The organism is Prauserella sediminis, from assembly GCF_014195435.1.
GTDB lineage: Bacteria > Actinomycetota > Actinomycetes > Mycobacteriales > Pseudonocardiaceae > Prauserella > Prauserella salsuginis.
The window spans coordinates 1-57028 of sequence record NZ_JACIBS010000008.1 but is presented as its reverse complement, the minus strand read 5'-3'; the positions used below and the strand labels follow the sequence as shown (position 1 = coordinate 57028).

The following is a 57028-nucleotide window of genomic DNA, read 5'->3' as shown; positions in this document are numbered from 1 at the left end:
TGGCCGCGGAGGCCATCCGGCTCGCCCGCCAGCTCGCGTCGCTGACCGGCGATCCCGAGGTGGCGGGCCTGCTGGCGCTCATGCTGCTGCACCATGCGCGCCGCGGCGCCCGCACCGACGCCGACGGGCGGCTCGTGCCGCTCGCCGAGCAGGATCGCCGCCGGTGGGACACCGGGCTGATCGCGGAGGGCGTGCAGATTCTGCAGCGCGCGCTGGCGCGCGGCCGGCTCGGCGAGTACCAGGCTCAGGCGGCGATCGCGGCGCTGCACGCCGACGCCCCGGCGGCGGCGGAGACGGATTGGCCGCAGATCGTCGAGTGGTACGACGAACTGCTGCGGCTCACCGGAAGTCCCGTCGTGCAGCTGAACCGTGCGGTCGCGATCGGGGAGGCCGACGGGCCGCGTGCCGGCCTGGCGGCGCTGGGCGAGGCGGATCCGGGATTGCCCCGCTACACCGCCGCGTCGGCCTACCTGCATGAACGCGCGGGCGAACATGCCCGTGCGGCGGACCTGTACGCCGAGGCCGCCCGCCTCGCCACGAGCGTTCCCGAGCGGGACCACCTCACCCGGGAGGCTGCGCGGGTGAGGCACGGGGTGCGCCCGTGACGGCCGTCGTGAGTGTGAGGTGCTGCCCGGAGTGATGCCGGCGCCGGCCATCGGCGACCTGTTCCCGATGTGATCGGCATCCGGCGCGATCACGAGCTGTCGAGTCGTGATGATGCCACGATGACGCCGTGATGGCTCACCGCTGGTCGGTCCGTGGCCTGGTCATTCTCTTGTGTTCAGAGTTCGCCAGTAGCTTCGCGCTCACGCTCTGAGTCGCATCGTCTTGCTTTTGGCATCATTGTGATGCCATATTGGCGCCATGGAGCTCAACGTATACGTGAACAATCTCGGCCGCGAGTTCGCCGCACTCGCCGAGGCCGGTGGCGAGGACGCTCGCGCGCTGGTCGAACGGTTGGCGGGGTCGCTCGAGTCGGCGATACGGATGACGCTGCTGGACGCGTTGTCCGGGGCCGCCGACGAGATCACGCGGGACCTCGCTCCAGGTGCCGTGGAATTGCGGTTGCGCGGTCGCGATCCCGAGTTCGTCGTGACGCCGGCGGCCGGGGAGCCCGCATCCGACGCCGGCGGTACGGCGTCACAGGGTGACCGGCCGGACGCGGCGGTTCCGATCGCCGAGGACGGTCCGACCACCCGGATCAACGTTCGCCTGCCCGAACAGCTGAAGGCCGCCGTGGAAGAGGCCGCTGCCGAGGAGGGCCGGTCGGTCAATGCCTGGCTGGTGCGCGCCGCGTCGGCCGCGCTGGGGGGCGACGGCGGCCGCCCCGATTCCGGCACGTCGGGTGCGCCGTCCCGACAGCGCTTCACCGGCTGGGTGCGTTGACCGTGCGCACGCCATTCGGGCGCGCTGCGTCCATACGAGTTCGCCCGGTCTTGCCGGCCGCACGGCCGAAGACCCGGGCGCGTCAGAAAGGGTGAGCATGTTTGTCTTCGACACTCCCGGCCCCGTCTCCGTGATGCTCGAACTCGGCGTCGCTCGCGACGTCCGCATCGTTGCGAGCGACCGGGAGGACACGATCGTCGAGGCCGCCGCGAGTAATCCATCGGATGAGTCCGATGTGGATGCTGCACGGAACCTCCGCGCCGATCGTTCCGGTGATGAGGTACGGATCACCGGGCATAAGAACCGGCCGTTCGATTTCTCCCGGAGAACCCGATCGGCCGACATCACGGTCAAGCTGCCCGCCGGATCCCGTGTGCATGCCAAGGTTCAGCTGGGTAGCCTCCGCTGCGAGGGCGTACTGGGACAGCTGCAGGTCAAGACCGGGATGGGCGACATCCGGGTCGAACGCAGCGGTCCGGCGCGGCTCGAGACCGGTACGGGCCACGTCACCGTCGACGGAATCGGCGGCGACGGAGACATCCGCACCGGTTCCGGCAAGGTCAACGTCGGCAGGGTCGACGGCGGCGTGACCGTCCGAAACTCCAACGGCGACACCGAGATCGATGCGGTGGCCGGTGACGTTCGAGTACGGTCCGCCAACGGCGCCATCGTCGTGGACCAGGCTGGTGCGAACGTTGATGTGCGGACCCATCACGGCCCCATCCGGATCGGCGCGATCGCACGTGGGGTCGCGGAGTTGGGAACCTCGATGGGCGACCTCGACCTCGGCATCGCCACGGGCACGGCCGCATGGCTCGACCTGGAAACCTCGTTCGGGCAACTGCGCAATCTGCTGGACGACGTCGCGCGGCCGGAGGAGGCCGACGACACCGTGGCGGTGCGGGGCCGCACCTCTACCGGAAACGTCACCATCCACCGCGCCTGACCCGGATCCGCACCCTTTCACCGTTCGGTGATTCGCCGGTACGTCCCGTTCGATCGCGCTTCGCCGAACCCACTTGTCACCGTCACCGCTCGCCGCCGGTCATCGGCACGGTTCGCGAGTGACACCCGCCCCGGTCTTCGTCCGGGCGGTGCTGAGTTGGTTCCCCTTTTCTCATGTCGATGCCACCTGTCTGCGAAAGGATGAACATGACCACCACGCACAGCCCACCGGCGATCGCGGTGAACGGTCTCCGCCGATCGTTCGCCGACCACGTTGTCCTCGACGGTCTCGACCTGACCGTCGCACCCGGAACGGTGTTCGCACTGCTCGGTGCGAACGGTGCGGGTAAGACCACGGCCGTCCGGATTCTCACGACGCTGCTCGGCGCCGACGCAGGCAGCGTCCGGGTCGCGGGCCATGACATCGCCGCCGAGCCGGATGCCGTCCGGGCGGCCATCGGCGTGACCGGCCAGTTCTCCGCCGTGGACGGCTTGCTCACCGGCGCCGAGAACCTGCGGTTGATGGCCGACCTGCACCACCTCGGCCGTGTCACCGGGCGCGCGCGAACAGTCGAACTGCTGGACCGGTTCGAACTCACCGAGGCCGCCGACAAACCGGCCGCCACGTATTCCGGCGGCATGCGGCGAAAGCTCGACCTAGCTATGACGTTGATGGGCGAGCCACGGGTGCTCTTCCTCGACGAGCCGACCACCGGCCTCGATCCACGCAGCCGCCGCGACGTGTGGCGGATCGTCCGCGCACTGGTGGCCGACGGCGTGACCGTGTTCCTGACGACGCAGTACCTGGAAGAGGCTGATGAGCTGGCCGATCGGGTCGGCGTTCTCGACCACGGCCGTCTGGTCGCCGATGGTACGCCCGCCGAGCTGAAGCGCCGGATGCCCGGCGGACACATCCGGTTGCAACTGCGTGATGGGGACGCACTCGACGCGGCCGCACGTGTCCTGGGCCCGTCGGCCCGTGACGACGAGGCACTCACCTTGCAGGTTCCCGGCGACGGCGGCATCGGAGCGCTGAAAGATCTATTGGCTCGTCTCGATCGTCACGACATCGACGTAACGAGGCTGTCGATTCACACGCCGGACCTCGACGACGTATTCCTCGCCCTCACCGGAAATTCGGCCCAGGAGAAAGCAGGTGTGTCATGACGAGCTCGGTCATCGGACAATCCGATGTGCACTTCGGACGGTTCTATCCACTACGGGACTCGGCGACCATGTTGCGGCGGAACCTCCGGCACATGCTGCGGTATCCGTCGATGACGCTGACGCTCGTCGGCATGCCGGTCGTGTTCCTGCTGCTGTTCGTCTACGTCTTCGGTGAGGCTCTGGGGTCGGGTATCGCAGGGGCCGCCAGCGCGGGCCGCGCCGAGTACGTGGCCTATGTCGTGCCTGCGATCATCGTCATGACCGTGACGTCCACGGTGCAGGGTACCGCGATCTCGGTCGCGACCGACATGACCGAGGGCATCGTCGCGCGGTTCCGCACGATGCACATCGCCCGCGTGTCGGTGCTCACCGGGCACGTGCTGGGCAGCGTGATCCAAGCGGCTGTCGCGCTAGTGATCGTGATAGGAGTGGCGCTGCTCGTGGGCTTCCGTCCTTCGGCGGGGCCTGCGGCCTGGCTGGCCGCGGTCGGACTGCTCGTCGGTGTGACCTTCGCCCTGGTGTGGCTGGCCGTCGCCGCCGGACAGGCGTGTTCGAGTGTCGAGACAGCCAGCAACGTGCTGATGCCGCTGGTGCTGCTGCCGTTCCTCGGCAGTGGGTTCGTCCCCACGGAATCAATGCCCGCGGGGTTGCGCTGGTTCGCCGAATATCAGCCGTTCACGCCGATCATCGAGACCCTGCGTGGGCTGCTCACCGGCGGTCCGATCGGGAACCAGGCGTGGTTCGCGCTCGGCTGGTGCGTGTTGTGCGCCCTCGGTGGCTACCTGTGGTCGCGACGGCTGTTCAACCGTGAGTACGGCCGGTGACGACAGGCCACCACCCGGTGCGCATGTTCCGTGCTGTCACGCGTCTCAACTCATGGCGGGGCTCGGCCTCGTCGATGTGGCGTTGAGACTCCCGGCACGCGGGGCACCGGCCGAGCCGAGCCCGCCCACGCGCGGCGCCGCACGTCTACCGCGCGATCATGGCGTCGGCGACCTCCTCGGCGAGATCGGCGGGAAGGTCGGTCGCGGCCTGGTCGAGTACGTGCAGCCGGGCGTCGGGGATCTCACGGGCGAGTGCTTCCCCGTTGCCGACCGGGAAGAACGGGTCGCGGCGGCCGTGCACGACGAGTGTCGGCACCGCCAGCTCGGCGAGCCGCTCCCGCCAGCGCGGGGTGCAGTCCAGTGCGGCGAACACCATGCCCAGCTGGTTGGCCCCGCCGGCGGCGGGATCGGCCGACGGTGTGCGATCGAAGATGCGCGCGGCGGTGGCGCGTGCCGCGGCGGGGTCGTCGCCGAGGATCTCGGCCTTCGCGGCGGCGAACTCCACCACGGCGTCGCGATCGGACCAGTCGGGCATGGGGAGCGCGAACATGCGCTCCATGGTGTGGGTGTCGTGGTCGGGCAGGTCGGCGTCGACCGGGCCCGGCGCGACGGGCCGGGTGCCCGCGAGGGTGAGCGCCGAGAACGCGTCGGGATGGTCGAGCGCCGCGACCTGGGCGACCATGCCGCCGATGCCGATGCCTGCCAGATGCGCGGGCAGGTCGTCGAGCCCGCGCGCGAGCGCCGCCGCGTCGTTGGCCAGGTCGCGCAGCGTGTAGGCAGGCGATTCCGGGTCGACGGTCGTCGACGCGCCCGTGTCACGCAGGTCGTAGCGCACGACGTGCCGTCCCCGGCGGGCCAGCGCCTCGCACAGCGCATCCGGCCACGACAGCATCGTCGGGCCGCCCACGAGCAGCACGAGGGGCGCGGCGGCATCGCCGAAGTGCTCGAGCCCGAGCGTGATGCCGGCGGGCGTGCGGAAGGAATCAGTCATGGTCTCCATGGTCACGCAATCGGTGCGGTGTGGGTATGGGAATTCCGCCGCGTTCCCTCTCGAGTGACGCGGTGGTCCACTCTTGGCGATGTGCTCGCCGTGGGATCGACCGGTGCTGCCCCGTTCGGTACTGCTCCGTCCGGATCGACCTCGGCGATGTAGAGCTGTTCGGCGACCGGGTAGCGGTCGGCGGTGCGGGGCTTCGGCGTCGGAGCCGGCCCAATCCTGGTCGCGTTCGGTTCGTCTTCGGCCGGACAGCTCCGGGTCGACGTCCAGCCGGATCCGGGCGTCCCGGTACTCGCCTGAACTCAGGCCGGAATGCGAACACGCCGTCGACGGTGAGCACGGCGTGCGGTTCGGCGAAAGTGATCGCGGACGAGTGGTCCACCTGAGTCAACGGATCGATGCTGCAGAGTGCGCATGCGCCCGACTCCTGTGGGCCCGCCGGATCCAGCAGGAGCCTGATCACGGCGTCGTAGTCGAAGGCATTTGCGGTAGTAGCCTTCGCCGGATTCGCGATCGTGGAGATGCCGGTCGCGCCACGGCGTCTTTACCGGACCTCTCGGGCGTGCCCACGATGCCGGACGAGCCCGCTGGTTCGTACCGGGCTCGCGGGGGTCAGGCCACCGGCCGTCCGGCGCCCGCGTAGGAGTCACCCGGTTTGCGGTAGTTGTGCACCTGCACGGCCTGCCCGAAGGTCGGCGCGTCGATCATCTGCTGGTTGCCGATGTACATGCCGACGTGGTGGATCTTCGTGTTCGGGTCGCCGAAGAACACCAGATCGCCCAGTCTGGGCTCCTCGTCCGGGCCGATGATCGGCAGCGACGAGTACTGCCAGTGCGCCGTGCGTTCCAGTGACACTCCCGCCTTGCCGTACGCGGCGGTCGTCAGCCCGGAACAGTCGAATCCGGCATCGCCCTGTTCGGTGCCGTTGCCGCCCCACACGTACGGCAGGCCGATCTTCTCGATGGCGAACGTGACGGCCTGCAGGACCTTCTTGTTGGGCGGCTCGTCGGACATACCCACCGTGCCGTAGACGTTGGCCGTGGCCAGCACGCGGTGCAGGAACAGCGGTTCGTCGTGCAGCGCGGACACGCCCGCGAGCCACTGCTGGCCCTGATCGAGGTCGCGTCCGCCGTCGCACAGCGCCCGTCCCGCGGTGAGCGCCGCGTCGTCGATGTCCTGGATGTTCGGAGCGTCGCCCGATGCGGTCGCCGCCCACCGCTGCCACGCGGCGGGGGAGAGCTGCAGCGGCCCTTCGGCGCCCGCTCGCGAGATCACGTCGCCCGCGAAGTTGCGCAGCTCGATGGTGCCGATGGGGGAGGTGGGCCTGCCGTCGCGCGTGAGCTGACGGTCGCCCTCACGGCCGTGGTCGCTCGTGGTGCGCCCGATCCCGGCGAGCGTGACCCACGAGAGGTTGCATCCCGGTTGCTCCTGCTCCAAGCGAACGGTCGCCGTCGCGTAGGCGTGCATGGCACGCCGCGGGATGTCGAGCCAGCCCGCGACCTCGTCGACCCACGCCTCGAACCGGGCCCCCTGTTCCTGCGGTACGCGCTGGGCGGGGCGGGAGGTCGCATCCTCCGGTGCGGGTTCGGGCTGCGGGGTCCGCCGGGACGGAGACATCCCGCCGGACTCGGCCGGCTGCCCGCCGGCGGCGGCACCGTCGGCCGCCGCTGCCGCGGCACCGGTGTCCGCCGAGGGGTCGGGCGACAACTGGACCGCCGTGATGACACCGGCCGCCAGTACTACCGCGGTCGCGAGCGCCAGCAGCGTGGCGAAGCGACGCCGGCCGAGCGAGGCCGGCGATCCGGACGCCGGTGCCGTGGACGACGCTGTCTCGGTCTCCCCCGAAGTCATGGCTCAGAGGATACGGAGCGCCGCGGTGCGAGGCACGGTCGAGGTCAGCGCAATCCGTCGAGCAGCAGTGCGCGAAGTGCGTCCAGATCGGTGTCCACCGCGACGTCGACGTCCGACGCCGCGTCGGGAGCGTCGGTGGAGGCGCGCAGCGCCGGCAGGCGGCGGTCGGCGTGCGTGGCGCCGCGGCCAGGGCCGAACGAGCACTCGACCTGCACCGGAACGCGGTCGGTCCGCAGCGTGCCCGGCCGGATCGCCTCGGCGACGGCGACCGCGTCGTGGATCACCATGCCGTCCCAGCCGAGCGCCCCGCGGTAGTGCTCGCGGTAGTCCGGGGTGAGGGCGTGCAAGGCTGCGCCGATCGGTCCGGACGAGTCCAGTTCGTCGAGCCACGCCGCGCCGACGGCACAGCGGTAGGTCAGGTCCATCGGAACGAGCACGCACGGGGCGTCATCGCCGGCCAGCACGCGCTGGGCGGCCTCGGGGTCGCTCCAAATGTTGAACTCGGCGGCGGCCGTGGTGTTGCCGTGGCCGAGAGCGCCGCCCATGATCACGATCCGCTCGATCTTGGCCGCAGCGGCCGGATGTGCGGCCAGCAGCGCGGCGATGTTGGTGAGCGGGCCGATCGGGGCGATCGTCACCGGCTCGTCGGCGGCCTCCAACAGGTCGGCCAGGAGAGTGACGGCGTCGCGCTCGTCGAGCGGCCGGGACGGCTCGGGCAGTGCCGCCGACCGGCCGGACAGTCCGTCGGCGCCGTGGACCTCACCCGCCTCCTTCCTGCGACGGTGGACCAGCGGCCGGGCAGCGCCCGCCGCGACGGGCACGTCGGCCCGCTTGCACAGCGCCAGGATGCGACGGGCGTTGATCGTCGTCGCCGACAGCGGGACGTTGCCGTGGACCGTGGTCACGCCCAACAGGTCGACCTCGCTGCTGAGGGCGGCCAGGGCGAGGGCGAACGCGTCGTCCACGCCGGGGTCGGTGTCGATGATCAGCTTCCGTGCCACGTCCACTCCTCGCCGTTCGGTTCTTCACCGCCAGGTTACGGCCGCGGGGAGTGTCGATACGGCCGTGGCGGCGGCCCGGCCGCGGAGCCGGCATGCGGTGGACCTGACGCGGCGGATGCCGCGGATGCTCGAGTCGAAGCGGGCAGGGGAACTCGAGTCGTACGCTGCGCAGCGGGTTCTGTGCCGACCGAGGTCGCACCCTCCGACTCACCGCCAGGGCGGAGGCTGTGCGGGCGGAGGCCCTGCCGGAACCGGCCGGGGCATGTCCGCCGGCCGGAGGCTCGGTACGGTCCCGGTATGAACCCCAAGGCGTTCGGTCCCCTTGCCGCCTGCCTCGGCTGTGTCGCGGCGCTGCTGGGTGGACTGGCCGCGGCACTCGACCTGCTGATGTCGGTGGAAGTCGCGATGATCGTCGGCGCTTTCGTGCTACTGGCAGGCGCGGGTGTGCTCATCGGGGCCGCGGTCGCCGCTCAGAAGAAGTCGGGATCGTAGGTTTGCCCGGCCGGGTTCCTCGCGCCCCAAGGCCTCTCGCCACCCCGCTGCGCCCACCCCGCTGCGGCCATCCCGTTGCGCCACCCCGGTAACCCGGTCAGCACGTGCCACGGACAGCGGGCGGACGAGTCCTCCGGCGTCCCGTGGCGGGACTCCGTGATGGGGGAGTGCGCGGCGTCGCTGCTCGGGCCGGAGCCGTCGTATGCCGAGCCGAGCCGGTCACGCTCCCGGCCACCTCCCGGCGGGAGACGCCGCGTGGCACAGCTACTCTCCGGGGCATGACGTCGATGTGGGGTTCGCCCGTGCTGCACCGCGTCCAGGCCTGGCGACGGGTCCGCAACGATCCCGGTCAGGCCCGGTTCCTGACGAAGGAGTCGCTGCGCTGGGTGCTGCGCAACCGTGCGTACACGCCCTGGTACCTCGTCCGGTACTGGCGACTGTTGAAGTTCCGCATCGCGAATCCCCACATCGTGCTGCGCGGCATGGTGTTCCTCGGCAAGAACGTCGAGATCCACGCGCGCCCCGGTTACGGGCGCATGGAGATCGGCAGGTGGGTGCACATCGGCGACGGCAACGCGATCCGCTGCCACGAGGGATCGCTGCGCATCGGGGACAAGACCGTATTCGGCAGACAGAACGTGCTCAACGGCTACCTGGACATCGAGATCGGCGGCTCCTCGATCATCGCCGACTGGGTGTACGTCACCGACTTCGACCACGTGACCACCGACATCAACCTGCCGATCAAGGACCAGGGCATCGTCAAGGCGCCGGTGCGGATCGGGCCCGACACCTGGATCGGCACCAAGGTGTCGGTCCTCAAAGGAACCCGCGTCGGGCGCGGCTGCGTGCTCGGTGCGCACGCCGTGGTCCGCGGCGACATCCAGGACTTCGGTATCGCCGTCGGCGCGCCCGCGCGGGTCGTGCGCGACCGCAGGGCCGACTACGAGGCCGACGCCGAGCGCCGCGAGGCGGTCAAAGACATGGCGCGCAAAGCCAACGAAGCGCTGCAGCAGACTCTCGACGAGTCCTGAGTCCGTCCTCGGGGGAGGGCACCGTCGTCCCGTCCGGTAACGGGTCGCTGTCCGCGGTGACGGTCAGTGTCCACGGTGTGGCCACCGACCGTCCTCGCTGCAGTCGGTGACACGACGCGAGATGTCCACCCGTTCGGCGGTGCGGCCCATCCGGTGTTTAGCTGTTATAACTAACTTTCGCGGTGGCGCCACCACGACATTTCTGTGCCGACCCCGCGGAGTCCTGCGGGACCCGCCGACACATGAGGAGTGCCGTGTTCAGACCGAAACGTTCGCTGGCGGCCGTCGTCGCCGGTGCCGCCGTGTTGTCGCTCGTCGCCGCCGTGCCGGCGACGGCCCAGCAGCCGGCCACGGGCGCACCCGCTGCCCAGAAGTGCAGTGACGAACCGCAGGATCTGCCCGTCCACGAGTTCACCGATCACCGGGAACTCGGCATCGAACTGCAGCGCCTCGAGCGGGTGTCCGGCGGCACGATCGACGTCGACGAGATCGGCCGGAGCAACCGCGACCGCGAGATCTGGTCGGCCCGCGCGGGACACGGCCCCAAGGCCGTCCTGCTGACCAGCGAGATCCACGGTAACGAGAAGACCGGCACCGACGCGTTGCTGCGGCTGCTCGAGTTCGTCGGGACCAGCGACAGCCCGAAGGCCGAGCGCTGGCGCGACGAGCTGACGATCGTGGCGGTCCCGAAGATGAACCCGGACGCCGCGGAACTCGACCGGCGCGGCAACGACATGACGTGGGACGAGGTCGTCCAGCGGTACCCGCAGCTCGCCGATGCCGACCCGGCGTGGAACTACTACACCGGTCAGCGCCAGGGTGACGACTACTCGCAGCGGCCCGGTTTCGACATCAACCGTGACTACAACCCCGACCTATCGTACGAGCCGAAGGCCGCGGACTTCCCCGGAACCTCCGCCGACACCGGTTGGTACCTCTCCCCGGAGACGCGCGCCGTCCGCGACGTCTACGTCGGACTGGAGGAGGAGTTCGGCACGGTCGACACGTACGTCGATCTGCACCACCAGGGCGCGTGCTACGTGATGCCGGACGACCCGGACCGGTTCGTGACGATGTCGCTGTCCGGCAAGTTCGTCGACGACCCGGCCGCCACACCGGGTTATCAGCAGTACGCCGACGAATACGACCTCGACTACGCGAAGCAGCTCAACGTCGCGGCCTACAACGCATTGCAGGCCAAGGCGAACCACAACCCGCTGTTCGGCAACATCACCCTGTACCCGCAGGACATCAACCTGCCGGGGACGGGCTTGGGATCGTTCGCCCTGAACGGCAGTGGCGCGGTCCTGTTCGAGGTACGGGGACAGACCCAGACGCTCGGCCAGAAGTACCGCGAACAGCTCGTGCGCACCGTCTACACGGGACTCGACGGAATGTTGTCGTCGCTGTCGAGCGGTCAGGTGGACAACCTGGATCCGGCCGCCTACGACGCGATCCCGCCGCGCGGTCCGAGCATCGGGGACACGGCCCGCACCGTCGCCGAGCCGTAAGCCGGTCTCCACGACGCCGAGGACGGTCCGGGAACCCGGGCCGTCCTCGGCGTCGTCCCGGCTCGGCGCCCGTGCAGGCCGCCCGTGCAGGCCGCCGGTCGGCCCGTCGCCCGGGCGATCGCGCCTGGTCGACACGTCCCGGCAGGTCCGCGGGGTCTACGCGGGCAGGCCCGTCGTCGAGGTGATGTGGTCGGGGATGCCCCCGTCGTAATCGCCGGTGCTGAGCGTCCCGGTCGGCTCGAGCAGCATCACCGCCGCACCCTCCGCCGACTCCGGGCAGTGCTCGACACCGCGTGGGACGACGAAGACGTCGTGGCGACCGAGGTGCACGACGGTCTCCGTGCCGGATTCCCGGAGGTGGATGTCGAGACTGCCATCGAGGACGACGAACAGCTCGTCGGTGTCCGGGTGGGAATGCCACACGAATGCACCCTCCAGCTTCGCCAGGCGGACGTCGTAGTCGTTGACCCGGGTGAGGATGCGGGGACTCCACGGCTCCTGGAACGACGCCAGGGCGGTGTCGATGTTCGCGGTCGCATGCGTCATATCCCGATCCTGGAGTCTTGCGCGTCTCGCCCGACAGTGCAAGGAATGACGTATGTCGCAACATTCCTCGCAGCGCCGCACCGTGGTCGCTCTGATCGACGTGGGCTCGAACCCGTTCGAGGTGGCGTGTCTGACGGAGGTCCTCGGCATCGACCGGCCAGAGATCGGCGGGCTGCTCTACGACGTGCGGCTGTGTGCGCGCGAGCCGAGGGTGACGATGCGACAGGGCTTGTTCGCCATGACCGGTGTCGCGAGCCTGTCGGCGCTGCAGCACGCGGATACGGTGATCGTCCCGAATCGGCCCGACACCGCGGCGCCGCACCACCCCGACGTGCTCCGCGCGATCGCGCGGGCGCATGACCGGGGCTCCCGCATGATCGGGATGTGCACCGGTGCGTTCACCCTCGCCGAGGCGGGCGTACTGAACGGGCGCCGCGTCACGATGCACTGGCAGTGGGCCGAGGAGTTCCGCGCCCGGTACCCACACGTGTGCGTCGACGACGCCGTCCTCTTCGTCGACGACGGCGACGTCCTCACCTCGGCGGGCAGCGCCGCCGCCCTCGACCTGGCTCTGCACGTGGTGCGCCGCGATCACGGCGCGGAGATCGGTGCGGCGGTCGCACGCCGTCTCGTGTTTCCGGGACACCGGCCCGGTGGGCAGCGGCAGTTCATCGAACGCCCCATCCCCACGGAAGCCGAAAGTCCCCTCACCGCCGCCCTGCGCTGGGCCGAACACCACGCGACCGGGCCCATCTCGGTCGCGGACATCGCCGCACGGGCGGCCATGAGCCCGGCGACCCTGCACCGGCGATTCCGTGCCGAACTCGGCTGCACTCCGATCCAATGGCTGACCACGGTCCGTGTCGAGCACGCTCGGCGGCTCCTCGAACGGACCGACCTGTCCGTCGACCAGGTCGCGGACCAGAGCGGCCTGGGCACGGCGGCCAACCTCCGCAACCGCCTCGCCGAGCACACCGGTCTCACACCGACCGCCTACCGCAGAACCTTCGCCGCGTGAACCGCATCGGCGACCGCCGCCCTGCTCGCTGTCGCGCTGCTCGCTGTCGCGTCGAGGGTCCGGCACCGGCACCGGCGCCGGGGCGGGCCGGCCGGCAGTCGCAGGGCCGCACGGTCCGGCTGCCGCCCTGCGACGGCGGGCGGTCAGTCGCCGGACAGTCAGTTCTCCGCCGTCACTCCTCGGGTTTCGGCACCGCCGGGTAGGGGACGAACGTGCTGGTGTTCTCGTCGACCGTGAGTTGCTTGCCGATGTGGGGGAACGCCCGCTGCGGGCAGGCGGGACGTTCACACACCTTGCAGCCCATGCCGATCGGCGTGGCCGCGGTGCGGTCGTCGAGGTCGAGGCCGGCCGAGTACACCAGCCGCCGGGCGTGCCGGAGTTCGCAGCCGAGGCCGACCGAGAACGTCTTGCCGGGACTCGCGTAGCCGCCCACGTTGCGCGAGATCGTGCGCGCGATCCAGAAGTAACTCTTGCCGTCCGGCAGCGTCGCCACCTGGGTGATGACCTTGCCCGGGGAGGTGAACGCCTCGTAGATGTTCCACAGCGGGCACGCGCCGCCCACCCGGGAGAAGTGGAACCCGGCCGCGGACTGCCGCTTCGACATGTTGCCGGCCCGGTCGACGCGCACGAACGAGAACGGCACGCCGCGCGCCTTCGGCCGCTGCATCGTCGACAGCCGGTGACACACCGTCTCGAACCCCACGCCGAACTCGTCGCACAGCCGCTCGATGTCGTAGCGGTACTTCTCGGCCATCGACAGGAACGGCCCGTAGGGCAGGATCAGCGCACCCGCGAAGTAGTTGGCCAGTCCCACGCGCGCCAGCGAGCGCGCGGCGGGGCCGGAGAACGCCCACGAGTCGGCCAGTTCGGTGATCAGGTCGTCGTACTCGAGCAGCGCGATCTGCGAGGCCATGCGGAACGCCCGCTGACCGATGCGCAGGCTCGGGGCAAGGCGCAGCACTTTCGCATCCGGCTCGTAGCGGTGCTGCTGACCTGCAGCCTCGTCGATGCCGTCGCCGGTGACCTGCACGCCGTAGTGGTCGGTGAGCCGGTCCAGCAGGGTCCGGTGCACCGTCTCGCCCCTGCGCAGGCCCATGTCGGCGGCCATGCGCTCGGCGCGTTCGTCGAGCTCGCCGACGTAGTTCTCCCGTTCGTAGAAGAAGTCGCGCACCTCCTCGTGGGGCAGGGGAGCGGCGGCGCTGCCGTGCTGGCCCATGCCGTTCTCGGTGACCAGCGCGGCGGTGGTCTCCACGGCGTTGCGGTAGTTGCGGTGCAGCTTGACCAGGGCGGATGCCACGTGCGGCAGGTTGGAGGCGAGCTCGTTGAGTTCGCCGGTCGTGGCCTCGATGCCGACCGCCTCGTCGAGCAGCGCCTCCTTCACGTCCGCGACCAGGCGCGCGGTGTCGGTGTTGGAGAAGAACTCGGTGTCGACGCCGAACGCCTCGGTGATCCGCAGCAGCACCGGAACGGTCAGCGGACGGGAGTTGTGCTCGATCTGGTTGAGGTAGCTGGGCGAGATGTCGAGCAGTCTGGCCATGTCCGCCTGGCTCATCGAGCGGCTTTCCCTCAGATGGCGCAGCTTGCCCCCGGCGAAAGTCTTGTCCATCGCAGCATCACGTCCCGTAGATCTTTCGTACCGAAACGGTCAAGTAACCGGTTCAGTCGCCGTCTTTTCCCGTTCGTGCGAATGCCGTGTTCGCAACCTTCGCAACATCCTACGGAAATTTTGCAGAAATTTGCAAATTGGAGATGTGGCCGAGTTTTCGCAGCGCATGTCATGGTCGATCTACACAGCGAGTCAATCGCAAAGTTCGCAAAGGTGGAGAGTTCGATGGCACAGAACCTGGAGCAGACGGCCGCGGAGCTGAAGAAGAAGTGGGACAACGACCCCCGTTGGAAGGATGTCGAGCGCGCCTACACCGCGGAGGACGTCGCCAAGCTGCGCGGCAGCGTGGTCGAGGAGAACACCCTCGCGCGCCGTGGTGCCGAGAAGCTGTGGGACCTGCTGCACACCGAGGACTACGTGCACGCCCTCGGTGCGCTGACCGGTAACCAGGCCGTCCAGCAGGTGCGTGCCGGCCTCAAGGCGATCTACCTGTCCGGTTGGCAGGTCGCGGCCGACGCCAACCTGTCCGGCCAGACCTACCCCGACCAGAGCCTGTACCCGGCCAACTCGGTCCCGGCCGTCGTGCGCCGCATCAACAACGCGCTGGGCCGCGCCGACCAGATCGCCTGGTCCGAGGGCAACACCGACATCGACTGGTACGCCCCGATCGTCGCCGACGCCGAGGCGGGCTTCGGTGGCCCGCTCAACGCGTTCGAGCTGATGAAGGGCATGATCAACGCCGGCGCCGCGGGCGTGCACTGGGAGGACCAGCTGGCCTCCGAGAAGAAGTGCGGTCACCTGGGCGGCAAGGTCCTCATCCCGACGAAGCAGCACGAGCGGACGCTGAACGCCGCCCGGCTGGCCTCCGACGTGATGGACGTTCCTTCGCTCATCATCGCCCGCACCGACGCCGAGGCCGCGACGCTGATGACCAGCGACGTCGACGAGCGCGACCAGCAGTTCCTGACCGGCGAGCGCACGTCCGAGGGTTTCTACAAGGTCCGCAACGGCATCGAGCCCTGCATCGAGCGTGCCAAGGCCTACGCGCCGTACTCCGACCTCATCTGGATGGAGACCGGCACGCCGGACCTCGAGGTGGCCCGCAAGTTCGCCGAGGCGGTCAAGGCCGAGTACCCGGACCAGATGCTCGCCTACAACTGCTCGCCGTCGTTCAACTGGAGCAAGCACCTCGACGCCGACACGATCGCGCGCTTCCAGCGTGAGCTCGGCGCCATGGGCTTCAAGTTCCAGTTCATCACGCTGGCCGGCTTCCACGCGCTGAACTACTCGATGTTCGACCTGGCCCACGGCTACGCCCGCAACGGCATGACCGCCTACGTGGACCTGCAGGAGCGCGAGTTCGCCTCGGAGGACCGGGGTTACACCGCCACCAAGCACCAGCGTGAGGTCGGCACCGGCTGGTTCGACCTCGTGTCGACCGCCCTGAACCCGGAGAGCTCCACCACGGCGCTGACCGGTTCCACCGAGGAAGCGCAGTTCTGAGAAAACACCGTGTCACGGCCCGTTGCGTAGCGCTCATGCCGTGACACCCCCATAGCGGGTGGGCCGGTCACATCCACCGGGCCGGCCCACCCGCTTTCCCGACCACTCCGCAGCGCCCGCCGCCCGGAGTGCCCGCCCGAGAGGGGTCCGATCATGGCTGACAGGTTCGACCACAGGCTGACCGTCACCGGCGAGGCCGCAGGTCGCTACGACGAGATCCTCACCCCCGCCGCGCTCGCGTTCGTGGCGAAGCTCGACAACGCCTTCGCCGAGCGCCGCCGTGAACTGCTCGACGTGCGGCGCCACCGCCGCGAGCGGATCGCCGCAGGTGAGGAGCAGCTCGACTTCCTGCCCGAGACCGCCGCGATCCGTGACGACGCCTCCTGGCAGGTGGCGTTGCCGGCCCCGGGGCTGGAGGACCGCCGAGTGGAGATCACCGGCCCGGTCGACCGCAGGATGACCGTGAACGCCCTCAACTCGGGTGCGAAGGTGTGGCTGGCCGACTTCGAGGACGCCACGTCGCCCACCTGGGAGAACGTGGTCGGCGGCCAGCTGAACCTCTACGACGCGATCCGCCGGGACATCGACTTCGAATCGGGCGGCAAGCACTACACGATCGGCGAGGACCCGGCCACGCCCGTCGTCCGGCCGCGCGGCTGGCACCTCGTGGAGAAGCACGTCCGCATCGACGGGCGGCCGGTGTCGGCGAGCCTGTTCGACTTCGGCCTGTACTTCTTCCACAACGCCAAGCGGCTCGTGGCGAAGGGACTCGGACCGTACTTCTACCTGCCGAAGCTCGAGAGCCACCGCGAGGCGCGGCTGTGGAACGACGTGTTCCGCATGGCGCAGCGGGAGATCGGCCTGCCCCAGGGCACGATTCGGGCGACCGTGCTGATCGAGACGATCACCGCGGCGTTCGAGATGGACGAGATCCTCTACGAACTGCGAGAGCACGCCGCCGGGCTCAACGCCGGCCGCTGGGACTACATCTTCTCGATGATCAAGACCTTCGGCGACGCCGGTGCGGACTTCGTCCTGCCCGACCGCGGCGACGTCACCATGACGGTCCCGTTCATGCGTGCCTACACCGAGCGGCTGGTCCAGACCTGTCACCGGCGCGGGGCCCACGCGATCGGCGGTATGGCCGCGTTCGTGCCGAGCAAGGACGCCGAGGCCAATGCCGTCGCGCTGGAGAAGGTCCGTCAGGACAAGCAGCGTGAGGCCGCGGACGGGTTCGACGGTTCGTGGGTCGCCCACCCCGGTTTGGTGGAGACCTGCCGCGAAACGTTCGACGCCGTCCTCGGCGACGAGCCGAACCAGCTCGCCGTGCGGCGCGACGACGTCGACGTCACCGCGGCGGACCTGCTGGACGTCGCCAGCGCGGGCGGCGAGGTGACCGAGGAGGGTGTGCGCGGCAACATCAACGTCACGCTCCGGTACCTCGACGCGTGGCTGCGCGGCACCGGCGCCGCGGCCATCCACGGGCTGATGGAGGACGCCGCCACGGCGGAGATCGCCCGCTGCCAGGTGTGGCAGTGGATCCGCCACGACACCAAGCTCACCGACGGCACGGTCGTCACGCGTGAGCTGGTCACCGAATGGCTCGACGAGGAACTCGCCGCGGTGCGTGCCGATCTTGGGGATGAGACCCGGCTGTCCGACGCGCGTGAGCTCTTCGTCGAGACCGCGCTCGGGGAGAAGCTGCCGGGCTTCGTCACCACGGGTGCGTACGCGCGCTACCTGACCAACGCCACGGTCTGAGCAGCGCGACCCCGGGCACCGTCTGCCGCGCCGCCGCCTGGCGGCAGACGGTGCCCGTTCGCGTCTCCCGGAAAGAGTCACTGCGGCCGGAGCGGCTCTGTCAGGATGACGCGCATGGCAGGGCGGACACCCCAGGGGCCTGCGCAGGGCCCGCGGTCTCAGCAGCCGTACGGCGACCCGCGACAGCAGGCTCCGCAGGATCGGCTGTCCCACGGACAGCCATCGCACGGACAGTCGTCACAGTGGTCGCCTCCGCCGGGGCCGCCGGAGCCTGTGTCACCGGGACAGGGGCCGCCGCAGCCGGCAGCGGGGTCACAGCCGCCGCGGGTGCCAGGGGCTCCGCAGGGGGCGCATCCTCCGCCGCCGGGCTATCCGCCGCCCGGATACCAGGCCCCGCAAGGGCAGCCGGCGCAGCCGTCGTACGGCGCGCCGCAGCCCCGGCGGGTGCACCCCGGTGTGCTGGCCGGGGTCAGCGTGTGGCGGCTCGTTGTCGCCGCGTGTGCCCTGTACGGGGTCGGCGACGCGACCGGCTGGAGCGAGAACTTCGAGGCACTGAGCCAGCTCGCCAGCCTGCTCGCGGGCATCGTCTACCTCGGACTGCTGGCGTATCCGCTGTTCACGGCAGGCAGGCGGCACGAGCCGCGCAGTCCCTGGTTGCGCGGCGCCACGACCGTGCTGTTGCTCCTCGTCGCGGGTGCGTTCTTCGGGCTCATGGGCGGCGATCCGGATTATCTGCCGTTCGAGCACATCGTGACGCCGCTGCTGGTGCTCGTGGACTGGTGTGCCGTGGGCCGGAATCAGGCCGACACGCGGTGGTGGCACCCACTGACGTGGATCGCGTTCCCGCTGGCCTACCTCGTGTACTACCTCGCCGCGGGGCTGAGCATCTACGGGTTCCTGGACCCCGGTGACGACGAGTTCGCCGGCATGATCGCCGTGTTGCTGATCGCGGTGGTCGCTGCCGGCTACGTGCTCTACGGCATCGGCAAGCTGGGCGCCGCGGTGCGGCGGGCGAACGCCCCGGCCGCACCGCCCGCTCACGGTGGCCCGCCCGCTCACGGTGGCCCGCCCGCTCACGGTGGCCCGCCGCTCAGTGACGCGCGGCCTCGATCACACGGTGCAGGGCGCCGTTGAGCCGCTCGAGCTCCGCGACGTCGAGTCCCAGGCGTTCGACGACGCGGTACGGGATGTGCTCGGCCTCGGTGCGGAGCCGTTGCCCCGCATCGGTCAGTGATACCTCGAGGGTGCGCTCGTCGCCTGCGCGTCGCCTGCGTGCGATGTAGCCCAACGTCTCCAGACGTTTGAGCAACGGCGACAGCGTGGCGGGTTCGGAGCACAACGTCTCGCCGAGGTCGCGCACGGAGCGAGGGGACCGTTCCCACAGCGCGAGCAGCACGAGGTACTGCGGATGCGTGAGCCCGTGTGGTTCGAGCAACGGCCGGTAGACGCCGATGACACTCCGGGACGCGACCGACAGGGCGAAGCACACCTGCCGTTCCAGCGCTAGCGGATCCTCTCCCAGATCGATGTCTGTCATCACCGTCACCCCGTTCGGTTAGTGCATTAACTGTTAGCCTATCGATTATGGCGGCGAGCGAGGAGAAGGTGCGTCCCGGTCCGATCCACTGGCTCCGGTACTCGGTGGGTGGCCGGCTGCCGGCCGACCTCGCTCCGTGGGTGCTGAAGGACGCGACGAGCCGGGCGTGGCGTTGGCGACTCGCCGCGCGCAACCTGGTGTATCTGGTGCCGCTCGCGTCCGTGTGGTTGCTGTTGCCGGGCCCGTTGGGGCTGCGGCTGTCCCTGTCGCTGATGGCGATCGTGGTGGGCGTGTTCTACTCCCAGGCCTACGGTGACGAGAGTGTCGAACTGCGCGTCGCCAAGCACGGTTTCGCCTACGGCCAGGCGCGTGCGATCCGGCGTGAGCGGGCCATCGCGGCCGACGCCGCGAACCGGGAGCTCTACGAGGCGATCTACCGGTCGTGAGGCGCGGCCGCGGCGAGTTCGGGGCGCGTCTCAGGGGCGCATCGGAAGGCCGCGGGCCGCGGGAGGTGCGGTGTGCGCTCGGTGCCGCGCTCTTGGCCTCCGTCGTCGCCGCGCCCGCCGTGTCCGGGGTGCCGCGAACGGGCCTTTCGCACCGTGCCGGGGCCACACGTGTGGACCGTTCGTGACGATCTGACAAGGAGCGGGAGCGGGTGTCCGCCGGGAGGAACCGACGGCCGTAGGTGGTGCGGACCTGCGCATTATCCGCCCTGCGACCAGGAACAACACAGATCGCGCCGCGAGGCAAGACCCGGTTTTTGCCAGTACTTCCGTCGCTTGTCGGGCACGGGTGCGGTGCGCTGCCATGGGTGGGCGGTCAGTGACTTTCCCACATTGGAGGTAGCTCCCCATGGCTCGAAACGCACGCAACTTCGCCCGCGCCGCGGGCGTGAGCGTGGCGGCGCTGGCGGTCGTCTGCGGCTCGTTCACGGTCGCGCACGCCGACGAGACCACCGGCGTCACGCCCAACGTCGTCGGCGGGTCGCCCGCCGACATCGCCGATTTCCCCTACGCGGTCGCGCTCACCGACGCCTCGGGTTTCCAGTTCTGCGGCGGCTCGCTCATCGCCGAGGACAAGGTCCTCACGGCGGCACACTGCGCCGAGGGCCAGGATCCGGCCGACGTCGTGGCTGTCACCGGTCGCACCGACCTGACCACCGACGAGGGGAGTGAGACTCCGGTCAGCGACATCTGGGTACACCCGGACTACACCAGTGTCACGAGCGGGGCCGATGTCGCGGTGCTGACACTCTCGTCACCGGTGACCGACGCCGAACCGATCGAACTGGCCTCCGCCACCGACGATCCGAGCTACGAGCCGGGTACCGACGCGACGGTTGCGGGTTGGGGCACCACTTCGGAAGGTGGTTCCTCGTCGGACACCTTGCTCCAAGGCGCCGTGCCGATGACCTCGGACGAGGACTGCGCCGCGTCCTACGGCTCCGAGTACGACCCCGAGGGAATGGTTTGCGCCGGCTTCCCGGAGGGCGGCGTCGACGCCTGTCAGGGTGATTCGGGCGGCCCGCTGGTCGTCGACGGCAGGCTGGCCGGTGTCGTGTCGTGGGGTAACGGCTGCGCGCGTCCGGACAATCCAGGCGTGTACGCCCGCGTCGGCACCTACGCCGACGACATCGCACAGCAGCTGACCTCGGCCCGGGCATGAGGCCGGGTGGGGAACGGCCGCCCCGGCGTTCCCCACCCGCCCGGCATGTTCCGGAACGGGCGCGCAGCCCGGAGCCGTGCGGTGGTTCCGCCCGGCGTCTAGAGGTCGCCGTGGTGTTTAGTCGCCGTGGCGCCTAGATGGCGCCGTGGTGCCTGTCGAACACGTTGCCGGTGGGGATCTTCGGACGGGCGAGGTCCTGTGGGCCGCCGGGCCGGGCGCGCCGATACACCTCGGCGGTGCTGGCGGCGATCCGTGCCCAGTCGAAATCGGCGGCCAACCGGGACTGCGCGGCGTGCGCGCGGCGTTCCGCGGCGCCGCTGTCGGCCAGCACGGCGTCGACGGCGCCGGAGATGGCCGGCACGTCGCCCGGATCGAACGCCAGGCCGGTCTCGCCGTCGATCACGACCTCACCGAGGCCGCCTGCCGTGGATGCCACGAGGGGACGTCGGGCCGCGGCGGCCTCGAGCGCGACGATGCCGAACGGTTCGTACCGGCTGGGCAGTACCACCGCGTCGGCGGCGGCGAGCACAGCGCGCAGGCGCAGATCGGGAAGGTGGCCGACGAAGTCGATCGCCTCGGACAGGCCGAGCGTGCCCGCCTGCTCGACGAGCTCGTCGTGGTGCCTGCCGACGCCCGCCACGACCAGCCGGGTGCCGGGATGCCGGCCCCGCACCTCGGGGAGTGCGGCCAGCAGGTCCTGCACGCCCTTCTCCCATTCCAGCCTGCCGAAGTACAGCAGCAGGGGAGCGCCGTCCGGGCTGTGGCGTTCGCGCGCGGTGGTGATCTCGTCGATGGGGACCTGCCAGCCGCGTTCCTCGATGCCGTTGTGGATCACGCTGATCGCCTCCTGATCGAGGTCGAACAGCTGTGCCACTTCGCGGCGCATCGCCTGCGAACACGTGATGAGCGCATCGGACCGGTTGGCCAGCCACCACTCGGCCGAGTGCACCTGTTGGTTCAGCGGGTGCGACAACCATCCCGAATGCCTGCCGGCCTCGGTCGCGTGGATCGTCCCGACCAACGGCACACCCGCCGTGTCGGCGAGTGCGACCGCGGGGTTCGTGACCAGCCAGTCGTGCGCGTGTACCACGTCGGGCGGCCATTCGCGTACCAGCCGGGCACCGGCGCGGATCATCGCGTGGCCCATCGACAACGTCCAGGCCACCAGATCGCGTTCGAACGTCACGTGCAGCGGGTCCTCGGCCACGCGGATGATCCGTACGCCCTCGGCTACCTCGTCGGACGTCGGATGCGTCTCGGCATCGGTCCCCGCGACATGCCGGCACAGCACCGTCACCTCGTGGCCGTCGGCGACGAGGTGACGGGCCAGGGCGTGGACATGCCGGGCGAGCCCGCCGACCACGACCGGCGGGTACTCCCACGAGAGCATCAACACGCGCATGGTTGGAGGTTACTCATCGGTATGGGTACCGGCCAGCTACACCCGGCCGAGTGGTCGGTACGCCCGTCGCTCCGCCGGTGGCGATCGCGCACGGTTCACCCGATGAGCGGGACGCGCCGCGGTATGGAGGGGAGGACCATGGCCGTCCGGGTCGTTCGTGCGGCGGCTCGGGGTGCGGAGTCCCGCACGCGTCCGCCAGGGCCGTGCGGGACTTCCGTTGTCTCGCCTCACCCGTGTGGCGGCCGCGGCGTCGTTCGGGCGTTCCGGTGCCGGGAGATGACGCGACCCGGCGGCGCGGTCCGGCAGCGCGATCGGGTGCCGGAGGCGGTGCCGCGGGGCGGTGCCGCGGGGCGGTGCCGCGGGTGCGTGTGCCGGTGCCCGCGCCACGGTTTCTGGAACCATCGGTGGCGATGAACGCCGACATCACATCGCACTCCGCCGTGAACTCCGCAGCAGACTCCGCCGCCCAGTCAGCGCCGGAACACGCCCGGGACACCACCGCGCACCCTGTCGAGGATCCCACCGCAGCTCCAGTGGCGGAGCCCGGGACGGCTCCCGCATCGGGGCCCTCCGGGTCGACCACCGGGTCGACCACCGGGTCGGCGACCGGGGCCGACGCGCACGCCCTGGCAGCCGCATCGGCGCCGACGGCACCCGCCGGGCCCGTGGCACCCGATGCGGCCGGGCCGTCCGACGAGCTCGACCGCGATCCCGACCGCACGGCCGCGATCGGACCCGACGGCAGGCCGGTCGCGCCGTTGACGACGCCGTGGACCGCCGACGTCGACCCGGACGACCCGCTGCCGGAACATCCGCGCCCGCAGCTCACCCGTGGTGACCGGTGGCGGACCCTGAACGGGCGGTGGGAGTTCACCGCTGCGAGCGCCGACGGGACGCCGCAGCGCAGGGACGAGATCGTCGTCCCGTTCCCGCCCGAGGCCGCACTCTCCGGAATCGGCCGCCGGGCGGAGCGGATGTGGTACCGGCGCACCTTCGACGTGCCAGCGGACTGGCGCGCAGGCCGGATCCTGCTCCACTTCGGGGCGGTCGACCAGATCGCCACGGTGTGGGTCAACCACCAGCTCGTCGCACGTCACGAGGGCGGATACACGCCGTTCAGCGTCGACATCACCGACGTGCTGCGGGCCGAGGGCCCGGCAGGCAGCGCCCCGGACGGCAGGGGGAGCGGGGAGCAGGAGATCCTCGTGCGTGCCGAGGACACGGGTAACAGCGGCACCTTCCCCGTCGGCAAACAGGCCAACCGGCCCGGCGGGATCCTCTACACCGGCGCGTCCGGTATCTGGCAGACCGTGTGGCTGGAAGCCGTGCCGCACACCCGTATCGACCGGCTCGACATGACCTCGGACCTCGCGGGGTTCGCCGTGACGGCAGCCGTGTCCGGGGCCGAAGAACCCGCAGCGACCGGCGCCGTCGTCGAGGTCGAGGCCGCAGGCGTGACGGTCACGGGGATGCCGGAACGTCCGGTTCGGGTCGAGGTGCCGTCACCGCGGCCGTGGAGTCCGGAGGATCCGCACCTGTACGACGTCACCGTCCGGCTGCGCACCACATCGGGTGCGCTGCTCGACGAGGTCCACAGTCATGTCGGCCTGCGCACGGTCGGTCTGGTCCGCGACACCGAGGGCCGTCCGCGGATCGCTGTCAACGGGCGGATCACGTTCCTGTACGGCCCGCTCGACCAGGGCTACTGGCCGGACGGCATCTACACCGCTCCCACGGACGAGGCGCTGAGGCACGACCTGGAACAGGCGAAGGCCTACGGCTTCAACACGGTCCGCAAACACGTCAAGGTCGAGCCCGCCCGCTGGTACCACTGGGCGGACCGGCTCGGGCTGCTCGTATGGCAGGACATCCCGTCGCTGCCGATCGTGCTCGACAACCCTCCCGGCCCGCAGGCCCGTCCCGTGGACCGAGCCTGCGGGCGGTTCGAGGACGACCTGGCCGACATCGTCGCGACGCTGCGGTCGGTCACGTCGCTCGTGGTGTGGACACCGTTCAACGAGGGCTGGGGTGAGTACGACACCGCGCGAATCACCGAGGAGCTGGTGGCGGCCGACCCGGAACGGCTCGTCGTCGCCGACAGCGGCGTCAACTGCTGTCATTCGCACCCCGACTCCGGGGCCGGGCACATCTACGACGACCACACCTACGTCGGCCCGGGTAGGCCGCTCGCGACCGATCATCGGGCCACGGCCGACGGTGAGTACGGCGGGCTGGGACTGGCCGTCGAGGGACACCTGTGGCCGGGTGAGCCCGTGGCCTACGAGCTGACCGGCTCCGCCGAGGAGCTGACCCGCCGGTACGTCGAGGTGGCTCGCGAGTTGCGCACCGTGGTGCGCGAGCTGGGGCTGTCCGCGGCGATCTACACGCAGACCACGGACGTCGAGAACGAGGTCAACGGCCTGCTGACCTACGACCGCCGCGTGCACAAGGTCGACCTCGACGCCGCGGCCGAGGCCAACCGCGCGGTGCTCGCCGAGGGCACCGGCGACCCCGACGCCGCTGGCACGGCCAGCGTCGACCCGGCCACCGGTGGGACGGGCGCCGCCGGAACGGGCACGGGTGGGACGGACAGCGCCGAGCCGGGCGCCGGTGAGTCGCCTATGGGCGCGGGGAGTGCCGGTGGTTCGCGTGACGACGACGCAGTGGCCGGACCGGACCGATCCGCCGGTTGAGCCGCTCCGGCAGAGCGAGCGGGCCTCGAGGTCAGAGCGAACGGGCGTCGAGGCGGCCGAACGGGCTCGCCCTGCGCCGCTCGGCGGCCAGTCGGCCGCCGCGCGGGTCGCCGGCGCGATGCAGGGCCGCCAGCTCGTCGAAGCGGGCGGTGTGCTCACGGGCGCGCCGGCGCGCGTAGTCGGCGGCCGAGTCCTTGGTGACCATGAAGGCCCAGTCGCTGGACAGGGCGAGCAGTGCCTCCCGTAGGGCCTGATCCGCGACCGGGTCGCGATGGTCGCGTGGCACGTCCAGCGACAGCAGCCGCTGCTGCAGCCGGGTGTTCGCGTCGACCATGTCGGCCACCTGTTCGCCGTCCCACACGCGCCAGTCCTTGCCCGATCCCCACGAGGAGGCGGGCAGCTCCACGGGCGCGCCGACGTGGCCGGCGTCGACGGCGCCGCGCAGCGTCGTCACACGGACCCCGGCTTCCGGCAGCGCGCGCAGCACGCCCTCCAGCCACTGCGGCCCTTCGTGCCACCAGTGCCCGAACAGCTCGGTGTCGTAGGCGGCCACCACGAGCGCTTCGCGACCGTCACGTGCGCGCAACGACCGCAGTCGGGTCACGACGGTGTCGACGAAATCCTTCACGTGCGTCTGCACGGTGCCCGCGGCCCTGGCCGGGTCGTAGGGCGCCTTGTCCTGAGGCGGGACCTCTTTGCCGGTGACGCGTGACGGTTTGATGCCCACCTCGTGTGCCCACGTGTGGAAGTCGCGGTACGTCGCATGTCCGGGGTAGCCGGCCTTCGGCGACCAGACCCGGTAGGTGACGTCGAGGTCGCGGCCGAAGCAGACCACGCCGGAGTCGCCGACCGTACGTGCCGTGGCCGTGTCACCGTGGAGGGCCGGGCCGTCGACGAGGAAGCGCTGCACGCCCGCCGCCGCGTACGTGTCGGCCATGCCCGGTGCGTAACCGCACTCCGGCGCCCAGATGCCCGCGGGCCGGTTGCCGAGCCGTAGCGCCGTGTCGGCGAGTCCTTCCGACAGCGCGAACCTGCGGACCCGGTCGTCGAGCAACGGCTGGAACGGGTGCGCCAGTGGGCCGCCGAGGAGTTCGACGACATCACTGTCCACAAGCGACCGCAGGACGGGGGAGAACCCGTGCCGCCACGTCGTCTCGAGTTCACCCAGCGCGTGGGTGGCGGCGCGGTGTTCGTCGGCCGCGAGGTCGGACAGGAGCGGGTCGCCGCGCCACAGGCTCGCGGCGTGCTCGGCACGCAGTCGCCACGTGCCGAGCCAGTCGTGCATCGCGCGCAGTGCGTACGGATCGTCGAGCTGTGCCGCCAGCACCGGAGTGACACCGAGGGTCAGCACGTCGCGTTTGCCCTCGTCGGCGAACCGACGCAGCAGGTCCATCACCGGCAGGTACGAATGGGCCCACGCCTGGTAGAGCCATTCCTCACCGACCGGCCAGGTGCCGTGGTGCGGCAGCCACGGCAAGTGGCTGTGCAGTACGAGGCAGAACGTGCCCTCGGAGTCGCTGCCGGATCCCGCGCCCGTCACGGCCGCACCGCCACGGCCACCAGGTCGAGGCTCGCGTCGAGGTCGTGGTCGTGAATGTCGAAGTCCTCGGCGCGGATGGCGGCGACGTCGGCGAGGAGCGCGTCGGGCCACTGCGCCTGCCCTGGCAGCGAGCCCATGACGACCTCGAGCTGGGCGTCGATGATCGACCCGCCGTAGCGCTCGTCGAGCGACCGCACGCCGGCACCGTGGTGCAGCCCCGCGAGCCGTTCGACCGCGAACCCGGCCTCGCGGAGCATCTCGTCCAATTCGGAGGGTGAGAGTTCCCGGGTGTGATACGGGTTCAGCGGGGTGTCGCTGTCGGGGGTGAAGGTGAGCCGGTTCGGGGTGGTCAGCAGGAGCCGTCCCCCCGGCCGGAGCACCCGGCGACATTCTGCGAGGAATCCGTACTGGTCCCAGAGGTGTTCGAGCACCTGAAGGTTGGCGACGACGTCGAGCCGGTCACCGGCCAGCGGCAGCGCCGCGAGGTTGCCGTGCAGCGCCTGTACGGCGGGGTAGCCGCGGGCGACGTGGCCGATGGCGGACCGGTCGTAGTCGAGCGCGACGACCCGGGCCGCGTGGTCGGCGATCAGGCCGGCGCCGTATCCCTCGCCGCAGCCCGCCTCGAGGACGATGGCGCCCGCGCAGTACGGCAGCAGCGCGTGATAAGCGGCTTCGTGCCTGCGGTACCAGTAATTCTCCTCCGGTACGCCCGGCACGGTGCGCTCACCGGTGAGGTGCAGGGCTTCGGCGCGCGTCGTCGTGTCCACGCCGAGAGACTAGCCGCCGTGCTGTGCCGTCCTACCTGCCGGTAACCAGACGCGGGCGCCGTCCGAGAGAACCGGTCAGCGGGACGTGGGCGGCTGTCCACCGCCGCGGGAGCCACCCGCGCCCTTGCGGATCTTGTCGAAGGCCTCCTTGGCCTGCTGGCGCTTGTGGGGGTCGCGGGCCATCCGCTTCGCCTCGGAGATCGCGCGCCTGCCCGCCGGGCTCTTCGCGAACCGGGCCACCTTGTGGAACAGCGATGCCATGTGTGGTCCTTTCCGTCGGCCGTCCGGCCGGTCATCGGGTCCGGCTGCGGGGCGTCTCACCCCGTCCGGCGCCGGCCGCGTCCTACAGTACCGGCGAGGGAGTGGCCATCGGGGTGATCGGTGGCAGTACGAGACGTTCGGAGCGATACCGCCGCCGGCTCACCGGATACGCGGGGTCATTGGGCCGGGGAGACGGTGATCCCCAGTGCTCCCGGGCCGACGTGTGCGCCGATGACGGTGCTTCCCTGTACGAGCGTGAGGTCGCCGAGGGAGGGTAGGCGCCTGCGGAGCTCGCCGGCGACGCGGTGTTCGCGGTCGCCGACCTCCATCGAGGAGATGGCGACGTCGACGGTTGCCTCGCCCGCGTGTGCCACGGCCAGGTCGACGAGTTTGGCGAGGGCACGTTTGGTCCCGGGGACCCGCGCGAGCGGCGCCACCTCGCCGCTTTTGAGCGTCAGGATCGGCCGGATCGACAGCGCGGATCCGATCACGGCGGCCGCACCGCCGATACGTCCGCCCCGGCGCAGGTAGTCGAGCGTGTCGACGTAGATGAGCTCGATGCTGCCGCGGATGCGGGCGTCCGCCGCGCTCATCACACGTTCCACCGGTGCGCCGGCGGCCGCGGCGCGCGCGGCCGAGACAGCGGCGAAGCCGAGGCTCATGTTCGTGGTGCCGCTGTCGAGGACGTACACGGGAACGCCGACCTGCTGAGCCGCCTCGCGGGCCGCGTCCGCCGTTGCCGAGAGCTTGGTGGAGATGTGCAGGCAGACGATCGCGGTGGCGCCCGCGCTCACGGCGTCCTGGAACGCCCAGAAGAACGCGCCCGGGTCCGGGGGTTGCGTGGTGACCGGTTCCTGGGCGCGCAATCGGCGCACGAGCTCGTCGCGGTCGTAGCGGTTCTCGTCGTCGGCCCGGTCGCCGACGACGACCTGGACGGGCACGACGGAGATGTCCCACTGCTTGGCGGTCCGCTCCGGCAGGCTGGCCGTGGAATCGGTGATCACTGCGACAGGCACGCGACTGACGCTACCCGGCGGCCGGCCAAAGTTTGCACCCATTAGGGGGAGTGTCATGCAGCATGCGCACACACGACGTGCACGTGGTGTAATGACGAGCGGATCGGGCAGTTATCTGAACGATCGTCCCACTAAAACGCGATTCCGGGTGAACGTGGTCACCTAGGCGCGCGTACCAGTGGTTTTGCGCCTAATCTACCGACCAGTAACGCCCTGCATTGCGCCTAAGGAGTTCCATGACCAACATCGTTGTACTGGTCAAGCAGGTGCCGGACACGTACTCGGAGCGCAAGCTCAACGAGAGTGACCACACCCTCGACCGCGAGTCCGCCGACGCGGTGATCGACGAGATCAACGAGCGCGCCGTCGAAGAGGCACTCAAGATCAAGGAGGCTGGCGAGGGCGAGGTGACCGTCCTGTGCGTCGGTCCCGACCGAGCCACCGACGCCATCCGTAAGGCCCTGTCCATGGGCGCCGACAAGGCCGTCCACGTCTCCGACGAGGCCCTGCAGGGTTCGGACATGGTCGCCACCACGAAGGTCATCGCCGGTGCCCTGGGCAAGGTCGACGGCTACGACCTGGTCATCGCCGGTAACGAGGCCTCCGACGGCCGCGGCGGTGCGATCCCGGCGATGCTCGCCGAGATCCTCGGTGTGCCGCAGCTGACCCACGCCCGCGAGCTGTCCCTCGACGGCACGACCCTCAAGGTCGACCGCGAGACCGAGGACGGCGTGACCCACCTCGAGGCGAGCCTGCCCGCCGTCGTGAGCGTCACCGAGAAGATCAACGAGCCGCGGTACCCGTCCTTCAAGGGCATCATGGCCGCCAAGAAGAAGCCCGTGGAGACCGTCACGGTCGCCGACCTCGGCGTCGACGCGGGTGAGCTCGGCCTGGCGGGCGCCGCCGCGACCGTGCTCGAGGTCGCACCGAAGCCGCCGCGCGCCGCGGGTGAGCGGGTCGACGACGACGGTGACGGCGGCACGAAGGTCGCCGAGTACCTGGTCGGCCAGAAGCTCATCTGAGACAGACCTCATCCCACTCAAGGAGACGAACCATGGCTGAAGTACTCGTGCTCGTCGACCACGTCGACGGTGAGGTCAAGAAGTCCACGTTCGAGCTGCTCACCGCCGCTCGCTCGCTGGGCGAGGCGTCCGCGGTCGTCGTCGGCGCCCCGGGCACGGCCGGCAAGGTGAAGGACGCGCTGGCCTCCTACGGCGCGGCGAAGGTGTACGCGGCCGAGTCCGATGACGCCACCGGCTACCTGGTGACGCCGAAGGTCGACGCGCTCGCCACCGTCGCGGGGCAGTCGTCGCCGGCCGCCGTGCTGGTGTCCGCCACGGCCGAGGGCAAGGAGGTCTCGGGCCGGCTCGCGATCCGCCTCGGCGGCGCCGTGCTCGTCGACGCGGTCGGTGTGAACGCCGACGGCTCGGTCGACCAGTCCATCTTCGGTGGTGCCTTCTCGGTCAAGTCCAAGGCTGCCAAGGGCACGCCGGTCGTGTCGGTGCGCCCGGGTGCGGTCGAGGCCGAGCAGGCCGACGGTGCCGCCGCCGAGGAGACGGTGGCCCTGCCCGCCGCCGACCCGGCCAAGTCCGCCAAGGTGACCGGTGTCGAGCCGGTCGTAGGCGGCGACCGGCCCGAGCTGACGGAGGCGTCGATCGTCGTCTCCGGTGGCCGCGGTGTCGGCTCGGCCGAGAAGTTCGACGTCGTCGAGAAGCTGGCCGACTCGCTCGGTGCCGCCGTCGGTGCCTCGCGTGCCGCCGTCGACTCCGGCTACTACCCGGCGCAGTTCCAGGTCGGCCAGACCGGTAAGACGGTCTCGCCGCAGCTGTACGTCGCGCTCGGCATCTCCGGTGCCATCCAGCACCGCGCCGGCATGCAGACGTCGAAGACGATCGTCGCGGTCAACAAGGACGCCGAGGCCCCGATCTTCGAGATCGCCGACTTCGGTGTCGTGGGCGACCTGTTCGCCGTCGCTCCGCAGCTGACCGACGAGGTCGCCAAGCGCAAGGGCTGAGACACCCACGCTCGCAGCACACGGCCGCCTTCCCGCACTGCGCGGGGAGGCGGCCGTTCGCGTGTGAGGCCGGTGTGAACGGAGCGTTCACCGGGTGTGCAGCCACCGGCCACGGCCGGTGCCCGCCGCGGTTTGCCTGCCGACGCGAGCATCCCTGTCATGACGCGGTCACAGCCCCTGCTCAGTACGGACCGGACGGCGGGCGGTGCGCGGTACTCACTGCGCGTCGCCTCAGGGGAGGACGAGGTGCTCGCCGCGCAGCGGCTGCGGCACCGGGTCTTCGCGGAGGAAATGGGCGCGCGGCTCGCACCAGGGCCGGGCGGTGCGGACGTCGACCCGTTCGACGCCTTCTGCGACCACCTCGTGGTCACCGACGACGAGACCGGAGCGATCGTCGGCACCTACCGGATGCTGCCGCCGGACCGGGCGCGCGAGGCCGGGCATCTCTACTCCGACACCGAATTCGACCTCTCTGCACTGAACCCGCTGCGTGGTTCGCTCGTCGAAACCGGACGGTCCTGTGTGGACGCCGACCACCGGACGGGAGCCGTCGTCAGCCTGGTGTGGGCGGGTATCGCGCGGTACATGCTGCTGTCCGGGCATCGGTACCTCGCGGGCTGCGCCTCGGTGCCGCTCGCCGACGGCGGCGCGCAGGCCGCGGGCGTCTGGGACATCGTGCACAGCAAGCACTTCGCCGACGAAGCCCACCGCGTGACACCGCTGCAGCCGTGGCGATGCGACGAGCTCGCCCGGCCCGCCCGCCCGGTCTTGCCACCGCTGCTGCGCGGGTACGTCCGCCTCGGTGCACGGGTCTGCGGGCCACCCGCCCACGACCCGGACTTCGACGTCGCCGACTTCTTCGTGCTGCTCGACCTGCAACAGGTCGACGAGCGGTACCTCAAGTACTTTCTCGGAGCCGCGGTATGAGCCACCCGTGGATGCCCGTGTCGCCGTGCGGCGACGGCTGTCTCACCCCGGAGGCGACTCGCGTCGGCGCGGTGCGGCGGGCGTTGCGGCTGACCGGGGCGGCGCTGGTCGTCACCGCCGGTCTGCTGCTCGTGCCGGTGCTGGCGATACCGCCCTGCCGCGACCGCGTCGTACGCGGCGTGTTCCGCGGGCTGCTGGCCGCGCTGGGAATCCGGCTCGTGGTCCACGGTGAGCTCGACGGCAGCGGCCGCGGTGCACTCGTGGTCAGCAATCACATCTCGTTCGCCGACATACTCGGTCTGAACGCGACGCGTCCCATGCGGGCGCTCGCGAAACGGGAGATCGCCTCGTGGCCGGTGCTGGGAACGCTGGCGTCGCGGGCGGGCACGGTGTTCCTCGACCGCGAGCGGTTGTCGGCGCTGCCCGCCGCCGTGGACGCGTTGGCCACGGCGCTGCGCTCCGGGGCATTGATCACCGTGAATCCTGAGGGCACGACGTGGTGCGGTTCGGCGTCCGGCCGGTTCCGCCCTGCGCTGTTCCAGGCGGCGATCGACGCGGGTGTGCCCGTGCGGCCGGTGGCCGTCCGGTACCTGGCGGGCGGCCGGGAGACGACCCGGCCCGCGTTCATCGGCCCCGAGTCGCTCATCGCCTCGCTGCGGCGCACCGTCGCCATCCCCGACCTGACGCTCGAACTGACGGTGTGCCCCGAGATCGCACCGGGCCGCGCCGGGGATCGACGGGAACTAGCGGCGCTCGCCGACGCGGCCGTCGCCTCGGCGCTGGGCACGGTCACCGTCGCCGGCGCGGCCCTGCGGCCACGGGGTGGCAGGCCGGCGCCGGTTCCCGAGCCGGATGACGGGGCGGGTGCGTCGACACCGTCGACCGCTACGGCCGAACCCGCCCCGATGCCGGAGGAGACGGCAGGGCGGTCCGCCACGGCGCCGGTGTCGAGGGAGCGCGTGTCGAGCACGGCGGTGCCGAGGGCGGCGGTCCGTCACCGACCGTGACCCCGGCGGCGCGCGGCTGCCGACGTCACGCGGCTGCGGAGCGCGTGGCACCCGGCAGGGCGGTCGGCGACCTCCGTCGCTTCCCCCTCGCCTCGGCGCGGGGCTATCGTGAGCTCGCGCGGTGTGCGCTGCGGCAACCCCGCAGCCGTCGCCGTGGACCACAACCGATCCCGACCGGCGCCGACCGGCGCCGCGCCGGAACCGACAAAGGAGTCACCACCCGTGACCGACGGTGTATTCGGCCGCGAGAGCGGCCACGAGCAGGTCGTCTACTGTCATGACCGTGCCACCGGACTGAAGGCCATCATCGCGGTGTACTCGACCGCGCTGGGCCCGGCACTCGGCGGCACCCGCTTCTACCCGTACCCGGACGAGGACGCCGCACTCGACGATGTGCTGGCCCTGTCGAAGGGGATGGCCTACAAGAACGCGCTCGCCGGACTGGACCTCGGCGGTGGCAAGGCGGTCATCATCGGTGATCCCGCCACGCTCAAGACAGAGGCTCTGCTGCGTGCCTACGGCCGGTTCATCCAGTCGCTGAGCGGCCGGTACATCACGGCGTGCGACGTCGGCACCTATGTGCGCGACATGGACATCATCGCCAGGGAGACCGGTTTCGTCACCGGCCGCTCGCGCGAGGAAGGCGGTGCGGGTGACTCCTCGGAGCTCACCGCGTTCGGTGTCTACCAGGGCATGCGCGCCTCGGCGGAACACGCCTGGGGAAGTCCTGAGCTGAAGGGCAAGCGGGTCGGTGTCGAAGGCGTCGGCAAGGTCGGCAAACTGCTCGTCGGCCACCTGGCGCAGGCAGGGGCGGAGATCGTCATCACCGACGTCGACGAGCAGGCCGTCGACCAGGTCCGTGCGGTCCACCCGTCGGTGGAGGTCGTCGACGACACCGCCGCACTGATCGCGTCCGATGTGGACATCTTCGCCCCGTGCGCGCTCGGTGGTGTGCTCGACGACGACACCGTGCCCGCGTTGCGCGCGGCGATCGTTTGCGGCGCCGCCAACAACCAGCTCGCCCATCCTGGCGTCGAGAAGCTGCTGCAGGACCGCGGCATCCTGTTCGCCCCCGACTATCTCGTCAACGCCGGTGGCACGATCCAGGTCAGTGACGAACTGCGTGGCTACGACGCCGATCGGGCCCGGCTCAAGGCGACGTCGCTGTACGACACGGCCAAGGCGGTGTTCGCGCTCGCAGACGAGGAGGGTGTGCCCGCGGTGACGGCAGCCGACCGGCTGGCCGAGCGCCGCATGTCGGAGGTCTCGCACCTGCGGTCGATCCTCACCGTGGGCTGACACCGGCCGCGCGGCGACGAGAGCGGGCGGGCCCGGTTCGGGCCCGCCCGCTCTTCGTGTTCGTGGTGATCGCCGCCCGGCGTGCTGCCGGGAGTCAGGGCCGGTTGTTCCCGCAGACGATCTTGGGCTGCGGGTTGTAGCGCACCGTTCGGGTCTCCTCGTTGACGGAACCGGAGTCGAGGTCCCGCAGCACCCGCGTGTCGGTCACGGTGAAACCGGGGGCGCCCTCGCTCGGCGAGCAGTCCTCGCCCTCGGGCCCCTTCTTCGTCTTCGGCTTGACGACGTCGGTGCGCTCGCCGGTGCGGGACTGCACGTCGTACTTCTTCGTGCCCCACAGCCGGATCGTGATGTCGTTCGGCGTCCACTCGGTCTGGATCGCCACGCCGTTCGGCAGATTGTTCGTGAAGGCCAGGTCGATGATGCTCGAACCGTCCGAGTTCTGGAACACGGTCGCCTCCCGGCCCTCGGGATAGCGGCTGATGTAGTAGCTGTGCTCCTGGTGGCCGGCGTCGGTCATGCCCGCGAAGTACGACGCGTTGTACAGCGTGGTCGCGAACTGCGAGATGCCCCCGCCGACGGCCTTGCCCGGAGCGCCGTCCTCGATGATGCCCGCCTCGACGTAGCCCTGCGCCTTCGTGCGTGGGCCGGTGTGCTGGTTGAGGCTGAAGGTCTCGCCCGGCTTGACGATGGCGCCGTTGACCTCTTCGGCGACGCGGCGGATGTTGACCCCGGAATCGGCGGCGAAGTCGCCGGTCGTGAACTCGCCGATGACCTCCTTGACGCCGAGCTGCTTGGCCTCCTTCGTCGTGGTCTCGGCTTCCTGCTTCTCGTACTCGGCCTTGATCTCGCGCTGCTGGTCACGCTGCAGCACGTCCATCAGTGGCTGGAACGTCTCTTTCCACTTGATGTGTTTGCCGTCCTTGGACGGTTTGACCGTCGGTGAGCCGCCTTCGAACACGATCTCGGCGTCGCGGCCCTTCTGGACCGTGCTCGACAACTCCTCCTGGACGCCCTCGACCATCTTCTTCCGGTCGATCTTCGGCGTGAGCGTGCCGCTCTCGGGGGTGAAGCTCAGCGCCGCGGCGATCTCCTCCGGTTCGAGCGTGCCGTCGGCGCCCTCGCCGCGGACGAGTACCGGCGCCGACACCGCGGGCTCGGCGACGTCGCGCAGCATCTTCTGCACGTCCTGCGCGCTGACCGAGACCGGGGTGCTGTCGACCGGCAGTGCGATCCGCTTGCCGTCGGCCCAGTCACGCGTGATGACGTTCTCGGCACTCGACACGTCGAGCTTCTGCCCGTTCTTCGGCTCGACGGCCTTCGGATCGGCACCCTCGAACTCGATCGTGCCTTCGACCGGTTCGCGGTCCACGGTCTCCTGCACCGACACGAGCGCGTTCTCCAGCTGGTTGCGCTCGGTCTCCGTGGCGACGTCGACCTCGCGCTCGGTGAACAGGGACGCGATCCGGCTGAACGGGTTGAGCGGCTGGTCGCCCGCGCGGTCGAGGGTCTCCTTCCAGTTCAGCCGGAGTCCGGCCTGCTGGGGGTCGAACTCGTCCTCGACGTCGCCCGCGCGGTACTGCACTGGTTGCGTCATGCGCGGCTCCAGCTCGGAGCGGAGTTTCTCCTCGGCGTCCGCGCGGCTCATGCCGCCCACCTCGACGCCCGCCACGACGGTGCCGCGCGGGACGTCGCCCGAGGTGGCGAACACGTCGACCACGTAGACGAGCGCCAGCACCCCGAAGACGGCGGCGGCGATCAGCAGGGGCTTGCGGGCCTTGCCCAGCGCGGCGAGGCGGCTCTCGCCGCGCTCGTCGTCGCCGGTGTCGCCGGGGTCGGTGCCGTCGTTCCCGGAGCCGGTGCCTGCGGGCCCCGCCGCGGCGCCCTGCGCGGGAAGTGCCGCCGTCAGGTGGTGCGGCGGCGGATCGTCGGCCGGGACGGAGGGGATGAACTGCGTGGTCTCGCTCGCCGTGTCCGGCGACGTCCCGGGCGAGAGCGGTGTGCTCGCAGCAGCGGTGACGACCGTGTCCTCGTCGGAGCCGGAGCCGGAGCCGGAGCCGGAGCCGGAGCCGGAGACCTGCTGCGTGGTTTCCGCGTCCGTCTCCGGCCACGCGATGTGCTGGGTGGCCTCCGCGGAGCCGGCCGGCTCACCCGAGTCGCTCGCCGGGTCCGGCGCAGCGGTGTCCCGGGTCGGCGCATCGCCCGAGTCGACCCCGGGCATCAGCTGCGTGCTCTCCGTAGCAGACTCGGTACTGTCCGTGCCCGCTGGTGGGACGGCGGGCAGAATATCGGTCTGCTCGGTGTGGGATTCGGGCCACTCGTTCGGCTGCGATTCCGAAGGCCCTGGCCACCGAGGTTCCTGCGGCAAAACAACCCCTCCACGCGCTGTGCGTGCAATAACGGACCCCGACTACCGGGTCAAGATACGGCCTGTGTGCACGGTGGTCCGACGCGACCCCCGTCGGACCACCGCAGCTCGTTCTCGCAGGCCGGAACGGGTTACGACGGTCGTAGGGTGCACTGGGCCGGATGGCCGAGGGCACGGTCACGCCGGGTGCGGACGCCGACCGGATCCGGTGATCGGCAGCGCCGCGTGAAAACCGCCGCTGTCCACGATAATGACGTCACCGGATCGTAGTACGCCGACCGCGACCGGCCCGGCCGGCGGACCCTGCGGCCGGACGAGTCCCGCGGCCGGGTGAGCCGCCGAACCGGCGAGGTGAGCGATGGACCCCGTGAACGTGCTGCGCCAGATCGCCCTGCACCTGGAACGCTCCGGGGAGCCGAGCTACCGGGTGCGGGCCTTCCGCAACGCCGCCGCCGTGGTCGCGGACCTACCCGACGGGGAGCTGGCCCGCAGGGTCGAGGCCGGCACGTTGACCGAACTCGCCGGAATCGGGAAGACGACCGCGGGGGTCGTCGCCGAGGCCGTGCAGGGCAGGGAACCGGCATATCTGACGGACCTGGAATCGCGCGGTGCACCAGGCATCCCGGACGGCGGGCCGTTGCATGCAGCCCTGCGCGGGGACTGCCATACGCACTCGGACTGGTCCGACGGCGGCAGCTCCATCGAGGAGATGGCCGAGGCCGCCCGCGCGCTCGGTCACGAGTATCTCGTGCTCACCGACCACTCGCCCCGGTTGACGGTCGCCCGCGGCCTGTCGGCCGAGCGGCTCCGCAGACAGCTCGACGTCGTGGCCGAGTGCAGCGAGCGCCTCGCCCCGCTGCGGATCCTCACCGGCATCGAGGTCGACATCCTCGACGACGGTTCGCTCGACCAGGATCCGGACCTGCTCGAACAGCTCGACGTCGTCGTCGCGAGCGTGCATTCGAAACTGCGGATGTCCGCGGCGGAGATGACCGAGCGGATGCTGACGGCCGTGGCGAACCCGCGGGTGAACATCCTCGGCCACTGCACCGGCAGGCTCGTCGCCGGACGGGGCAGGCCCGAATCGCAGTTCGACGCGAAGGCGGTGTTCGCGGCCTGCCGGGAGTTCGACGTCGCCGTGGAGATCAACTCGCGGCCGGAGCGGCTCGACCCGCCGCGGCGGCTGTTGCGGCTCGCGCAGGAGGAGGGATGCCGGTTCGCCATCGACACCGACGCGCACGCGCCGGGACAGCTGTCGTGGCTGCCGTTCGGCTGCGTGCGCGCCAGCGAATGCGGCGTGACCCCCGACCGGATCGTGAACACGTGGACCGCCGACGAGCTGACCTCGTGGGCCGCTCTGCGGTGAGGCCCTACGGTGAGGCCCTGCACACGTTCCCTGCGCCCGCCCCTGGTGGGAGCTGTACGCACGTACTAGAACTGTCGCCATGCCTGACGACGCATCCGAGGCCCGGCCCCGCGACGAGTCGCCGTGGCGGCACGGGCCGTTCCGGTTGTCGCTCGTCGCGACCGCCCTCGCGTTGACCGGCTTCTCGCTGCTGCTGCCCGTCGTCCCGCTGTGGGCGGTCCGCCAGGGAGCGGGCACGTTCGCCGCGGGCGCCGCCACCGGCGTGTTCATGGCCAGCACCGTGGTGACCCAGCTCGGCACGGGCCTGCTCGTGCGCCGCTACGGCTACCGCACGGCGATCCTCGCCGGCATCGCGTTCCTCGGCGTGCCCACCCCGGTGCTGATCGAGTGGAGTTCCCCCGAGGGCATCCTGACGCTCTCGCTGCTGCGCGGCATCGGGTTCGGCCTGCTGACCGTGTGCGGCAGCGCGCTCATCGCCGAACTCCTGCCGCCCGCCGCCGTTCCTCGCGGCTCGGGCATCTACGGTCTCGCCACCGGCCTGCCGCAGCTCATCGGGCTGCCCGCCGGTCCGTGGCTGGCCGAGCACTGGGGTTTCGTCGCCGTGTTCCTGCTCGCGACCGTGCTGCCCGCGCTCGCACTCCTGCCCGCCGTGTTCCTGCCACCCGCCCGGCCCAGTACGGAACCGGAGCGCGGCGGCGGCTTCCTTCCGACCGTGCGGGAGACGTGGCGGCCGTGGCTGCCGATGCTCGCCGCCTCGACCGGTCTCGGCGCCCTGGCGACGTTCACCCCGATCCTGCTGCTCGCCCCGGGTTCGTCCGTCGCGCTGTTGCTGATGCCGCTCGCCACCACCCTGTCGCGCTGGGCGGCCGGCAGGCTCGGCACCCGGTGGACCGGCCGGTTGCTGACACCGGGCAGGGCCCTGTCGGGTCTCGGTCTGGCGGGCTACGCGCTGTTCAGCGAGGGCGGCCCGGTCTGGCTCGTCGTGATGTCGATGATCGTGTTCGGCATCGGTTTCGGCGCCGTGCAGAACGACTCGCTCGTGTCGATGTTCCAGCGCACGTCGGCCGGCCGCGCGAGCATCTCGTGGAACGTGGCGTTCGACGCGGGTCAGGGACTGGGCGCGGTCGCCGTCGGCGCCATCGTGTCCGGCACGTCGTACGCCGTGGCCTTCGGCCTGCTCGCGGCGTGGTCACTGGCGCTGTTGCCGGTAGCGGTGGCGCCACGGCGCGCCGGGTAGCCTGGAACCGTGCCTTCAGTTGTGATTCTCGACTACGGATCGGGCAACCTCCGCAGTGCCGAACGCGCCCTCGAGCGCGCGGGTGCCGACGTCGAGGTGACCGCGGATCCGCATGCCGCGCTCGAGGCCGACGGGCTGGTCGTGCCCGGGGTCGGCGCGTTCGCGGCGTGCGCCGAGGGATTGCGGTCGGTGCAGGGGGACCGCATCGTCGGCAAACGCCTCGCGGGCGGTAGGCCCGTGCTGGGCATCTGTGTCGGAATGCAGATCCTGTTCGAGCGCGGGGTCGAGCACGGTGTCGAGACCGAGGGCACGGGGGAGTGGCCGGGCACGGTCGAACGGCTCGAGGCCGACGTCCTCCCGCACATGGGCTGGAACACGGTGCGGGCGCCGGAGGGGTCGCGGCTGTTCGACGGCATCGACCCCGGCGAGCGGTTCTACTTCGTGCACTCCTACGCGGTCCGCGAGTGGACCCTGCAGTCGGAGCTCGGCGGCACGCAGCCGCGGGTGACGTGGGCCCACCACGGCGAGGATTTCGTCGCCGCCGTGGAGAACGGCGCGTTGAGCGCCACCCAGTTCCACCCGGAGAAGTCCGGCGACGCGGGGGCGCAGCTGCTGCGCAACTGGGTCACCGCGCTGTAGGCCCCGGTGCCGGGAGCCGTCGGTGCCGGTCCGATGCGGGCGACTGCCCCTGTAGGCCGATCGGCGGAGCCGGGCCTTAGAGTTGGCAACCGTGACGCTGACACTCCTTCCCGCCGTTGATGTCGCCGACGGCCAGGCCGTACGCCTGGTGCAGGGCGAGGCCGGCACCGAGACGTCCTACGGATCGCCGCTCGAGGCGGCGCTGACCTGGCAGCGCGACGGTGCCGAGTGGGTGCATCTGGTCGACCTCGACGCCGCGTTCGGCAAGGGATCGAACCGGGAGCTGCTGGCCGACGTCGTGGCGAAGCTCGACGCCGCGGTGGAACTGTCGGGCGGTATCCGCGACGACGAGTCGCTGAAGGCCGCGCTCGCCACCGGCGCCCGGCGGGTCAACCTGGGCACGGCGGCGCTCGAATCGCCCGACTGGTGCGCGAAGGTCGTGTCCGAGTACGGCGACCGGGTCGCGATCGGCCTGGACGTGCGGATCGGCGAGGACGGGTACCGGCTCGCCGCCCGCGGCTGGACCCAGGACGGCGGTGACCTCTGGCAGGTCATGGACCGTCTGGACCACGACGGTGCCCAGCGCTACGTCGTGACCGACGTCAGCAAGGACGGCACGCTGAAGGGGCCGAACGTCGGCCTGCTGCGCGAGGTGACGGCCCGCACCGATGCCGCGATCATCGCCTCCGGTGGTGTGTCCAGTGTGGACGACCTGCGGTCGCTGGCGGCACTGGAACGCGACGGCGTCGAAGGTGCGATCATCGGCAAGGCGCTCTACGCCCAGGCCTTCACCCTGCCGGAAGCCCTCGAAGCCGTCGCCGCGGTCTGAACGGCCGCGACGTGCCCGTTCCCTGACGGGGTCATGCGGCCAGGGTGATGGCGATGCCGACGGTGCGGGACGTCCCGCCTCGGAGCCTGCTGCCCAGCATCGCGAGCTTGCCGAACAGCCCGTACTTGCGGGCGATCGCCTCGCGGGCGCGAGCGCTGCCGGTCTCGTCGAGCACCCTGGCCGTCCCGTGCACGGTGTCGCCATGGGTGTTGGCGCCGCGCACGTCGCACGCAATCACCTCGACCTCGACGCTCGCACGGATGCGTTTGACCTTGCCTGCGTCGCGGGCGCTGTAGAGCACGAGCTCGTCGCCGTCGCGCGCGATCCACACCGGGGTCGGCACCGCCGTGCCCGACCGCCGGAACGTGGTCAGCAGCACGTACTTCTCGGCACCGAGCCGTTCCAGTTCGCTCACGCCGGCGAGCCTATTCGCCGGGGCGGCCGGCGGGGCCTCCGGGCGGGGCGGGGCGTAGCGTCGAGCCGACGCCCAGGGTGTCGCCGCACGAACTGGTCGGAGCCACCGAGGCGTCGGCGACGCGCCCCGCGGTCGCCCCGGCGTAGGCACGCAGCCGTTCCAGCGTCGCCGAGTCGGGTACCACGTCCCGGCGGACCCAATCGCCGTCCGGCCACGGATGCCCGGGCTCGGCGAAGATCCGCACGTAGTCGCGCGTGAACCGCGGATCCTCCGTGAGATCACCCCCGCCCGTCCACGGCAGGCGAGTGTGGATGAACGTGGGCCGGACCTCGTCGAAGACGTAGCGTTTCGTGCCCGCCCTGTCCTCGTTGCGGATCATGTGCGCCATGCGGACGTCGGTCAGCCCGGCCATGTCGACCAGCCGTAGCCTGCTGGTCATCGAGGTGCCGCCGAGATCGGGCAGCAGTAGCGACGCGCGGTCCAGGCCGAGCAGGTCGGCGTAGCCGTTGAACGCGCGGCCGTAGCGATCCGCCACGTGACAGGCCGACAACGTCGGCGCGCGGCGGAAGTCGTAGGCGGCCACCGCGAACGACGACCCGCTCGCCACCAGCGCCACCACCATCCCGGTCACGACCGCCGCTCGGGCCCCGCCCCGCACGCGCCGTACGACCTCGGCCGCCGCCAGCACCGCGGTGAGCGCGCCGAGAACCCAGATCGGCGTGGCGAACCGCAGGTGCCCCATCCAGTCGTCCTCGAGCACGGTGAACGCGACGAGCCCCAGTCCCAGCGGCACCAGCAGTGCGAAGAGCCCGCGCCGCCACCACGGCGGCCTGGCCAGCAGCATCCCGACGAACACGCAGACCAGCAGGATCGCGGGTGCGCCCGCATAGCCGACGATCTGCCCCGCCTTCGGCAGGTCCGTCGGATACGGAAGACCTTGGGACTTCGCGATCGACGGCGCCGACAGCCACTCGCCGAACGTGACCCGGCGCCACAGAAAGTACGCACCGGCCGCACCGACGAACGCCGCCGTCGACAGCGCGATGTACCGCACCGCCGTCGACACCGGCGCTCCTCGCGACCGCCACAGCGTCCCCAGCACGACCAGCGGATACACACCGCCGTAGATCAGCCCCTCGGGCCGCGTGAGTGCCGCCAGTGCGGCGAGCAGGCCCGCACCGACCGCCAGCCGCCACCGCAGCACGGCATCGTCCAGTACCGCACGGAACACCAGCACTGCCAGCGTCGTGATCAGCAGCCCGTAGAGAGCGTTCTCCAGCCCCGAGACCACCCAGATCACGAACGACGGCGTCATCGCGAGCAGGCCGCCCACGGCGAGGGTCCCCAGCCACGGCCGCACGAGCACCCGGGTCAGCGCGGCATGGCACGCGGTGAGGATGCCCGCGCACAGCACGAGCGCGAGCACCTTCGGCAGCAGGACGTAGTCGGGGATCCCGAAGATCGTGCCGTGGTCGAACAGGCCCACGAGTCGGGCCAGCGCGAGCAACAGCGTCCACGTGACGTTGGAGAACCCTTCGACCGGCTGGGCCCCGGCCTGCACGACGGGGCCCAGGCCTTCCGAGAAACTGCGCGCGTAGGAGAACGTGATCGCGGCGTCGTCGACGATCCAGTTGCCGTAGTAGGCACCGTGCGCGCCGATCATGGCCGAACCCGCGGCCACGGCTGCCGCGCCCTGCAGGCGCGAGCGCCACCGCGGCAGGCGCGCCGCCCCGGACGCCGACTTCTCCTGCGGGTGCGCGGTCTCCGCCGCCGTTCGGGTTGCGACCATTGCTCCGTCTGCCGTCACAATCACGGGATCGTACGCAGGACCGCCGGTCGAGCCCGGGCGACACCGCGCGTGATGATCGCGTCGGGCGACCGCGGATCCCTTCTGTGCACACCGGCTTCCCCGTCGCCGCCGCAGTGATGCCCGCCTGCCTCCCACACCGCCTGAACGGACGCGTGTCGCGCGGCTTACCTAGGCACGCCCGTCTCCCACCACCGCCCAACCGGACGCGCTCCGCACGGCTTACCTACTCTGGGGGCATGTCCGTTGCGGTGAGGGTGATCCCGTGTCTCGACGTCGACGCGGGACGTGTCGTCAAAGGCGTCAATTTCGTCGACCTGCGTGATGCGGGCGACCCCGTCGAGTTGGCGCGCGCCTACGACGCCGCAGGCGCCGACGAACTGACGTTCCTCGACGTGACCGCGTCCTCGGGCGACCGCGAGACCACCTACGACGTGGTGCGGCGCACCGCCGAGCAGGTGTTCATCCCACTCACCGTCGGAGGCGGTGTGCGCAGCACCGACGACGTCGACCGGCTGCTGCGCGCGGGCGCCGACAAGGTCAGCATCAACACGGCGGCGATCGCCCGCCCGGAACTGCTGCGGGAGGCCTCCCAACGGTTCGGCGCGCAATGCGTCGTGCTGTCGGTCGACGCCCGCCGGGTGCCCGACGGCGGCGAGCCGACCCCGTCCGGTTTCGAGGTGACCACGCACGGCGGGCGGCAGGGCACCGGTATCGACGCGGTGGAATGGGCGGTACGGGGCGAAAAGCTCGGCGTCGGCGAGATCCTGCTGAACTCGATGGACGCCGACGGCACCAAGGCCGGTTTCGACCTCGAACTGCTGCGGCTCGTGCGCGCGGCGGTGCGGGTGCCGGTGATCGCGAGCGGTGGCGCAGGCGCGGTCGAGCACTTCCTGCCCGCGGTCGACGCGGGCGCCGACGCGGTACTCGCCGCCAGCGTGTTCCACTTCGGGGAGTTCACGATCGGCGACGTCAAGACGGCCCTGAAGGCCGGAAACGTGGAGATCCGGTGAGCGCGGGGGAGGCGGGCCTCGATCCGGCCCTCGCCGGCAGGCTCAAACGGGGTGCCGACGGGCTCGTGTGCGCCGTGGTCGTCGATCACGCGACGTCCGACGTGCTCATGGTGGCGTGGATGGACGACGAGGCGCTCGCGCGCACGCTCACGACGCGTCGCGCGACCTACTTCTCGCGGAGCAGGCAGCAGCTGTGGGTCAAGGGCGAGACCTCGGGCAACGTGCAGCACGTGCGTGAGGTCCGGCTGGACTGCGATGGCGACACGCTGCTGGTGCGGGTCGACCAGACCGGGCCCGCGTGCCACACGGGCGCGCGGACGTGCTTCGACGCCGATCTCCTGCTGGCCGACGACGCACAGTCGAGCTGACCCCGAACACCCCTCACCCGCGACGGCCGCCGGTCACGGGTGGTCGAGGTCGCCGGTGAGGTAACGCTGGAGGGTCGGGGCGACCGCCGCGACGACGGTGTCCGGATCGGCCGAACTGAGCGGTTCGAACCGGGCGACGTAGCGCGCCATACCCAGGCCGACCACCTGGCTCGCGCACAGTGACGCGCGCAGCTCCGGGCGGTCGGTGTCAGCGGCGGCCGCGACCGGGCCGATCACCTTGGCGACCAGCACGGCGCGCAGCGTGCGCATCGCCTCGGGGTTGGCCGTGACACTGCGGATCAGTGCGGTGAAGCGGTCGCCGCCCGCGCCGTCCCAGAGTCCGACGAACGTGCGGACGATGCCTTCGCCGAGGCGGTCGCGGCCGTAGGAGGTGACGGTGGCGACCACCTCGGCCAGATCGAACGGCACCTGCAGCACCGCCTCGGCGAACAGCTGGTCCTTGCCGCCGAACCAGTGATTGACCATGGCGGCGTCGACGCCCGCGCGGGTCGCGATCGCGCGCACGGTCGCTCCGCCGAACCCGCCGTCGGCGAACTCTGCGCGTGCGGCCTCCAACAACGCGGTGCGCGTGTCCTCGCCGGCGGGCCTGCGGCCGCGGCGCCGGGATCCGTCGTCGGCGGTGCGGTGGGGTGTGCTGGTCACCCCGCCATCATCGCTGATCCGCGGGCACCGATCCCACCGCCGGGCCCGGCGGGCAGCGACGGCACAATGAACCCCATGGTCACTGCCCATTCCGTCGAGGCCGCCCGTGCAGGCCTGGGCGCTGTCACGCCGACGGCCTCGGAGTTCCGCGAACTCGCCGAGGACCGGCGCGTGATCCCGGTCGTCCGCCGCGTGCTCGCGGACGCCGACACGCCCGTCGCCCTGTACCGCAAGCTCGCCGAGGACCGCCCCGGCACGTTCCTGCTCGAGTCGGCGGAGAACGGCGAGTCCTGGTCGCGATGGTCGTTCATCGGCGTGCACAGCCCGTCGGCGCTGACCGTGCGCGACGGCGAAGCGGTATGGACGGGGACCCCGGTGGCGGGCCTGCCCACGGGCGGCGACCCGCTGGCGGTACTGCGCGAGACGCTCGAGACGCTGCACACCGAGCCGCTGCCCGGAATGCCGCCGCTGACCGGCGGCATGGTCGGCTACATCGGTTACGACGCCGTGCGCTGGCTCGAACGGCTGCCGGAGATCGCCGAGAAGGACCTCGACATTCCCGAGGTGACGATGCTGCTGGCGACCGACCTGGCGGCGTTCGACCACCACGAGGGCACGGTCACGCTCATCGCCAACGCGGTGAACTGGGACGACAGTCCGGAACGGGTCGACGCCGCCTACGAGGACGCGGTTCGCAGACTCGACGCCATGACCGCACGGCTCGGCGCGCCCGCGCCCGCCACGAACGCGGTGTTCGACCGGCCGGCTCCCGAGTTCGACCGGGCCCGCACCAAGGACGACTTCCACGCGGCCGTCGAGGCGGCGAAGGAGGCCATCCACGCGGGCGAGGCGTTCCAGATCGTGCCGTCGCAACGGTTCGAACTGCGCACCGGTGCCGATGCGCTGGACATCTACCGGGTCCTGCGCACTTCCAACCCGAGCCCGTACATGTACCTGCTGCGCCTCGACGGGTTCGACATCGTCGGCTCGAGTCCCGAATCGCTGGTGACGGTGCGCGACGGCAAGGCCACGACGCACCCGATCGCGGGCACCCGCTGGCGCGGCGCCGATCCCGAGGAGGACGCCCAGCTGGCCAAGGGACTGCTCGCCGACGAGAAGGAACGGGCCGAGCACCTGATGCTCGTCGACCTCGGCCGCAACGACCTCGGCAAGGTGTGCAAGCCCGGTTCGGTGCAGGTGGTCGACTTCTTCGCCATCGAGCGCTACAGCCACGTCATGCACATCGTGTCGACCGTGACCGGTGAGCTCGCCGACGAGGCGACGGCGATCGACGCGGTCGCCGCGTGCTTTCCTGCCGGCACACTCTCCGGTGCACCCAAGGTGCGGGCGATGGAGCTCATCGAGCGGCTCGAACCGACCCGGCGCGGGCTGTACGGCGGCGTCGTGGGCTATCTCGACTTCGCCGGCAACGCCGACACGGCCATCGCGATCCGTACGGCCCTGGTGCGTGGCGGAGTGGCCTACGTCCAGGCTGGCGGCGGTGTCGTCGCCGACTCCGAACCCGACTACGAGGACACCGAGGCTCTGAACAAGGCCCGCACCGTGCTGTCGGCCGTCGCGGCGGCCGACACGTTGCGACCAGTGGACACGCTGCCGCCCGTGGAAAGGACGGGCGACGACGGTGTCTGACCACGAGGGCGGCCCGCACGGTGCCGAGGAGGCCCCTGCCGCCGGAGGAGGGGCAGCAGGGCCCGCCGGGCAGGACAAGCGATCCCTGTGGGCCGTCGTGGTCGTGCTGCTGCTCGGCTCGGGCGCACTCTGGGGCGCCTCGGGGCTGGTGTGGCTGGAGGTGCCGCAGGGCCGCACGGTCGACGGCAGGCTGGCCGACGACTTCACCGGCGGCGAGCTGGTCCAGTGGCCGGTGCCGATCGCACTGCTGGCGCTCGCGGCCGTCGCCGCGACGCTCGCCCTGCGCGGTGCGGCGCGGCGGGCACTGGGCGTGCTGCTGGCGGTCGTCGGCGCGTGGACCGTGTACCTGGCCCTCGCTGGCGACACCCGCGACATCGCCTGGTCCGGGTGGGCCCCTGGCTACGAGGGCCGCACGGCTGAGCCGGTGTGGACGTTCTGGGGCCCTGCTGCCGCCGTCGCGGGCGGCGCCTGCCTCGCGCTGGCGGGTGCGGTGCTGGTCTGGCGCGGGCACCGGATGGCACGCATGGGCGCGAAGTACTCGGCTCCCGGGGACCGCGGGGCGGCGACGGACCCCGAGCTGGAGCTGTGGGACGCACTGTCGGGGGGTGACGATCCGACCGACTCCGCGGCCGCCTCCGGGGATCCGGCTGCGTCCGGGCACGCAACCGGGCCGGACGCCGCGGCCGGGCCCGGCAACGAGATCGAGCCCGGTGGCCCCCCGGGTGCCGACCGGCCGCGCGATGGCCACCCCGAGTGAAACCCGTGGTGGGCCGGGCTGTTGCCGACCCGCTGCCCGGTCTGGACGAGCCCGCGGGTTAGCATCGGTAGAGCGGGAAGGGGAAGGTTTTTGTGAGCCACCTTGCGAGTGAATCAACGGCCCCGGCACCCGGTGAGGTCGACCGGTGAGCGTTCTCGAGGACATCGTCGCGGGCGTGCGGGCCGACCTGGCCGAGCGTGAGTCGGCGCTGCCGTTCGACGAGTTGAAGAAGCGTGCCGCGGAGGCTCCCGCGCCACGGGACGTCATGGGTTCGCTGCAGGAATCGGGCATCGGCGTCATTGCCGAGGTGAAGCGGAAGAGCCCGTCGAAGGGCGACCTCGCCGCGATCCACGATCCTGCCGTGCTGGCCAAGGACTACGAGGACGCGGGCGCACGCGTCATCAGCGTGCTCACCGAGCAGCGCCGGTTCGGCGGGTCGTTGGCCGACCTCGACGCCGTCCGGGCCGCCGTGGACGTGCCGATCCTGCGCAAGGACTTCATCGTCAGCCCGTACCAGGTGCACGAGGCCCGACTGCACGGCGCCGACATGGTGCTGCTCATCGTCGCCGCTCTCGAGCAGAACGCGCTCGCCGCACTGCTCGACCGCGTCGAATCGCTGGGCATGACCGCGCTGGTCGAGGTGCACAACGCCGAGGAGTGCGACCGCGCGCTGGAGGCGGGCGCGTCCGTCATCGGCATCAACGCCCGCGATCTGCACACCCTCGAGGTCGACCGGGACGTCTTCGCACGGCTCGCGCCCGGCCTGCCGATGGAGACGTTCAAGATCGCAGAGTCCGGCGTCCGCGGTCCCGGCGACCTGATGGCCTACGCGGGCCACGGGGCCGACGCCGTGCTGGTCGGCGAGGGGCTCGTGAGCACCGACGATCCGAAGGCGGCACTGGTGCAGCTCGTCACCGCGGGGTCGCACCCCGCCTGTCCGCGTCCGAGCCGGTGACCGGGATGGCCGACACCGCTTCACAGTCGTCACAGCACGACCCGGACGCCCGCGGTCACTTCGGTGACTACGGCGGCCGGTTCCTGCCCGAGGCGCTCATGGGCGCGCTCGACGAACTGGCCGCCGAATACGACAAGGCACAGCACGACCCGGAGTTCACCGCGGAGTTCCAGCGGCTGCTCTCCGGCTACGCGGGCAGGCCGTCGCTGCTGACCGAGGCGCCGCGATTCGCCGAGCACGCCGGTGGTGCGCGGATCTTCCTCAAGCGGGAGGACCTCAACCACACCGGCTCCCACAAGATCAACAACGTGCTGGGCCAGGCGCTGCTGACCAAGCGGATGGGCAAGAAGCGCGTCATCGCCGAGACCGGCGCCGGTCAGCACGGTGTCGCCACCGCGACCGCTTGCGCCCTGCTCGACCTCGAGTGCGTCGTGTACATGGGCGAGGTCGACACCGAGCGCCAGGCGCTCAACGTGGCCCGTATGCGGCTGCTCGGCGCCGAGGTCGTTCCGGTGGGGACCGGTTCGCGCACCCTGAAGGACGCCATCAACGAGGCGCTGCGCGACTGGGTCACCAACGTCGACACCACGCACTACCTGCTGGGCACCGCCGCCGGGGCGCACCCGTTTCCGGTGATGGTGCGGAACTTCCACAAGGTCATCGGCCAGGAGGCCCGCGAGCAGATCCTCGAACGGACGGGCCGGCTCCCGGACGCCGTCGCCGCCTGTGTCGGTGGTGGATCGAACGCGATCGGCATCTTCCACGGCTTCCTCGACGACGCCGACGTCAGGCTGGTGGGCCTCGAACCCGGCGGCAAGGGACTCGACTCCGGCGAGCACGGCGCGACCCTGACCCAGGGCACGCCGGGCACGCTGCACGGCGCCCTGTCCTACCTGCTCCAGGACGACGACGGGCAGACGATCGAGGCCTATTCGATCTCGGCGGGCCTGGACTATCCGGGCGTCGGCCCCGAACACTCACATCTGAAGGATGTGGGCCGCGCCGAGTACCGCGCCGTCACCGACGACGAGGCGATGGACGCCTTCCAGCTGCTGTCGAAGACCGAGGGCATCATTCCCGCGGTCGAGTCCGCTCACGCGCTTGCGGGCGCGCTGCAGCTCGGTCGGGAACTCGGCCCGGACGGGTTGATCGTGGTCAGCCTGTCCGGCCGCGGCGACAAGGACGTCGACACCGCCGCCCGGTACTTCAACCTCGTGGAGGGCGTGTGAGCCGCATCGACGAGCTGTTCGCGCAGACCCGCGGTGAGGGCCGCGGTGCGTTGATCGGCTATCTGCCAGCGGGGTACCCGACGGTCGCCGAGTCCAAGGAATTGCTCGCCGCGACCGTCGACGCCGGCGCGGACCTGGTCGAGGTCGGATTCCCGTACTCGGACCCCGTCATGGACGGACCGACGATCCAGGCTGCGGCCGACACGGCGCTGCGGAACGGGTTCCGCCTCAAGGACCTGTTCGAGGTCGTCGAATCGGTCGCCAATCGCGGCGGCCGCGCGGTCGTGATGACGTACTGGAACCCGGTGTTCCACTACGGGGTCGACGCGTTCGCCCGTGATCTCGCCGCAGCGGGCGGCCTCGGGTTGATCACGCCGGACCTCACGCCCGACGAGGGAGCGGAGTGGATCGCCGCGTCGGACACCCACGGCCTGGACCGCATCTTCCTCGTGGCGCCGTCGTCGTCGGACGAGCGCATCGCGTTGACCACCGCGGCCGCGAGCGGATTCGTCTACGCCACCGCGGTGATGGGCGTGACCGGCGCCCGCGACACCGTCGGAGCCGCGGCGCAGGGACTCGTGAACCGCACCCGGGCGCACACCGACCTGCCGGTCGGTGTCGGGCTGGGCGTACGTTCCGGTGATCAGGCCGCCGAGGTGTCGGCGTTCGCCGACGGCGTCATCGTCGGGTCCGCGCTGGTGACGAAGGCCGGCGAGGGCACCGATGCGGTCGCCGCGCTGACGAAGGAGCTGGCCGAGGGCGTGCGCCGGCCGCGTGCGTGACGCGGCCGAGCCCGCCCGGGTGCGCCACGTTACGGTGACCCTGTGAGTACCGCCTCTTCTGCCTTCCTCGCCACCATTCCCAGTCCGGACCGTGGCGTCTGGGAGATCGGCCCGTTCTCGCTGCGGGCGTACGCACTCTGCATCATCCTCGGCATCGTCGTCGCGATCTGGCTCGGCGAGCGCCGCTGGCAGGCACGTGGCGGTACCAAGGGCACGATCATCGACATCGCGGTGTGGGCCGCGCCGATGGGTCTCATCGGTGGCCGGCTCTACCACGTCATCACCGACCACCACCTGTACTTCGGTGAGGGTCGCGATCCGATCCGCGCGCTGTACATCTGGGAGGGCGGACTCGGCATCTGGGGCGCGATCGCCCTCGGCGCGGTGGGTGCGTGGATCGCCTGCCGCCGCAGGGGAATCCCGCTGCCCGCGGTCGCCGACGCCGTCGCGCCCGGCATCGTGATCGCACAGGCGGTGGGGCGCCTCGGTAACTACTTCAACCAGGAGCTCTACGGCGGGCCCACGGATCTGCCCTGGGGGCTGGAGATCTACCGGCGGGTGTCGCCGGACAACCCCGCCGTCGAGGATCCGCTCGGCGGGGTGGCGATCAACGACGTGCCGGTCGAGGTCGTGCATCCGACCTTCCTGTACGAGCTGTTGTGGAACCTCGGCGTCGCGCTGCTGATCATCTGGCTCGACCGCAGGTTGCGGCTCGGCCACGGGCGCGTGTTCGCGCTCTACGTCGCGGGATACACCGCGGGCCGCTTCTGGATCGAGCTCATGCGCACCGACCCCGCCAACGAGATCCTGGGCCAGCGCGTCAACGTGTGGGTGTCCGCGCTCGTGTTCCTCGGCGCCGTGGCGTACTTCGTCCTGGCGCGGGCCAAGGGGCCGCGGGAAGCGCCGGAAACGCTGCGCAGCCCGGACGATCCGGACGTCGGAGACGGTGACGGTGACGCCGCCGAATCCGAGTCCGGCACCGCGATCTCCTCCGGCGACGGTGACGCGGACGCCGATGCCGATGCCGATGCCGATGCCGATGCCGCCGACGGTGGACCGGCGACGCGGCAGGGAACGGCACCGTCCGATGTCGACGACTCCGGCGATGGGCCCGCGACCGAGACCGCCGCGCACTCGGAGAACACCAGGCCCGCGGAGAACACCGCCGAGTCGGCGTCCGGTGCGGGCGACCCCGGCGGCGGGGACTCGTCCGAGAAATCCGGTGGCAGTACCTGATCCCACGACGGTTCGTCAGCAGCGCCCCCGCGGCCCACTCTGTGGCCGCGGGGGCGCTGTCGTGCGCGGCACGGACGTGCAGGGCTCGGCAGCGCCGTGTGTTGACGGGATGTTCCGCCACGGCGTATGTTCATATAAAGAACACTCGTGCGTTATACGAACACCGGTGAGGCGAAGCAGGGCCGCGCGCGTTGGCTGCGTGCACGCTCCCGTGCGCCGACCGGGCGTGCGCGTGCGACGACCACGGCGGTGACGGTGCCGCCGGTATCGGGTGAACGAGGTGGCAGAAGGTGGCGGACATCGTGTCGCTGGCCGACGGGGTCGGCGAACTGGTGCGCGACGGTGACGTCGTCGCGCTCGAAGGATTCACGCACCTGATCCCGCACGCGGCGGGGCAGGAGATCATCCGGCAGGGGCGCAAGGACCTGACGCTGGTCCGCATGACGCCGGACATCGTGTACGACCAGCTCATCGGTGCGGGCTGCGCGCGGAAGCTGATCTTCTCGTGGGGAGGTAACCCGGGCGTCGGCTCGCTGCACCGGTTCCGCGATGCGGTGCAGCACGCGTGGCCGGTGCCGCTGGAGATCGAGGAACACAGCCACGCGGGCATGGCCAACAGGTACGTCGCGGGTGCGTCCGGCCTGCCGTTCGCCGTGCTGCGCGGATATCGCGGCACGGATCTGCCGGAGCACACGGCCACGATCAAGTGGATCACCTGCCCGTTCACCGGCGAGGAGCTCGCAGCGGTGCCCGCGATCAACCCCGACGTGTCGATCATCCACGCGCAGCGTGCCGACCGCGCCGGCAACGTGCAGATGTGGGGTCTGGTCGGCGTGCAGAAGGAGGCCGTGCTGGCCGCCGAGCGCAGTCTCGTGACGGTTGAGGAGGTCGTCGACGAGCTCGAGCCCGTCGCCGGCCAGGTCGTCCTGCCGCACTGGGCCGTCACCGCCGTGGCCGAGGTTCCCGGCGGCGCTCACCCGTCGTACGCGCAGGGCTACTCCGAACGCGACAACGCCTACTACAAGTACTGGGACTCCATCGGCCGCGACCGCGACACCTTCCGGACCTGGGTCCGCGACGAGGTGCTCGCGGGACGGTTCGCGACCGAGACGACCGGCGACAAGGAGGGTGTGCGATGACCGGGGCCGCATCCACGACCGCTGTGTCCGGCGCGCAGCCGGAGTACACGTCCGACGAGATGATGTCGATCGCCGCGGCCCGTGCGCTGGAGAACGGCAAGCGGTGTTTCGTCGGTATCGGGCTGCCGTCGACGGCGGCGAACGTCGCACGGCGGACCCACGCGCCGGACCTGGTGCTGATCTACGAGTCCGGCACGCTCGGATCCAAACCGGACGTCCTGCCGTCGTCGATCGGTGACGGTGTGCTGGCCGAAACGGCCGACGCCGTGATCGGCGTGCCCGAGGTGTTCAACTACTGGCTGCAGCCGGGGCGCATCGACGTCGGGTTCCTCGGTGCCGCGCAGCTGGACAGGTTCGGCAACATCAACACGACGGTCATCGGCGACGACTACACCGACCCGAAGGTGCGGCTGCCCGGTGCGGGCGGTGCGCCGGAGATCGCCGCATCGTGCCGCGAGGTCTTCGTGGTGGTGCGCCAGAGCGCGCGCAGTTTCGTCGACAAGGTCGACTTCGTGACGTCCGTCGGTCACGGTTCGGGCAAGGGTGACCGGGAGCGGCTCGGCCTGCCGGGAGCCGGTCCGACCCTGGTGATCACCGACCTCGGCGTGCTGCGGCCCGATCCGGAGACGGCCGAGCTGGTTCTCACTCAACTGCACCCCGGTGTGGAGGTCGAGGACGTGCGTGCCGCGACCGGGTGGGACCTGCAGATCTCGCCGGATCTGACGCGGACCGAGGCACCGACCGCGGCCGAACTGTCCACATTGCGCACACTGAAGGAGGCTTCGCGGTGACCGACGTCTTCGTGCTCGACGCCGTCCGTACGCCGTTCGGCAAGTACTCCGGCTCGCTGTCGGGGGTTCGGCCCGACGACCTGGCCGCTCACGTGCTGTCGGCGCTGCAGGAGCGCAGCGGCCTCGATCCGGCCACAGTGGATGAAGTGCTGCTCGGTGACGCCAACCAGGCAGGCGAGGACAACCGCAACGTGGCGCGCATGGCCTCGCTGCTCGCCGGGTGGCCGACGTCCGTCCCCGGCGGCACCGTCAACCGGCTGTGCGGGTCCGGCCTCGACGCCGCGATGCAGGTGAGCCGGACCATCGCCGTCGGCGACGCGTCCCTGGCCGTGGCGGGCGGTGTCGAATCGATGAGCCGCGCCCCATGGGTCCTGCAGAAACCGGAGAAGGCCTTCCCCGCGACGAATCAACAGCTGCACTCGACCACGCTCGGCTGGCGGATGGTGAACCCGCGGATGCCGGAGCGGTGGACGGTGTCGCTCGGCGAGTCGACCGAACGCGTCGCCGAGCAGTACACGATCTCGCGGGAGGCGCAGGACGAGTTCGCCGTCCGCAGTCACGTGAACGCGGCGAAGGCGTGGGACAACGGGTTCTACGACACCCATGTCGTTCCGGTTCCCGGCACCGAGTTGACGCGGGACGAGGGAATCCGGCCGGAATCCACTGTGGACAAGCTGGCGAAGATCAAGCCGGCGTTCCGTCCGGAAGGCACGATCACCGCGGGCAACGCCTCGCCGCTCAACGACGGTGCGTCGGCGCTGCTGCTCGGTGACCGGGCGGGCGCCGACCGGATCGGCGCCACCCCGCTGGCCCGCATCGCAGGCCGTGGTGCCGCCGGGGTCGACCCGGACGTGTTCGGCATCGGCCCGGTGCGTGCCGCCGAGATCGCACTCCAGCGTGCCGGCATCGGCTGGGGAGACCTGGCCGCGGTGGAGCTGAACGAGGCGTTCGCCGCACAATCCCTGGCATGTCTGGCCGACTGGCCCGAGCTCGACCCGGACATCGTCAACGTCAACGGTGGGGCCATCGCGATCGGCCATCCGCTCGGCGCCTCCGGCGGCAGGATCCTCGGCACCCTCGCCCACGAACTGCGGCGCCGCGGCGGTGGGTACGGTCTGGCCGCGATCTGCATCGGGGTCGGGCAGGGCCTGGCGGTCGTGCTCGACGCCTGAGACCGGCGCCCGGCCCGCTCCGGAAGCGGGCCGGGCCGAAGTGGACAGCGAGGGAGAACGCATGCAGGTGCACAGCGAGGTCGAGGGACCCGCCGACGGGGACGTCGTGGTTCTGTCCGGGTCGATCGGGTCCAACCTGACGATGTGGCAGCCGCAGGTCGAGCCGTTGGTGCGAGCGGGCTACCGGGTCGTCCGGTACGACCAGCGCGGTCACGGCCGCACCGGCGTCCCGGACGGGGACGTGACCATGGCCGATCTCGGTGGCGACGTGGTCGAACTGCTCGACGGTCTCGGGGTGGACCGCGCGCACTTCGTCGGACTGTCACTCGGCGGCATGACGGGGATGTGGCTCGGCATCCACGCACCCGAGCGGCTGCGCAGCCTCGTGCTGTGCTGCACGTCGGCGAAGCTCGGCACCCCGGAGTCGTGGGCCGAACGCGGCCGGGTCGCGCGCGAGCAGGGTATGACGGCGATCGCCGACGGCAGCGTCGAACGGTGGTTCACCCCCGGCTGGCTGGCCGCCCATCCGCAGGCTCGCCGCGAGTACCACCACATGACCGCCGCGACGCCCGCGGCCGGGTACGCCGCGTGCTGCCACGCCATCGGCACCATGGATCTGCTCGACGGACTGCCGTCGATCCCGGTGCCGACCCTGGTGGTCGCCGGTGCCGACGACCCGGCGACCCCGCCCGACGGTCACGGCAGGGTCATCGCCGACGCCGTTCCGGACGCGCGGCTCGAGGTCGTCCCGGACGCCGCGCACCTGGGTAACGTCGAGCAGCCGGAACGGTTCACCGAGCTGATCACCACGCACCTCGCGAAGGCGTGAGGCGATCCGGCTAGGTTGGGGCCCCTATGGATGGAGCAGCAGGTGCCGACGGCACGCCGGACGCGGTCGACGGGGGCAGGGGCACGCACCACGTGCAGTCGCTGGAACGCGGACTGGCCGTCATCACCGCGTTCGGCCCCGCGACACCGCAGCTGACGCTCAGCGAGGTCGCGAAGGCCACGGGCCTGACCCGCGCCGCCGCGCGCCGGTTCCTGCTCACGCTCGTCGACCTCGGGTACGTGCGCAGCGACGGCCGGCAGTTCTCGCTCACCGCCAAGGTCCTCGAACTCGGCTACTCGTTCCTGTCCTCGCTGTCGCTGCCCGGGCTGGCGCAGCCCCACCTGGAACGGCTGTCGGCCGAGGTGAGTGAATCCAGCTCCATGTCGGTGCTCGACGGCACGGACATCGTCTACGTCGCACGCGTGGCGGTGTCGCGGATCATGGCCGTGACCATCAGTGTCGGCACGCGCTTCCCGGCTCATGCCACGTCGATGGGGCACGTGCTGCTGGCCGGGCTGTCCGATGACGTGTTGGAGTCCTACCTGACCGCGGCCAGTTTCGACCGGTTCACCGATCGCACCACCGGTTCGGCCCAGGCGCTGCGCAGCGAGCTCGCTGCCGTGCGCGAGGCGGGATACGCGCTCGTCGACCAGGAGCTGGAGGACGGCCTGCGGTCGATCGCGGTGCCCGTGCACGGTGCCGACGGCGCGGTCGCGGCGGCGGTGAATCTGTCCACGCACGCCTCCCGCCGCAGCCCGGAGGCGATGCGGGCCGAACTGCTGCCGCCGTTGCGCGACGCGGCCGCCCGTATCGAAGCCGACCTGGCCGCCGTCGCTCCGCCACGCGCATGACCGCCGGGTTACTGCTCGCCGCGGGGGAGGGCAGACGTTTCGGCATGCCCAAGGCCCTCGCGGCGCATCGCGGCCACGCGCTCGTGACCCGTGCCGCCGACGCCCTGCTCGAGGGCGGCTGCGATCCGGTGGTCGTCGTCCTCGGTGCCCGCGCCGACGAGGCCCGCCCGCTGGTCCCCGCCGGGGCACGGGCGGTGGTTGCCGGCGACTGGGCCGAGGGCATGGGCGCATCGCTGCGGACGGGGTTGCGTGCGCTCGCCGACGCCGATCCACCGCCGGTGGCGGCGCTCGTCCACCTCGTCGACCTGCCCGACGTCGGTGCGGACGTCGTCGCGCGGATGTGCGGGTACGCCGGCACGGACGTGGTCGCGCGTGCCGCGTACGCCGGGATCCCCGGACATCCCGTGCTGTTCGGGCGCCGCTGGTGGGCGGAGATCGCCACGCAGGCGGCGGGCGACCGGGGTGCGCGGGACTGGCTGCGCGCCCGCGACGACGTGCAGCTCGTCGACTGCGGGGACATCGGCGGCGGGCGCGACGCCGACACGCCCGAGCTGCTTGACCCGTAAGAAGGTTGCCGCTCGCACCCCGACAGTGCCTAGGGTGAAGACGTGACACGCGAACCCGCCGCAGCCCGCTCCACCTCGCCTGCCGAGGCCGAGACGTCCGTGCCTCACGTGGCGTCGCCGGCCAAACTGGCGGCGCTGCTCGAAGACATTGGGTACCTCGCCGACGACGGGGTCGCCACCGCCGCGTTCCTGTCCCTGCGCATGGGCAAGCCGCTGTTCTGCGAAGGCGAGCCCGGCACGGGCAAGACGTCGCTCGCCGTGGCGCTGTCGGAGAGCCTGGGCCTGCCGCTGGTGCGGTTGCAGTGCCACGAGGGCATCGACGCCGCGCAGGCGCTGTACGAATGGGATTTCCCCCGGCAGCTTTTGCATCTGCGCGCGCTCGAGGCCGCCGAGGGCGGCAGGCTGAACGTCGACGACGCCGAGCAGTCGCTGTACACCGAGCGGTTCCTGCTTGCCAGGCCGCTGCTGACGGCGCTGCGCTCGTCGCCGTGCGTGCTGCTCGTCGACGAGATCGACCGTGCCGACGACGAGTTCGAGGCGTTCCTGCTCCAACTGCTCGACGAGAACACCGTGACGATCCCCGAGTTCGGAGAGGTGCG

The 57028-nt window shown here is 71.0% G+C and carries 54 protein-coding genes (1 of these 54 cut by a window edge); 39 read left to right on the top strand and 15 right to left on the bottom strand.

What is annotated here, in order from left to right; translation table 11 throughout:
• The 5 genes from FB384_RS23790 to FB384_RS23770 form a co-directional block, all read left to right on the top strand.
• Positions 1-605, top strand: the 3' portion of a protein-coding gene (locus FB384_RS23790) for an RNA polymerase sigma factor (protein WP_183787077.1). It extends 571 nt beyond the left edge of the window; the window shows 605 of its 1176 coding nt (coding positions 572-1176); the start codon falls outside the window, past its left edge; it ends in the stop codon at positions 603-605.
• 259 nt (positions 606-864) lie between these two features.
• Entirely contained in the window at positions 865-1386 is a 522-nt protein-coding gene (locus FB384_RS23785) for a YlcI/YnfO family protein (RefSeq protein ID WP_183787076.1), read from the top strand.
• A 97-nt stretch (positions 1387-1483) separates the two neighbouring features.
• A complete protein-coding gene (locus FB384_RS23780; RefSeq protein WP_183787075.1) occupies positions 1484-2332 on the top strand; it encodes a DUF4097 family beta strand repeat-containing protein in 849 nt (282 codons plus the stop codon).
• Between the two features lie 206 nt (positions 2333-2538).
• A complete protein-coding gene (locus FB384_RS23775; protein ID WP_183787074.1) occupies positions 2539-3498 on the top strand; it encodes an ATP-binding cassette domain-containing protein in 960 nt (319 codons plus the stop codon).
• A complete protein-coding gene (locus tag FB384_RS23770; protein WP_183787073.1) occupies positions 3495-4322 on the top strand; it encodes an ABC transporter permease in 828 nt (275 codons plus the stop codon). The genes FB384_RS23775 and FB384_RS23770 overlap by 4 nt, the downstream gene beginning before the upstream one ends.
• A 145-nt stretch (positions 4323-4467) precedes the next feature.
• On the opposite strand, the gene FB384_RS23765 is transcribed toward FB384_RS23770, so the two are convergent.
• From FB384_RS23765 to FB384_RS23755, 3 genes are all read right to left on the bottom strand, one after another.
• Entirely contained in the window at positions 4468-5313 is an 846-nt protein-coding gene (locus tag FB384_RS23765; protein WP_228726648.1) for an alpha/beta fold hydrolase, read from the bottom strand.
• A 618-nt stretch (positions 5314-5931) separates the two neighbouring features.
• Entirely contained in the window at positions 5932-7170 is a 1239-nt protein-coding gene (locus FB384_RS23760) for a C40 family peptidase (RefSeq protein ID WP_183787071.1), read from the bottom strand.
• Positions 7171-7214: 44 nt separating this feature from the next.
• Entirely contained in the window at positions 7215-8171 is a 957-nt protein-coding gene (locus FB384_RS23755; RefSeq protein WP_183787070.1) for a nucleoside hydrolase, read from the bottom strand.
• A gap of 297 nt (positions 8172-8468) precedes the next feature.
• Here FB384_RS23755 and FB384_RS23750 point away from each other — a divergent pair, with 297 nt between their 5' ends.
• The 3 genes from FB384_RS23750 (at position 8469) to FB384_RS23740 (ending at position 11208) form a co-directional block, all read left to right on the top strand.
• Positions 8469-8663 carry a hypothetical protein gene (locus tag FB384_RS23750; protein ID WP_183787069.1) on the top strand — a complete coding sequence of 65 codons (195 nt, stop codon included), beginning with the start codon at positions 8469-8471 and terminating at the stop codon, positions 8661-8663.
• Positions 8664-8941: 278 nt separating this feature from the next.
• A complete protein-coding gene (locus tag FB384_RS23745; RefSeq protein ID WP_183787068.1) occupies positions 8942-9697 on the top strand; it encodes an acyltransferase in 756 nt (251 codons plus the stop codon).
• A gap of 254 nt (positions 9698-9951) precedes the next feature.
• Positions 9952-11208: a M14 family zinc carboxypeptidase gene (locus FB384_RS23740; protein WP_407676109.1), complete on the top strand. Its 1257-nt coding sequence runs from the start codon at positions 9952-9954 to the stop codon at positions 11206-11208.
• A gap of 156 nt (positions 11209-11364) precedes the next feature.
• On the opposite strand, the gene FB384_RS23735 is transcribed toward FB384_RS23740, so the two are convergent.
• Entirely contained in the window at positions 11365-11754 is a 390-nt protein-coding gene (locus FB384_RS23735; RefSeq protein WP_183787066.1) for a cupin domain-containing protein, read from the bottom strand.
• A 52-nt stretch (positions 11755-11806) separates the two neighbouring features.
• On the opposite strand from FB384_RS23735, the gene FB384_RS23730 reads away from it, so the two are divergent.
• Positions 11807-12772 (top strand): GlxA family transcriptional regulator, encoded by a 966-nt coding sequence (locus FB384_RS23730; RefSeq protein ID WP_183787065.1) that lies wholly within the window; start codon positions 11807-11809, stop codon positions 12770-12772.
• A gap of 172 nt (positions 12773-12944) precedes the next feature.
• Here the strand turns inward: FB384_RS23730 and FB384_RS23725 are convergent, their stop codons facing one another.
• On the bottom strand, positions 12945-14378 hold the full coding sequence (locus FB384_RS23725) for a short-chain fatty acyl-CoA regulator family protein (RefSeq protein WP_183787064.1): 1434 nt from the start codon (positions 14376-14378) through the stop codon (positions 12945-12947).
• 225 nt (positions 14379-14603) lie between these two features.
• Here FB384_RS23725 and aceA point away from each other — a divergent pair, with 225 nt between their 5' ends.
• The 3 genes from aceA (at position 14604) to FB384_RS23710 (ending at position 18776) form a co-directional block, all read left to right on the top strand.
• Positions 14604-15881 carry an isocitrate lyase gene (aceA, locus tag FB384_RS23720; RefSeq protein ID WP_183787063.1) on the top strand — a complete coding sequence of 426 codons (1278 nt, stop codon included), beginning with the start codon at positions 14604-14606 and terminating at the stop codon, positions 15879-15881.
• 153 nt (positions 15882-16034) lie between these two features.
• Positions 16035-17642 (top strand): malate synthase A, encoded by a 1608-nt coding sequence (aceB, locus tag FB384_RS23715; RefSeq protein WP_183787062.1) that lies wholly within the window; start codon positions 16035-16037, stop codon positions 17640-17642.
• A gap of 327 nt (positions 17643-17969) precedes the next feature.
• Positions 17970-18776 carry a Pr6Pr family membrane protein gene (locus FB384_RS23710; RefSeq protein ID WP_183787061.1) on the top strand — a complete coding sequence of 269 codons (807 nt, stop codon included), beginning with the start codon at positions 17970-17972 and terminating at the stop codon, positions 18774-18776.
• On the opposite strand, the gene FB384_RS23705 is transcribed toward FB384_RS23710, so the two are convergent.
• Positions 18733-19179, bottom strand: coding sequence for a MarR family winged helix-turn-helix transcriptional regulator (locus tag FB384_RS23705; protein WP_183787060.1), 447 nt, complete (start codon positions 19177-19179; stop codon positions 18733-18735). The genes FB384_RS23710 and FB384_RS23705 overlap by 44 nt on opposite strands.
• Positions 19180-19226: 47 nt before the next feature.
• Here FB384_RS23705 and FB384_RS23700 point away from each other — a divergent pair, with 47 nt between their 5' ends.
• Positions 19227-19625 carry a DUF5313 family protein gene (locus tag FB384_RS23700; RefSeq protein ID WP_183787059.1) on the top strand — a complete coding sequence of 133 codons (399 nt, stop codon included), beginning with the start codon at positions 19227-19229 and terminating at the stop codon, positions 19623-19625.
• Positions 19626-20031: 406 nt separating this feature from the next.
• Positions 20032-20844 (top strand): S1 family peptidase, encoded by an 813-nt coding sequence (locus tag FB384_RS23695; RefSeq protein ID WP_183787058.1) that lies wholly within the window; start codon positions 20032-20034, stop codon positions 20842-20844.
• Between the two features lie 133 nt (positions 20845-20977).
• Here the strand turns inward: FB384_RS23695 and FB384_RS23690 are convergent, their stop codons facing one another.
• Positions 20978-22246, bottom strand: coding sequence for a glycosyltransferase family 4 protein (locus FB384_RS23690; RefSeq protein WP_183787057.1), 1269 nt, complete (start codon positions 22244-22246; stop codon positions 20978-20980).
• A gap of 410 nt (positions 22247-22656) precedes the next feature.
• Between FB384_RS23690 and FB384_RS23685 the strand changes: the two genes are divergently transcribed.
• Positions 22657-24939 (top strand): glycoside hydrolase family 2 protein, encoded by a 2283-nt coding sequence (locus FB384_RS23685; protein WP_183787056.1) that lies wholly within the window; start codon positions 22657-22659, stop codon positions 24937-24939.
• 31 nt (positions 24940-24970) lie between these two features.
• Here FB384_RS23685 and FB384_RS23680 read toward each other — a convergent pair whose 3' ends face one another.
• From FB384_RS23680 to FB384_RS23665, 4 genes are all read right to left on the bottom strand, one after another.
• Complete coding sequence (locus FB384_RS23680; RefSeq protein WP_183787055.1) at positions 24971-26479, bottom strand: 1,4-alpha-glucan branching protein domain-containing protein; 1509 nt, start codon at positions 26477-26479, stop codon at positions 24971-24973.
• Complete coding sequence (locus FB384_RS23675; RefSeq protein ID WP_183787054.1) at positions 26476-27246, bottom strand: class I SAM-dependent methyltransferase; 771 nt, start codon at positions 27244-27246, stop codon at positions 26476-26478. The genes FB384_RS23680 and FB384_RS23675 overlap by 4 nt, the downstream gene beginning before the upstream one ends.
• Before the next feature lie 75 nt (positions 27247-27321).
• Entirely contained in the window at positions 27322-27507 is a 186-nt protein-coding gene (locus FB384_RS23670; RefSeq protein ID WP_183787053.1) for a hypothetical protein, read from the bottom strand.
• A 176-nt stretch (positions 27508-27683) separates the two neighbouring features.
• The gene (locus FB384_RS23665; protein WP_183787052.1) at positions 27684-28565 is read right to left on the bottom strand and encodes a DegV family protein; all 882 of its coding nucleotides are present in this window, start codon (positions 28563-28565) and stop codon (positions 27684-27686) included.
• A gap of 194 nt (positions 28566-28759) precedes the next feature.
• Between FB384_RS23665 and FB384_RS23660 the strand changes: the two genes are divergently transcribed.
• From FB384_RS23660 to FB384_RS23640, 5 genes are all read left to right on the top strand, one after another.
• A complete protein-coding gene (locus FB384_RS23660) occupies positions 28760-29545 on the top strand; it encodes an electron transfer flavoprotein subunit beta/FixA family protein (RefSeq protein WP_183787051.1) in 786 nt (261 codons plus the stop codon).
• Positions 29546-29577: 32 nt separating this feature from the next.
• Positions 29578-30537 carry an electron transfer flavoprotein subunit alpha/FixB family protein gene (locus FB384_RS23655; RefSeq protein ID WP_183787050.1) on the top strand — a complete coding sequence of 320 codons (960 nt, stop codon included), beginning with the start codon at positions 29578-29580 and terminating at the stop codon, positions 30535-30537.
• A 159-nt stretch (positions 30538-30696) separates the two neighbouring features.
• The gene (locus FB384_RS23650; protein ID WP_183787049.1) at positions 30697-31464 is read left to right on the top strand and encodes a GNAT family N-acetyltransferase; all 768 of its coding nucleotides are present in this window, start codon (positions 30697-30699) and stop codon (positions 31462-31464) included.
• Positions 31461-32471, top strand: coding sequence for a lysophospholipid acyltransferase family protein (locus FB384_RS23645; RefSeq protein WP_183787048.1), 1011 nt, complete (start codon positions 31461-31463; stop codon positions 32469-32471). The genes FB384_RS23650 and FB384_RS23645 overlap by 4 nt, the downstream gene beginning before the upstream one ends.
• Positions 32472-32693: 222 nt before the next feature.
• Positions 32694-33770 (top strand): Glu/Leu/Phe/Val dehydrogenase, encoded by a 1077-nt coding sequence (locus FB384_RS23640; RefSeq protein WP_183787047.1) that lies wholly within the window; start codon positions 32694-32696, stop codon positions 33768-33770.
• Positions 33771-33864: 94 nt separating this feature from the next.
• On the opposite strand, the gene FB384_RS23635 is transcribed toward FB384_RS23640, so the two are convergent.
• Complete coding sequence (locus FB384_RS23635; RefSeq protein WP_183787046.1) at positions 33865-35988, bottom strand: VanW family protein; 2124 nt, start codon at positions 35986-35988, stop codon at positions 33865-33867.
• A 505-nt stretch (positions 35989-36493) separates the two neighbouring features.
• Here FB384_RS23635 and FB384_RS23630 point away from each other — a divergent pair.
• The 4 genes from FB384_RS23630 (at position 36494) to priA (ending at position 40206) form a co-directional block, all read left to right on the top strand.
• Positions 36494-37501, top strand: coding sequence for a PHP domain-containing protein (locus FB384_RS23630; RefSeq protein ID WP_183787045.1), 1008 nt, complete (start codon positions 36494-36496; stop codon positions 37499-37501).
• Positions 37502-37580: 79 nt separating this feature from the next.
• Entirely contained in the window at positions 37581-38738 is a 1158-nt protein-coding gene (locus tag FB384_RS23625) for an MFS transporter (RefSeq protein WP_183787044.1), read from the top strand.
• A gap of 9 nt (positions 38739-38747) precedes the next feature.
• Complete coding sequence (gene hisH, locus FB384_RS23620; RefSeq protein ID WP_183787043.1) at positions 38748-39377, top strand: imidazole glycerol phosphate synthase subunit HisH; 630 nt, start codon at positions 38748-38750, stop codon at positions 39375-39377.
• A gap of 91 nt (positions 39378-39468) precedes the next feature.
• A complete protein-coding gene (gene priA, locus FB384_RS23615) occupies positions 39469-40206 on the top strand; it encodes a bifunctional 1-(5-phosphoribosyl)-5-((5-phosphoribosylamino)methylideneamino)imidazole-4-carboxamide isomerase/phosphoribosylanthranilate isomerase PriA (RefSeq protein ID WP_183787042.1) in 738 nt (245 codons plus the stop codon).
• 31 nt (positions 40207-40237) lie between these two features.
• Here the strand turns inward: priA and FB384_RS23610 are convergent, their stop codons facing one another.
• Both FB384_RS23610 and FB384_RS23605 read right to left on the bottom strand, forming a co-directional pair.
• Complete coding sequence (locus tag FB384_RS23610; RefSeq protein ID WP_183787041.1) at positions 40238-40621, bottom strand: PPOX class F420-dependent oxidoreductase; 384 nt, start codon at positions 40619-40621, stop codon at positions 40238-40240.
• A gap of 10 nt (positions 40622-40631) precedes the next feature.
• On the bottom strand, positions 40632-42410 hold the full coding sequence (locus FB384_RS23605; protein ID WP_183787040.1) for a hypothetical protein: 1779 nt from the start codon (positions 42408-42410) through the stop codon (positions 40632-40634).
• Between the two features lie 257 nt (positions 42411-42667).
• On the opposite strand from FB384_RS23605, the gene hisF reads away from it, so the two are divergent.
• Both hisF and hisI read left to right on the top strand, forming a co-directional pair.
• Positions 42668-43441 carry an imidazole glycerol phosphate synthase subunit HisF gene (gene hisF / locus FB384_RS23600; protein ID WP_183787039.1) on the top strand — a complete coding sequence of 258 codons (774 nt, stop codon included), beginning with the start codon at positions 42668-42670 and terminating at the stop codon, positions 43439-43441.
• Positions 43438-43809: a phosphoribosyl-AMP cyclohydrolase gene (gene hisI / locus FB384_RS23595; protein ID WP_183787038.1), complete on the top strand. Its 372-nt coding sequence runs from the start codon at positions 43438-43440 to the stop codon at positions 43807-43809. Before hisF ends, hisI begins: the two co-directional genes overlap by 4 nt.
• 33 nt (positions 43810-43842) lie before the next feature.
• Here the strand turns inward: hisI and FB384_RS23590 are convergent, their stop codons facing one another.
• Complete coding sequence (locus FB384_RS23590; protein ID WP_258936098.1) at positions 43843-44472, bottom strand: TetR/AcrR family transcriptional regulator; 630 nt, start codon at positions 44470-44472, stop codon at positions 43843-43845.
• A 75-nt stretch (positions 44473-44547) separates the two neighbouring features.
• Here FB384_RS23590 and FB384_RS23585 point away from each other — a divergent pair, with 75 nt between their 5' ends.
• From FB384_RS23585 to FB384_RS23525, 13 genes are all read left to right on the top strand, one after another.
• Entirely contained in the window at positions 44548-46122 is a 1575-nt protein-coding gene (locus FB384_RS23585) for an anthranilate synthase component I (RefSeq protein WP_183787036.1), read from the top strand.
• Positions 46115-46879, top strand: a complete 765-nt coding sequence (locus tag FB384_RS23580; RefSeq protein WP_183787035.1) for a Trp biosynthesis-associated membrane protein — start codon at positions 46115-46117, stop codon at positions 46877-46879. The genes FB384_RS23585 and FB384_RS23580 overlap by 8 nt, the downstream gene beginning before the upstream one ends.
• 145 nt (positions 46880-47024) lie before the next feature.
• A complete protein-coding gene (gene trpC, locus FB384_RS23575) occupies positions 47025-47834 on the top strand; it encodes an indole-3-glycerol phosphate synthase TrpC (RefSeq protein ID WP_183787034.1) in 810 nt (269 codons plus the stop codon).
• Between the two features lie 5 nt (positions 47835-47839).
• Positions 47840-49063: a tryptophan synthase subunit beta gene (trpB, locus tag FB384_RS23570; RefSeq protein ID WP_183787033.1), complete on the top strand. Its 1224-nt coding sequence runs from the start codon at positions 47840-47842 to the stop codon at positions 49061-49063.
• Positions 49060-49845, top strand: a complete 786-nt coding sequence (gene trpA, locus FB384_RS23565; protein ID WP_183787032.1) for a tryptophan synthase subunit alpha — start codon at positions 49060-49062, stop codon at positions 49843-49845. The genes trpB and trpA overlap by 4 nt, the downstream gene beginning before the upstream one ends.
• A 42-nt stretch (positions 49846-49887) precedes the next feature.
• Positions 49888-51081, top strand: coding sequence for a prolipoprotein diacylglyceryl transferase (gene lgt, locus FB384_RS23560; RefSeq protein WP_183787031.1), 1194 nt, complete (start codon positions 49888-49890; stop codon positions 51079-51081).
• Positions 51082-51371: 290 nt separating this feature from the next.
• Positions 51372-52220 carry a CoA transferase subunit A gene (locus tag FB384_RS23555; protein ID WP_183787030.1) on the top strand — a complete coding sequence of 283 codons (849 nt, stop codon included), beginning with the start codon at positions 51372-51374 and terminating at the stop codon, positions 52218-52220.
• A complete protein-coding gene (locus FB384_RS23550; RefSeq protein ID WP_183787029.1) occupies positions 52217-53011 on the top strand; it encodes a CoA-transferase subunit beta in 795 nt (264 codons plus the stop codon). The genes FB384_RS23555 and FB384_RS23550 overlap by 4 nt, the downstream gene beginning before the upstream one ends.
• Positions 53008-54183, top strand: a complete 1176-nt coding sequence (locus FB384_RS23545) for a thiolase family protein (RefSeq protein WP_183787028.1) — start codon at positions 53008-53010, stop codon at positions 54181-54183. The genes FB384_RS23550 and FB384_RS23545 overlap by 4 nt, the downstream gene beginning before the upstream one ends.
• Before the next feature lie 61 nt (positions 54184-54244).
• Positions 54245-55012 carry a 3-oxoadipate enol-lactonase gene (pcaD, locus tag FB384_RS23540; RefSeq protein WP_183787027.1) on the top strand — a complete coding sequence of 256 codons (768 nt, stop codon included), beginning with the start codon at positions 54245-54247 and terminating at the stop codon, positions 55010-55012.
• A gap of 26 nt (positions 55013-55038) precedes the next feature.
• The gene (locus FB384_RS23535; RefSeq protein WP_183787026.1) at positions 55039-55863 is read left to right on the top strand and encodes an IclR family transcriptional regulator domain-containing protein; all 825 of its coding nucleotides are present in this window, start codon (positions 55039-55041) and stop codon (positions 55861-55863) included.
• Positions 55860-56429, top strand: coding sequence for a nucleotidyltransferase family protein (locus FB384_RS23530; RefSeq protein WP_183787025.1), 570 nt, complete (start codon positions 55860-55862; stop codon positions 56427-56429). Before FB384_RS23535 ends, FB384_RS23530 begins: the two co-directional genes overlap by 4 nt.
• 99 nt (positions 56430-56528) lie before the next feature.
• On the top strand, positions 56529-57028 hold a 500-nt coding region (locus tag FB384_RS23525; protein ID WP_323985424.1), incomplete at its 3' end, for an AAA family ATPase.

What these genes read in the sequence shown, in the direction of transcription:
- FB384_RS23685 (WP_183787056.1), top strand. Translation starts at nt 22,657, where the DNA reads ATGAACGCCGACATCACATCGCACTCCGCCGTGAACTCCGCAGCAGAC.
- FB384_RS23700 (WP_183787059.1), top strand. Translation starts at nt 19,227, where the DNA reads ATGGCGGCGAGCGAGGAGAAGGTGCGTCCCGGTCCGATCCACTGGCTC.
- FB384_RS23630 (WP_183787045.1), top strand. Translation starts at nt 36,494, where the DNA reads ATGGACCCCGTGAACGTGCTGCGCCAGATCGCCCTGCACCTGGAACGC.
- FB384_RS23705 (WP_183787060.1), bottom strand. Translation starts at nt 19,179, where the DNA reads ATGACAGACATCGATCTGGGAGAGGATCCGCTAGCGCTGGAACGGCAG.
- FB384_RS23785 (WP_183787076.1), top strand. Translation starts at nt 865, where the DNA reads ATGGAGCTCAACGTATACGTGAACAATCTCGGCCGCGAGTTCGCCGCA.
- FB384_RS23605 (WP_183787040.1), bottom strand. Translation starts at nt 42,410, where the DNA reads ATGGTCGCAACCCGAACGGCGGCGGAGACCGCGCACCCGCAGGAGAAG.
- FB384_RS23650 (WP_183787049.1), top strand. Translation starts at nt 30,697, where the DNA reads ATGACGCGGTCACAGCCCCTGCTCAGTACGGACCGGACGGCGGGCGGT.
- FB384_RS23665 (WP_183787052.1), bottom strand. Translation starts at nt 28,565, where the DNA reads ATGGGTGCAAACTTTGGCCGGCCGCCGGGTAGCGTCAGTCGCGTGCCT.
- FB384_RS23645 (WP_183787048.1), top strand. Translation starts at nt 31,461, where the DNA reads ATGAGCCACCCGTGGATGCCCGTGTCGCCGTGCGGCGACGGCTGTCTC.
- FB384_RS23725 (WP_183787064.1), bottom strand. Translation starts at nt 14,378, where the DNA reads ATGGACAAGACTTTCGCCGGGGGCAAGCTGCGCCATCTGAGGGAAAGC.
- FB384_RS23625 (WP_183787044.1), top strand. Translation starts at nt 37,581, where the DNA reads ATGCCTGACGACGCATCCGAGGCCCGGCCCCGCGACGAGTCGCCGTGG.
- FB384_RS23775 (WP_183787074.1), top strand. Translation starts at nt 2,539, where the DNA reads ATGACCACCACGCACAGCCCACCGGCGATCGCGGTGAACGGTCTCCGC.
- FB384_RS23530 (WP_183787025.1), top strand. Translation starts at nt 55,860, where the DNA reads ATGACCGCCGGGTTACTGCTCGCCGCGGGGGAGGGCAGACGTTTCGGC.
- FB384_RS23780 (WP_183787075.1), top strand. Translation starts at nt 1,484, where the DNA reads ATGTTTGTCTTCGACACTCCCGGCCCCGTCTCCGTGATGCTCGAACTC.
- FB384_RS23550 (WP_183787029.1), top strand. Translation starts at nt 52,217, where the DNA reads ATGACCGGGGCCGCATCCACGACCGCTGTGTCCGGCGCGCAGCCGGAG.
- FB384_RS23585 (WP_183787036.1), top strand. Translation starts at nt 44,548, where the DNA reads ATGGTCACTGCCCATTCCGTCGAGGCCGCCCGTGCAGGCCTGGGCGCT.
- aceA (WP_183787063.1), top strand. Translation starts at nt 14,604, where the DNA reads ATGGCACAGAACCTGGAGCAGACGGCCGCGGAGCTGAAGAAGAAGTGG.
- aceB (WP_183787062.1), top strand. Translation starts at nt 16,035, where the DNA reads ATGGCTGACAGGTTCGACCACAGGCTGACCGTCACCGGCGAGGCCGCA.
- pcaD (WP_183787027.1), top strand. Translation starts at nt 54,245, where the DNA reads ATGCAGGTGCACAGCGAGGTCGAGGGACCCGCCGACGGGGACGTCGTG.
- FB384_RS23735 (WP_183787066.1), bottom strand. Translation starts at nt 11,754, where the DNA reads ATGACGCATGCGACCGCGAACATCGACACCGCCCTGGCGTCGTTCCAG.
- FB384_RS23635 (WP_183787046.1), bottom strand. Translation starts at nt 35,988, where the DNA reads ATGCCCGGGGTCGACTCGGGCGATGCGCCGACCCGGGACACCGCTGCG.
- trpB (WP_183787033.1), top strand. Translation starts at nt 47,840, where the DNA reads ATGGCCGACACCGCTTCACAGTCGTCACAGCACGACCCGGACGCCCGC.
- FB384_RS23655 (WP_183787050.1), top strand. Translation starts at nt 29,578, where the DNA reads ATGGCTGAAGTACTCGTGCTCGTCGACCACGTCGACGGTGAGGTCAAG.
- FB384_RS23750 (WP_183787069.1), top strand. Translation starts at nt 8,469, where the DNA reads ATGAACCCCAAGGCGTTCGGTCCCCTTGCCGCCTGCCTCGGCTGTGTC.
- FB384_RS23730 (WP_183787065.1), top strand. Translation starts at nt 11,807, where the DNA reads ATGTCGCAACATTCCTCGCAGCGCCGCACCGTGGTCGCTCTGATCGAC.
- FB384_RS23670 (WP_183787053.1), bottom strand. Translation starts at nt 27,507, where the DNA reads ATGGCATCGCTGTTCCACAAGGTGGCCCGGTTCGCGAAGAGCCCGGCG.
- FB384_RS23765 (WP_228726648.1), bottom strand. Translation starts at nt 5,313, where the DNA reads ATGACTGATTCCTTCCGCACGCCCGCCGGCATCACGCTCGGGCTCGAG.
- FB384_RS23745 (WP_183787068.1), top strand. Translation starts at nt 8,942, where the DNA reads ATGACGTCGATGTGGGGTTCGCCCGTGCTGCACCGCGTCCAGGCCTGG.
- FB384_RS23760 (WP_183787071.1), bottom strand. Translation starts at nt 7,170, where the DNA reads ATGACTTCGGGGGAGACCGAGACAGCGTCGTCCACGGCACCGGCGTCC.
- FB384_RS23535 (WP_183787026.1), top strand. Translation starts at nt 55,039, where the DNA reads ATGGATGGAGCAGCAGGTGCCGACGGCACGCCGGACGCGGTCGACGGG.
- FB384_RS23695 (WP_183787058.1), top strand. Translation starts at nt 20,032, where the DNA reads ATGGCTCGAAACGCACGCAACTTCGCCCGCGCCGCGGGCGTGAGCGTG.
- FB384_RS23660 (WP_183787051.1), top strand. Translation starts at nt 28,760, where the DNA reads ATGACCAACATCGTTGTACTGGTCAAGCAGGTGCCGGACACGTACTCG.
- hisF (WP_183787039.1), top strand. Translation starts at nt 42,668, where the DNA reads ATGTCCGTTGCGGTGAGGGTGATCCCGTGTCTCGACGTCGACGCGGGA.
- FB384_RS23770 (WP_183787073.1), top strand. Translation starts at nt 3,495, where the DNA reads ATGACGAGCTCGGTCATCGGACAATCCGATGTGCACTTCGGACGGTTC.
- FB384_RS23690 (WP_183787057.1), bottom strand. Translation starts at nt 22,246, where the DNA reads ATGCGCGTGTTGATGCTCTCGTGGGAGTACCCGCCGGTCGTGGTCGGC.